Origin of the sequence: Sphingomonas sp. ABOLE (assembly GCF_003950455.1) — a bacterium.
Lineage (GTDB): Bacteria > Pseudomonadota > Alphaproteobacteria > Sphingomonadales > Sphingomonadaceae > Sphingomonas > Sphingomonas trueperi.
On record NZ_QQWY01000001.1, the window covers coordinates 167628 to 224033 of the forward strand.

A 56406-nucleotide genomic window follows, 5' to 3' on the forward strand; every position below is an offset into this window, starting at 1 on the left:
TCGGCGCGGGCACCTATGCCGATGATCGCGCCTGCGCGGTTTCCGCCACCGGCTCGGGCGAGTTCTTCATCCGCGAGGGCGTCGCGCACGAGATCTGTGCGCGGATGCGGTTCAAGGGCGAGACCGCCAAGCAGGCGGCCGACGTGGTGATGGCCGACGTGAAGGGGATGGGCGGTGTCGGCGGGGTGATCCTGGTCGCACCCGGCGGCGCGCTCGACTGGAGCTTCACCACGCCCGGCATGTATCGCGGCAAGGTATCGGCAGACGGCGAGCGCATGGTCGCGATCTACGAGGACCGGCGCGACTGACCCCCCTTGCCTCGCGGAAATTCGCGAGCAACAATATTGCCCGATCCGCGCCGTTTCGCGTTCGCGAAGATCCATCAAAAGGGGCCGTCACTTCATGGTTCGTGCACTCTCGCTTGCCAGCCTGTTGCTGGCCACCACCGCGCCTGCGCTCGCGCAGAATTCGATGCCGCAGCCGGTGCCGATCGTCGACACCATCCCGGCGGCGCGCGACGTGGCCTATCCGGGCACGCTCAAGATCGATGTGGACGCGACCGATACGGTGCGCGGCATCTTCCGGGTGCGCGAGACGATCCCGGTCGCCAAGGCGGGCCGCCTGACGCTGCTCTTCCCCGAATGGCTGCCCGGCAAGCACGGGCCGCGCGGCGAGATCGAGAAGCTGGCGGGCCTGCAGATCAAGGCGAACGGCAAGCGGATCCCCTGGACGCGCGACACGGTGGACGTGTTCGCCTTCCATGTCGACGTGCCGGCGGGTGCCAAGACCGTCGAGGCCGAGTTCCAGTTCGTCTCCGCGACCGACGGCAACCAGGGCCGCATCGTGATGACGCCCGAGATGATGAGCGTGCAGTTCAACTCGCTCAGCCTCTATCCGGCGGGCTATTTCACCCGCCGCATTCCGATCCAAGCGACGGTGAAATATCCCGAGGGCTGGACCGCCGCCGGCGCGGTGCCCGCCACGGTGACCGGCTCGACCTATGCCTATGAGACCACCAGCTACGAGATCCTGATGGATTCGCCGGTCATCGCCGGTCGCTATTACCGCAAGTTCCCGCTCAGCGAGCGCGTGACGCTCGACGTGGTGGCGGACAGCGCCGACGAGCTGGAGGCCAAGCCCGAGCAGATCGAGGCGCACAAAAGGCTGGTCGAGCAGGCGGTGAAGACCTTCGGCGCCCAGCATTACGACCACTATCACTTCCTCCTGTCGATCAGCGACAAGATGGGCGGCATCGGCCTCGAGCATCACCGCAGCTCGGAAAACGGCGTGCAGCCCGGCTACTTCACCAAATGGGGCGAGCAGGCGGGTGCGCGCAACCTGCTGCCGCACGAATACACCCATAGCTGGGACGGCAAGTATCGCCGCGGCGCCGAACTGTGGACGCCGGACTTCCGCATGCCGATGCGCGACCAGTCGCTGTGGGTGTATGAGGGCCAGACCCAGTTCTGGGGTTATGTGTTCCAGGCGCGCTCGGGCCTCGTCTCCAAGGAAGAGACGCTCGAAGGCTATGCCAACATCATGGCCAGCCTCGACAACCGCGCCGGCCGCCAGTGGCGACCGCTGATCGACACCACCAACGATCCGATCATCACCGCGCGCGCGCCCAAGGGCTGGACCAGCTGGCAGCGCAGCGAGGATTATTACAACGAGGGCCTGCTGGTGTGGATGGAGGTCGATTCGATCCTCCGCGAGCAGAGCAAGGGCACCAAGTCGATCGACGATTTCGCGCGAATCTTCTTCGGCGGCCGCGACGGCGACTATGGCGAGGTGACCTACAGCTTCGACGACGTGGTCAAGACGCTGGAGGGCATCCAGCCCTATGACTGGCGCAAGTTGCTCACCGCGCGGCTGCACGACGTGTCGGAGCGGGCACCGCTCGCCGGGTTCACCCGCAACGGCTACAAGCTCGTCTATACCGAGGTGCCCAACAAGATGAGCCGTCCGGGCACCGCCGACCTCAGCTATTCGCTGGGTCTCGCGGTCGGCAAGAAGGGCATCGCCGGCGTGATGTGGGACGGTCCGGCGTTCAAGGCCGGCATCACCGTCGCCGACGAAATCGTCGCGGTGAACGGCCGCGCCTATGCGGTCGATGCGCTGATCGAGGCGGTCAAGGCGGCCAAGGGCACCAAGGCGCCGATTCGCCTGACGCTAAAACGGGACGATAGTTACCGAGAGGTTGCCATCGACTATCATGATGGGCTGCGCTATCCGCATCTCGTCAAGACGGTCGAAGGAGAGGCTGGCCTCGACAAGCTGCTGCAAGCCCGCTGAGACGGGCAGAGCCGCCAACCACAGGTTAGAGAAATATGCGCATCGATCTCATTCCCATCGGCGATGATCCGCCGAACAATCTGAACGTCATCATCGAGGTTCCCTCGGGCGGCGAGCCCGTGAAGTATGAGTTCGACAAGGCCAGCGGCGCGCTGTTCGTCGATCGTATCCTGCACACGCCGATGCGCTACCCCGCGAACTACGGTTTCGTGCCGCACACGCTGTCGCCCGACGGCGATCCGCTCGACGCGCTCGTCATCGCCCGCTCGCCCTTCGTGCCGGGCTGCGTGGTGCGCGCGCGCCCGATCGCGGTGCTGAAGCTGGAAGACGAAGCCGGCGGCGACGAGAAGCTGGTCTGCGTGCCGGTCGACAGCACCTTCCCCTATTATTCGGACGTCGGCGAGCGTTCGGATCTGCCCTCGATCGTGCTCCAGCAGATCGAGCATTTCTTCACCCATTATAAGGACCTCGAGTCCGAGAAGTGGGTGCGGATCGGTAGCTGGGGTGATGCCGCCGAAGCGCGTCAGATCGTCCTCGAGGCGATCGAGGCCGCCAAGAAGGCCAAGGCAGCCTGAACCAGCCAATGCGGCGGCGCGGGGCCCGGCCCCGGGGGGTCGGCAATGTCCTCGCGCCGCCGCGTTTCCTCGCCTTCGCCGCGACGACGATCGCGGCGGGGCTGCTGCTGGTGCCGCATTTCGGCATCCGGGCAGGCGCGATGCTCGCCTTCGACATCGGCGCGGCGCTGTTCCTCGCGCTGTGTGTGCCCATGCTCAAGCACCAGTCCGATGCGATGCGGCGCTCGGCCTGCAACAATGATGCGAACCGGCTGGTGCTGCTCGGCGTCACCGGCGCCGTCACCATCGTCATTCTGGTGGCGATCGCCAGCGAGCTGATGGAGCGCAAGGCGCCCCAGCCCGCGCAGCTCGCGCTGATCATCGGCACGCTCGCGCTCAGCTGGACGTTCAGCAACGCCGTCTACGCGCTGCACTACGCGCATCTGTTCTACAGGGAGGCGCCGGGCGGGCGCGACAAGGGCGGGCTGGAGTTTCCCAAGACGCCCGAGCCCAATTACTGGGACTTCCTCTATTTCGCCTTTTGCCTGGGCATGACCTTCCAGACCAGCGACGTCTCGGTCGAGACGCGGCAGCTGCGCCGGGTGGTGACGCTGCACTGCCTAGCAGCCTTCGTGTTCAATCTGGGCGTGGTGGCCTTCACGATCAACGTTCTCGGCGGTAGTTGAGGGGCGGGCGTCCGCCCGAAGCCAGCCTGCCGGAGAAACCATGTTCCGTGTTGCCGCCCTCGCGCTCGCCGCGCTGTTCGTGCCTGCCGCAGCGTCTGCCCAGACCAATGACAAGTTCGTCGTCGCCAGCCTGACCGAGGGTGTGTGGATGAAAGGCGACCTCCACGTCCACTCGACGCACAGCAAGGATTCGACCAACCATCCCGAGGCGCGGATCATCGCCGATGCCGAGCGCGCAGGCTTCGATTTCCTGCTGATCAGCGACCACGACAACCATGTCGACGGAGATGTCGCGCATAACACATGGTCCGATCCCGAATTCCGGTCGGACAAGCTGCTGCTTCTCTACGGCGCGGAGTGGACGACCGTGCGAGGCCACGCCGTGATCCTGTCGGCCAAGCCCTATGACCACAAGGCGCTGTTCGACGTCCGCGACGCCCGGGACGTGCAGGTGCAAAAGGTGAAGGACGGGCTGGGCGTCCATCTCTCGGCCAACCACCCGACCAACAAGGATCATTTCGGCTATTCCTACGACCTGGTCGATTCGATCGAGGTGTGGAACACCGTCCGCTGGGCGCCGAACAAGACCAACCTGATGGTGTGGGACGATATGCTGAACTCCGGCCGCAAGATCGGCGCGCGGGGCGGCAGCGATTCGCACCATGGCACCGTGTCCGGCAGCACCACGCCGAAGGCGATCGAGGCGACCGCCAACAATATCGGCACACCGACGACCTGGGTGTTCGCGCCGGCCCGCACGCGCGAGGCGGTGATCGCCGCAATCGGCCGCGGGCGCGCCTCGATCAGCGCCAATCCCTATGCGCCGCGGGTGGAGCTCACCGCGGACGTAAACGGCGACGGCAAGGCCGACATGCTGATGGGCGACAACGCGAAGGCGCCCGCCGGGCCGGTGCGCTTCACCGCGCGGTTGGCGGGCAAGCGCGAGGACGGCGCCTACCACGTCCGCGTGGTCAAGAATGGCGGCGTGTTCGCGACGCTCGGCATCGGCGCGGACGGCAGTGTCAGCTTCACCGACACCCCCGACGCCAAGGCCCGCAGCTATTACCGCGTCGAGGTGGAGGGGCCGCAGACGCCCTATCCGGGCGTGGACAACTTCACCAACGTCGCCGGGCCGATGGTGGCGATCTCCAACCCGATCTTCTTCAACTTCGATCCGGCGTTCTGACGCGGCCGGCGGGGGCGAAGGCTAGACCGCCGCGTCGGCGCCCTCGACCGTTTCGATCAGCTCCACCACGTCGCCGATCAGCGTGCGCATCGCGATGCGGGCGGCGGTATAGTCCTTGGCGGCAATCGCATCGCGCACCGCGGCATGGTCGGCCACGCTCGCGCTGCGGCCCTTGATCCGGTTGGTGAAGCGGATCGAGGTGCGCAGCGCGGTCGCCACCATGTCGCGGAACTGCGCGTAGAAGGGATTGCCCGAGGCGCGCAGCACCGCGACGTGGAAGGCGATGTCGGCGTCGAGCGTATCGTCGAGCCCGCGCTCGGCGGCTTCCATTCGGGCGAGCCCCGCGGAGATCCGCTGCAGATCCTCCTCCGTGGCGAACTGCGCCGCCAGCGCGGCCGCCTCCGGCTCGATCGCGATGCGCAACTGGCTGAACTGGCGGAGCAGGTCGACCGAGAATTGTCGCTCGAGCAGCCAGCGCAGCACGTCGGTGTCGAACAGGTTCCACGACGAGGCCGGCTGCACCACCGTGCCCTGGCGCGGGCGGGCGCTCAGCAGGCCCTTGGCGGTGAGCATCTTCACCGCCTCGCGCGTCACCGATCGGCTGACGCCGTGCTGCTTGGCCAGCTCGGCCTCGGTGGGGAAGGGTTCCGTCTCGTAGCGGCCGGTGACGATCGCACGGCCCAGCGCGTCGAGCATGCCATAGGTGAGGTTGCGGCCCAGCCCCGAACGGACCGCATCGGCAGGGAGGGAAGGAGAGGTGGACATCCTCGCAATTGCTTTCCTGTTCTTGTCCGTGCGAAGCTGCGCACGTCCGCATTGTTGCACCCATGGTACTCCAGCGGCGTTGCTGGACAACCCCGATAAATAAGATAAATGAATGGTCGAACCCTGCATTGGGGCGGGGAGGGGCAAGACGCGCGGGCCATGCCGTTCGCGCCGGCACCGGCAGGAGTGGGCATGAGTCTATCCAACATCGATCTGGTCGTGGTGATCGTCTATGCGATCGGCATCTTCGGCCTCGCGCAATGGGTGAGCCGCGACAAGGCGGGCGCCACCAAGGATTCGAGCGACTATTTCCTCGCCTCGAAGAACCTGCCCTGGTGGGCGATCGGCGCCTCGCTGATCGCGGCGAACATTTCGGCCGAGCAGATCGTCGGCATGTCGGGATCGGGCTACGCCATCGGCCTCGCCATCGCCTCCTATGAGTGGATGGCGGCGCTGACGCTGCTGATCGTCGGCAAGTTCTTCCTGCCGATCTTCCTGCGCAACGAAATCTACACGATGCCGCAGTTCCTCGAGCAGCGCTTCGGGCCGACCATCCGCACCGTGATGGCGGTATTCTGGCTGATCCTCTACGTGTTCGTGAACCTCACCTCGATCATCTGGCTGGGCTCGATCGCGGTCACCCAGGTGGCGGGCGTCAACCAGGACGTGGCGCTGATCGGGCTCGGCGCCTTCGCGTTGCTCTACCAGCTGCGCGGCGGCCTGAAGGCAGTGGCGCTGACCGACATCGTCCAGGTGACGCTGCTGGTGCTGGGCGGTCTCGTCGTCGCGTACCTGACGCTCAGCAAGATCGGCGGCGACGGCGGCGTGCTCGCCGGCTTCCACGAGTTGACCCGCCGCGCGCCCGATCATTTCGACATGATCCTCTCGCCCGACAATCCGCACTACAAGGATCTGCCCGGCATTGCCGTGCTGGTCGGCGGCATGTGGATCGCCAACCTGAGCTATTGGGGCTTCAACCAGTATATCATCCAGCGCGCGCTTGCGGCGAAGAGCCTGGCCGAGGCGCAGCGCGGCGTGGTGTTCGCAGGTTTCCTCAAGCTGCTGATGCCCGTCGTCATCGTGCTGCCCGGCATCGCCGCGGTGGTGCTGGCGCCCAACCTCGCCAAGCCGGACCAGGCGTACCCCACGATGATGGCGCTGCTGCCGACCGGGCTGCTCGGCCTCGTCTTCGCGGCACTGATCGCGGCGATCATCGCGTCGACCGCGTCCAAGATCAATTCGATCGCGACGATCTTCACGCTCGACATCTACGCCAAGTTCAAGGGCGTGCAGCGCCGTGCGGAAGGCGGTGCCGACAAGGCGGGGCATGAGCGCCAGCTGGTGCTGGTCGGCCGCATCGCCGCGGGCGTTGCGATCGTACTGGCGATGCTCACCGCGCGCCCGCTGCTCGGCAATCTCGACCAGGCCTTCCAGTATATCCAGGAATTCTCTGGCTTCGTGACCCCGGGCATCACCGTCATCTTCCTGCTCGGCCTTTTCTGGCCGCGCGCGACCGAGGCGGGGGCGCTGGTCGGCGCGGTGGCCTCGGTGGTGCTGTCCTGTGTCCTGTGGTGGCTGCTGCCGGACTTCCCGTTCATGAACCGGATGGGCGTGGTGTTCCTCGCCTCGCTCGCGCTGGCGGTGATCGTCTCGCTGGCAGGCACGCCGACGCACAGCAGCCTGATCACGATGCAGGGCGTTTCCTTCCGCACCACCGCCGGCTTCAACATCGCCGCGGCGGTGATCGTCCTCATCCTCATCGGGCTGTACGCGACATGGTGGTAAGCTTCTCGGGTTCTTTACTCGCGGTCGACTGGGGCACGACCAATCGCCGCGTCTTCGTGATCGAGAACGGCGCGGTCACCCACACCGAGCGCGACGACAAGGGCGTGACCTCGGTCACCGACTTCGCCGCCGAAGCCGCCGGCATCCGCGCGCGCCACGGCGACCTGCCGCTGCTGATGGCGGGCATGGTCGGCGCCAATATCGGCTGGGCGCCGGCGCCCTATGTCGCGGCACCCGCCGGGATCGCCGAACTGGCCGCTGGGCTGCTCTGGGTGGAGGAGCGCAGCGCGATCGTGCCGGGCGTCTCCACGATGGTCACCGGGCGTCCGGACGTGATGCGCGGCGAGGAAGTCCAACTGCTCGGCGCGGTGCGTGCGGGGCTGGCGCCCGCCGATGCGCTGCTCGTCCAGCCGGGAACGCACTGCAAATGGGTCGAGATGGTGGACGGCCGCATCGCCGACTTCACCACCGCGATGACCGGCGAGTTGTTTGCCACGCTGCGCAAGCACGGCCTGCTGGCGGCACAGCTCGGCGGTGAGGTCCATGTCGGCCCCGCCTTTCATGCGGGCGTGGAGGAGGGGCGCAAGCGCGACCTCGCCGCCTCGCTGTTCGGCATCCGCGCCGCCAAGATGCTGGGCGTGCGCGACGATGCCGATGCGGCGGCCTTCGCCAGCGGGCTGCTGATCGGCAGCGACGTCGCCGCGCGGCTGGAGCATGCCGGGCACGACACCGTCCATATTCTGGCCGACCCGATGCTGGGCGGCCTCTATGCCGCCGCGATTGGCGCGCAGGGCCGCGAGGCGGTCATCGCCAGCAGCCATGACGCGTTCGTCGCGGGAATCCTCGCCATTGCGGAGCAGATTGCATGAACCACGTTGCCGAATTCGACGCCGCCTTCGCCCGTTGCCCGCTGATCGCGATCCTGCGGGGCGTGAAGCCCGACGAGGTCGAGGCGATCGGCGACGAACTCGTCGCGGCCGGCTTCACGCTGATCGAAGTGCCGATGAACTCGCCCGATCCGCTGGACAGCGTGTCGCGCCTCGCCAAGCGCTTCGCGGGTCGCGCGGTGATCGGTGCGGGCACGGTGCTGCGGGTCGAGCAGGTGCAGGCGGTGGCCGAGGCCGGCGGCACGATGATCATCTCGCCCAACGCCAATCTCGACGTGATCCGCGCGAGCGCAGCGGCGGGGCTGGTCTCGCTGCCGGGCATCCTGACGCCGAGCGAGGCCTTCGCAGCACTCGACGCGGGCGCGACCGCGCTCAAGCTGTTCCCGGCCGAGGCGGCGAGCCCGACGGTGCTCAAGGCAATGCGCGCGGTGCTGACCGAAGCGCGGATCCTGCCGGTGGGCGGCGTATCGCCGGACACGATGGCGCCGTGGATCGCCGCGGGGGCGCCCGGCTTCGGCCTGGGTTCGGCGCTCTACAAGGTGGGGATGAGCGCCGAACAGGTCGGCGCCAATGCGCGGGCGTTTATCGCGGCGCTGGGGTAACGGCCGCTTCTTCCTTCTAAACTCCCCTCCCGCAAGCGGGAGGGGAGTTTAGAGTGCCGGGCTTACTCCGCCGCGATTCCCGCCTTGGCGAACATGTCGCCTTCGATCGCGTCTTCGTTGGCGATCGTGCTGGTCTTGGCCTGGCGACGCTTGTCGAAGCTGTCCCACACCTCGTTCCACTGGCCGCGCGTCGCCGCCTTCGAATATTCGGTCGCGCGCGTCTCGAAGAAATTGGCGTGTTCGACGCCGTTGAGCAGTGGAGCGAGCCAGGGCAGGGGGTGCTCGTCGATCATATAGATCGGCTTGAGGCCCAGCTGCCCCAGCCGCCAGTCGGCGATGAAGCGGACATATTTCTTGATGTCCTTGGGCGTCATGCCGTTCACCGGGCCCATCTCGAACACCAGGTCGATGAATGCGTCCTCGATGCGGACGGTCTTCTGGCACATGTCCAGAATGTCGTCGCGCACGCTCGGGGTCATGCAGTTCCGTTCCTTGCAGAAGGTGTGGAACAGCTTGATGATGCCCTCGCAGTGCAGGCTCTCGTCGCGGATCGACCAGGTGACGATCTGGCCCATGCCCTTCATCTTGTTGAAGCGCGGGAAGTTCATCAGCATCGCGAAGCTGGCGAACAGCTGCAGCCCCTCGGTGAAGCCGCCGAACATCGCCAGCGTCTTGGCGATATCCTCATCGCTGTCGACGCCGAAGGTGACGAGATAGTCGTGCTTGTCCTTCATCTCCTTATACTGGAGGAAGGCGCTGTACTCGGTCTCGGGCATGCCGATCGTGTCGAGCAGGTGGCTGTACGCCGCGATGTGCACCGTCTCCATGTTGGAGAAGGCGGTGAGCATCATCTTGATCTCGGTCGGCTTGAACACGCGGCCATATTTCTCGTGGTAGCAATCCTGCACTTCCACATCGGCCTGGGTGAAGAAGCGGAAGATTTGCGTCAGCAGGTTGCGCTCGTGATCGGTCAGCTTCTGCGCCCAGTCGCGGCAATCCTCGCCCAGCGGCACTTCTTCCGGCAGCCAGTGAACCTGCTGCTGGCGCTTCCAATATTCATAGGCCCAGGGATATTCGAAGGGCTTGTAGGTCTTGCGGGCTTCGAGAAGCGACATCGGGGTACTCCGGCAGGATTAGAATCTGATGGTCTGAATGCCGTCAACAGGGCCGAAAAGACCGAAGCAGAGGGCAGCGAAAAGCAATAGGAATATGGGCGCGGCGATCATCTGAAGCAGGCCTATTCGGCGGATCTGCGCGATGCTCAGTTCAGATCCGCCGACGTTATTGCCGAACAGTTTTTTTCCGGCCCAAGGGTTCTCGGATTTCGTCGCAAAGCGCAGGCCATTCAGGAAAGCGCCGACGCATATCAATGTGGTGATCAACAAAAATAGACGTCCGTCGATCATAGCGTGCTCCTCGTGGCACTCGCAAAGGCCAGCGCGAAGCCGGTGAGGAACAGGCCGAGCGCGACCAGCATCATGCCGCCGATCCGCAGCGCGTAGGTCGCCGGCTCGCTGGCTTTGACGCGCAGCAGCCGCCGCGCCACTGAAGGGCGGAGGAGGACGATCAGTCCTGCCGTGCCCGAGGCGATGCCGAGGCCGGCCTGGAGGGCGAGCGTGCGCGTCATTGGTCGATCACCCGTCCGCGGACGGTCTTCATGCCGTCGCGCACGACGATGCGTTCGCGATAGACGACCTTGCGGCCACCCTGCGCGCCGACGCCGAGGAACACCACGCCGATGAAGAAGCCGAAATCATACCAGCCGCCATTGTTCGGCACCGCATAGACCGCGACGTCGGGCAAGATCAGCGACAGCCCCCACGCCACGGGAAAGATGAAGCCGTGCCACAGCCCGAGCAGGAAGCCCGGCGCCTGCGGTGCCACGGCGCTCGGCACCTGGTGCGCGCAGGCGGCGAGCAGGGCGAGGGCGGCAAGGGCAAAGGCGGCGCGGATCTTCATGCAGCTATCCCTGCGTATGGCAGACGCGCCCGAGGCCCGCGTGCATCGTTTCGCGACCGCGTGCGTTCGGTGCGCGAACCCCAAGCAGGAGAAGACCCATGGCAGATCTGAGCGCAATCCAGGAGCATATGGAAGTCATCGGCGCCGACGGCGTCCATGTCGGGACCGTCGACCATGTCGATGGCGACCGCATCAAGCTGACCAAGAAGGACTCGGCGGCCCAGGTCGAAGGTGCCACCGGCAGCCATGAAGGGCACCATCATTATATCCCCGGCGGCCTGGTCGCCGAAGTCGAGGGCGACAAGGTGCGCCTCTCGGCCAACGCCGACGTCGCGGTCGAGCTGTTCGAAGAAGAGGCGTAATGTCGCGGGCGGTGAGGAGGCATATGCCTTCCTCACCGCTTCCTCTCGTGCCTCAGCACGCGCCTTTGCCTCTCCCGAGACGGGAGAGGAGGGCATGAGGGTGGACCGCCGCTGCATCGCCAGGGTTCACTGGCAGGCCAAGCATTCGTCGTAATCGGTCGACTCGCCCAGATCGAACTTGGGCTTCTCGATCGTGTTGTCGGCCTCGACCCCGCCCGCGAAGCCGGCGCGCTGCACCGACTTGGAGCGCAGATAGTAGAGCGACTTGATGCCCAGCTCCCAGGCGCGGAAGTGGAGCATCAGCAGGTCCCACTTTTCCACGTCCGCCGGGATGAACAGGTTGAGCGACTGCGCCTGGTCGATGAACGGCGCGCGATCGCCCGCCAGCTCCAGGATCCAGCGCTGGTCGATCTCGAAGCTGGTCTTGTACGTGTCCTTCTCTTCCTGGGTAAGGAAGTCGAGGTGCTGGACCGAGCCGCCCTGCTCGAGAATCGAGTTCCACACCGCGTCGGAATTCTTCGACTTCTCCTTGAGCAGCTTCTCCAGATACGGATTGCGCACCGAGAAGGAGCCGCTGAGCGTCTTGTGGGTGTAGATATTGGCCGGGATCGGCTCGATGCAGGCGCTGGTGCCGCCGCAGATGATCGAGATCGACGCGGTCGGCGCGATCGCCATCTTGCAGCTGAACCGCTCCATCACGCCCATGTCGGCCGCGTCCGGGCAGGGGCCGCGTTCGACCGCTAGCGCCATCGAGGCTTCGTTCACCTGCGCGCTGACATGCTTGAAGATGCGGAGATTCCAGCTCTTCGCCATCGCGCCTTCGAACGGAATGCCGCGGGCCTGGAGGAAGCTGTGGAAGCCCATCACGCCGAGGCCGACCGAGCGCTCGCGCGCCGCCGAATAGCGGGCGCGGGCCATCTCGTCGGGCGCGCGCTCGATATAGTCGGTTAGCACATTGTCGAGGAAGCGCATCACGTCCTCGATGAAGCGCTTGTCCTTGTTCCACTCGTCCCAGGTCTCGAGATTGAGCGAGGAGAGGCAGCACACCGCGGTGCGATCATTGCCCAGGTGGTCGCGGCCGGTGGGCAGCGTGATCTCCGAGCACAGGTTCGAAGTCGAGACCTTGAGGCCAAGGTCGCGGTGGTGCTTGGGCATGGTCGAGTTCACGTGATCCGAGAACACGATGTACGGCTCGCCGGTGGCGAGGCGGGTTTCGACCAGCTTCTGGAACAGCGCGCGCGCATCGACGGTCGCGCGGACCGAGCCGTCCTTCGGGCTCTTCAGCTGCCATTCGGCGCCGTCGCGCACCGCTTCCATGAACGCGTCGGGGATCAGCACGCCGTGGTGCAGGTTGAGCGCCTTGCGGTTGAAGTCGCCCGAGGGTTTCCGGATCTCGAGGAACTCCTCGATCTCGGGGTGCGAGATGTCGAGATAGCAGGCGGCCGAGCCGCGGCGCAGCGAGCCCTGCGAGATCGCGAGCGTCAGCGAATCCATCACGCGGACGAAGGGGATGATGCCGCTGGTCTTGCCATTGAGGCCCACCGGTTCGCCGATGCCGCGCACGCTGCCCCAATAGGTCCCGATGCCGCCGCCGCGCGAGGCGAGCCAGACATTTTCGTTCCAGGTCTGGACGATGCCGTCGAGGCTGTCCGGCACCGAGTTGAGGTAGCAGCTGATCGGCAGGCCGCGGCCCGTGCCGCCGTTCGACAGCACCGGGGTCGCCGGCATGAACCACAGCTTGGAGATATAGTCGTACAGTCGCTGCGCGTGCGCCTGGTCGTCGGCATAGGCCGAGGCGACGCGAACGAACAGGTCCTGGTAGCTTTCGCCGGGGAGCAGATAGCGGTCCTTCAGCGTTTCCTTGCCGAAATCGGTGAGCAGCGCGTCGCGCGCATGATCGACCTCGACCGGATAGGGCTGCGGCACGATCGCCTTGCTGTCGAGCGCCTTGCTGGCGGTGGCGGCTTCGATGGTGGCGGTCTCGTTCACGCTGGTCTCACTATCTCTGAATTCCATACCTCGGACCCCTGTCTTCTGCATACGCAACAACCGACTCGGGGCACGGTAGCAATCGTAGCACCAGCCGGATTTGCGCGAGAACAAAAAGTGTCCATCGGCCCGGCAGCCGGCACGAGTCTACCCCAGTCGCATATGGCTATGCGAACGTTGGGTTACCAGTGCTTGGGCTTGCCCCTTGGTGCGACCACTACAGATTGTGCCAATCCGAGTCCGGGCACAAGAGCGGAAATCACCGAGGATTGCAACGGCTCGTCGCTGAAATGACTCGGCTCGTGGCAGGGCTAACGGCCGCTTCATGTCGCGACGCGCGGACTTCCCTGGCCTTTCAAAAAGGCAAGGGAACGAACATGGAACTGCAAATAAATTTTGGGGGATGAATCACCGCCGCCACAACCACTGGTGGTCGCGGCGGCGCACGCTGCACCATGGGGGCTATTTGAGCGGCAGATAGAGTTCGGTCACCGCCTCGTGCTCGGGCACATCGGGGAAGAAGGCGACCCGTCTCGCGAAGAGGGGAAAGTCGCCGGGTTCCTCGCCGCTTTCCGGCAGCCATGCGCGGTAGAGGAACAGCGCGGCGGGCTCGAGATCGTCGGCCTGCCCCGCCACCCGCAGCATCGCGCAGCGGCCGGCCGGGATCAGGCCGGGCTCGATGCCATGCACGGGGTCGGCCACGGGATGCGCGGTGCCGGCGCAGAGGTCGAGGCGATAGTCTTCGGTCGGGGTGGTGCGCGGATCGGTGTGGAAGATGGTGTAGGTGGCGCTCGCCGGCGGCCGGTGGCCGCTGGTCTTGCGCCAGGCGATGAAGCGGCGGATCGTGTCGCCGAGACGGGCGGGGTCGCCGCGGTGGGTCAGGAACGCCACCGGGGTGGCGGGGAAGTCGAGCGTCGTCACGTCGGCACCGGTGAATCGGGTCTGCATCGTCTGGCTCCTTGCTTGGGTGAGCGGCGCGAGCGCCGCGTGCCAGGGGTGCCAGTCCGGCGCCGCGCGGAACTGCGACGGCGCCTGGCCGAAGCGCTGGCGGAAGGCCCGGGCGAACGCCTCGGGCGCTTCATAGCCGGCATCGAGCGCGATGCCGATGATCGGCTCCCCCGGCCGATAGGCGAGGCGATAGGATGCCCGTTTCATCCGCACGAGCTGGACGTAGCGATGCACCGACAGCCCGAACAGCGCGCTGAACTGGCGGTGGAAATGATGCTTCGAAAACGCCGCGACGCCCGCCAGCGTCTCCAGGTCGAGATCCTCCCCGGCATGCGCGTCGACATGGTCGAGCACGCGCAGCATCCGGGCATGGTAGCGGGCGAGCGGCGTCTGCATCTTTTCCTCCGTGGCGACGCCTTCCTATGCGGCAGGGGTGCAGCCTGCCCGACCGATCTTGCCCAATTGTCCATCGGGGCAGGATTGCGCTTGGTCCGGCACAGGCTAGGCTGACCGCGAAGCAGACAAAAGGGGGATGCGATGCGGGCTTGGGGTGTGGCGATGCTGGCGCTGGCGGCGACGAACCCGGCGATCGCGCAGGTCCGGGTGGAAGAGGTGCCGGCCACGAAGATCGCCGCCGATCTCGCCTTGGGCAAGGCCAGCAGCGCGGCGGTGACCGCCGCCTATCTCGCGCGCATCGCGGCGATGGACCCGAAGGGCCCGACGCTGCGCGCGGTGATCGCGGTGAGCCCCGATGCGCTCGCCCAGGCCCGCGCCAGCGATGCGCGGCGCAAGGCGGGGAGGGCGCTTGGCCCGCTGGACGGCGTGCCGGTGCTGATCAAGGACAATATCGAGACGCGCGAACTGCCGACCACCGCCGGCAGCCTCGCGCTCAAGGACAATCGCACTGGCCGCGACGCGCCGGTGGTGGCGCAGCTTCGCGCGGCGGGCGCGGTGATCCTCGGCAAGACCAATCTCAGCGAATGGGCTAATATCCGCTCCGACCATTCGATGAGCGGGTGGAGCGCGGTCGGCGGCCTGGTGCGCAACCCCTATGCGCTCGATCGCACCGCCTGCGGCTCGTCGAGCGGATCGGGCGCAGCGGCGGCGGCGAGCCTCGCGGCGCTGGCGGTGGGTACCGAGACCGATGGCTCGGTGGTCTGCCCCTCGGCGATGAACGGGCTGGTCGGCCTCAAGCCGACGCTGGGGCTGGTGAGCCGCACCCATGTCGTGCCGATCAGCCACAGCCAGGACACGCCGGGGCCGATGGGCCGCAGCGTCGCCGATGTCGCGCTGCTCTTCTCGGCGATGGTCGGCGAGGATCCCGCCGATCCGGCGACCAAGGGCGCCAATGCCTATCGCAAGGACTATGCGGCCGGCTTGGCCGCCGATGCGCTGAAGGGGATGCGGATCGGCTATTGGCGGCCAGACATGGCCGACGATCTCGCCGCCCGCTTCGACAAGGCGCTTGATGCGCTGCGCGCGGCGGGGGCGACGCTGGTTGAGGTGAAGCTGCCCAAGCTCGATGGGCTGGGCGAGGCCGAAGGGCTGGTACTCTATACCGAGCTCAAGGCCGATCTCGCCGCCTATCTGGCGACCACCCCGGCAACGGTGAAGGTCCGGACGCTGGCCGACGCGATCGCCTACAACCAGGCGCATTCGGGCGAGGAGATGGCCTTCTTCGGCCAGGAAACCTTCCTCAAGGCCGAGGCGACCAAGGGCCTCGACGATCCCGACTACAAGGCGGCGCGCGCCAAGTCGCAGCGGCTGGCGGGGCCGGAGGGGATCGATGCGATGCTCAAGGCGGCAGGCGCGGAGGTGCTGGTGACGCCTACCTATGGCACGCCGTGGCTGAGCGATCCGGCGCATGGCGACCAGTTCGTGGGCCCCTCCGCGAGCGAGCTGCCGGCGGTGTCCGGCTATCCGCACCTCACGGTGCCGATGGGGCTGGTGAACGGGCTGCCGGCCGGGCTGTCGTTCATCGGGACGGCCTATGCGGACGGGCTGCTGCTGCGCGCGGGTTATGCCTATGAGCAGGCGAGCAAGGCGCGGGTTGCGCCGCAGTACCGGGCGACGATCCCGGCGGATCTCGGGCCGCGCGGGCGGTGAGCTAAGCCCCTCCTGCTTCTATACTCCCCTCCCGCAAGCGGGAGGGGATTTTAAGTGAGGAGCGATCAGCGCTCGCTCAGATAGTAGCGCTCTACTTCCTTCAGCTCGTCGTCGAGCTGGTACACGATCGGCTGGCCGGTCGGGATCTCCAGGCTGACGATATCCTCGTCGGCGATGCCCGACAGATGCTTCACCAGCGCGCGCAGCGAGTTGCCGTGCGCTGCAATCAGCACGCGCTTGCCGGCCTTTAGCTCCGGCGCGATGCGCTGCTCCCAATAGGGCAGCACGCGCGCGATCGTGTCCTTCAGGCTTTCGGTCTGCGGGATCGGGATGCCGGCATAGCGCGGGTCCCTGGTCAGGTCCCAGGGCGAGTTTGCTTCGGGAAGCGGCGGCGGCACGTCGAAGCTGCGGCGCCAGATCTTGACCTGTTCGTCGCCGTGCTTGGCCGCGGTCTCAGCCTTGTCGAGGCCGGTCAGCCCGCCATAATGCCGCTCGTTTAGGCGCCAGTCCTTTTCCTCGGGCAGCCAGAGGCGGTCCATCGCCTCCAGCGCCAGGTGCAGCGTCTTTATCGCGCGGCTCTGGAAGCTGGTGAAGCAGAGGTCGAAGTCGAGGCCCTTATCCTTCATCAGCGTGCCGGCGGCGGTCGCCTCGCGCACGCCCTGTTCGGTCAGGTCGACGTCCCACCAGCCGGTGAAGCGGTTTTCCAGGTTCCAGGCCGACTGGCCGTGGCGGATCAGGACGAGGGTGGGCATGGGTTGGCTCCTTGTAACTGCGCGCCGCCGTCCTTAGCGAATGAGGCGACAGGGACAAGCGCAGGAGACGACGAGCATGGCATTGGTTCGACAGACGCTGGTCTATCAGGGCCCGGGCGGCCCGTTCGAGGGCGTGGCGGCATGGGACGATGCGGTTTCGGGCCCGCGAGCGGGGGTGCTGGTGCTGCCCAACGTGCTCGGCGCCAAGGACGCCGATGTCGAAAAGGCCGAGGATCTCGCGCAGCTGGGCTATGTCGCGCTGGTCGCCGATGTCTATGGCCAGGGCAAGCGCACCGCGATGAGCGATCCCGCCTATGCCCGCTACATGGACGAACTCAACGCCGATCGCGCGCTGCTGCGCGATCGGCTGGCGGCCTCGCTCGACGCGCTGGCCGGGCTGGCGCCGGTCGATCGGGACCGGTTGGCGGCGATCGGCTTCTGCTTCGGCGGCAAATGCGTGCTCGACATGGCGCGCGCGGGGCTGCCGATCCTGGGCGGCGTCTCGTTCCACGGCGTCTATGACCGGCCGAACCTGCCGGAAGCGGCGCCGATCACCGCCAAGCTGCTGATCTGCCATGGCTGGGACGATCCGCTGTGCCCGCCCGACGCCACGGTGGGGCTGGCGGAGGAACTGACCGCGCGCGGCGCCGACTGGCAGCTCCACGCCTATGGCCATGCCGGCCACGCCTTCACCGATCGGAGCCGCGTCCAGAGCAAGAACCCGGCGATCGCGTTCGAGCCCAAGGCCGATCACCGCAGCTGGCAGGCGATGACCACTTTCCTCGCCGAGCTGTTCGGATGAGATGAACCGCCTGCGCGCCGCCTGGACCACCATGTTGGGGCACATCACGCCCCGCACCATCGACGCCGTCGAGTGCGTCGTCTCGGTGCTGCTGGCGATCCTCGTCGCGCATGCGATCGGCGGCGACAACGTCGCCTGGGCGGCGTTCGCCGGATACATGGTGATGCGCGGCCGCGCCGGCGAAACGGTGGTGCGGGGGCTGTTGCGGATCGTCGGCACCGTCACGGGCGGTGCGCTGGCGCTGGTGCTGGCCCCGCTGGTCGCGAGCGACTGGGTGGGCAGCGCCATCGCGATGCTGGCGGTGGGCACGCTGAGCCTCTACCGCGCGCTCACTGCCCGCCGCGCCTATGCCTGGCTGTTCTTCGGCCTCACCTTTGCGATGGTGCTGCTCGACAAGATCGACGCGCCGGACACCGCGCTCGGCCAGTTCGTCGAGACGCGCATCCTTGAGACGGTGGCGGGCACGCTCGCCTGCATGGCCGTCAGCATCGCCTCGGCGCTGACCGTGCGGCGGCGCTGGCCGGCCGCGCCGACTCCGCCGCCGGTGGTGGCGCTGTGGCATCCCGCGGCCTTCTATCACGCCGTGCAGGCAGGCGTCGCGCTGGCGCTGCTGGTCGGCGTGGCGCGCGCCGTCGCATTGCCTGCGCTGGCGCAGAGCGCGGTGGGCGTGATGGCGGTGATGCTGGTGCCGGTGCACGGGCTCGGCGCGGGCGGGCTGGTGCCGGTGAGCGCGCGGCTGGCGCAGCGCTTCCTCGGCTGCCTCGCCGGTGCGGCGTTATCGGCCTTGTGCCTGTTCCTCGCCCAGGGCCATGCGCCGGTGCTGGTCGCGGGCACGGTCGTCGGCGTGGCGATCGGGCGGGGAATCGAGAACGGGCCGCACAGCTATCGCTATGTCGGCACGCAATTCACCTTGGCGGTGCTGGTGATGCTGGTGCCCGACAATTATGCCGATGGCGACGTGCTGCCGGGTATCGAGCGGCTGGTCGCGGTGCTGATCGGCATGGCGATCCTCGAGCCGGTGCTGCTCGCCGGGCATTGGCTGGCACCGCGCTACGCCTCGGCCGAACCCGCCGATCGGGGGCAGGACGAGCCGGGCGGCGTATAAGGGGCCGCCCGGTCGGTGCCTCAGTGGACGAAGCGCGCCACCACGTCGCGGTAGGAGCGCGACACCTTCACCTGCGCGCCCGAGTTGAGCACCAGGAAGCATTCGCCATTGGTGTGCGGCTTCACCTGACGGACCAGGTCGAGATTGACGATGGTCGAGCGGTGGACGCGCTGGAAGCGGCGCGGATCGAGCCGCTTCTCCAGATCCTTCATCGTCTCGCGCAGGATCAGCGTGTTGTCGCCGGTATAGATGCACATGTAATCGCCGGCGGCGTCGATCCGCTCGATCGTGTCGACGTCGACGCGGAAGATCTGGCCGCGATCCTTGATGTTGATCAGCTTCTCGAAGCGGCTGGAGGCCGGCTCGGTGCCGTCACCGGTGGCGATGTCGTCCACCGCATCCGGCGCCACTTCGGCGAGCACTTCCTTCAGCTTTTCCACTTCCTCCACGCCGCGCTTCTCGGTGAGGCGCTGGCGGACGCGGTCGAGCGTGTCGGCGAGCCGCGAGGGCTCCACCGGCTTCATGAGATAGTCCACTGCCTGCGCCTCGAAGGCGCGGATGGCATGGTCTGAATAGGCGGTGACGAAGACGAACAGCGGCGGCTCGACTTCCATCAGCCCCTGGATCACCGAGAACCCGTCGAACCCCGGCATCTGGATGTCGAGGAAAACGAGGTCTGGCTTGTGCGTCTTGATTGATCGGATGGCTTCGCGGCCATTGGAGCATTTGTCGATGATTTCGACATCCTCATGCTCCTGCAGCCGGAGCTCGAGCCCCTGAATCGCCAGGGATTCGTCGTCAACGAGGATGGTACGGATGGTCATGCGGCCTCTCGGTTCGGTTCCTCTAGCTGGAACGGTATTTCGATCTCAACGCTGAAACCTTCCCCAGGTTTCGTTCGCGTCTCGAAACGATGGTCAGGCCCGAAAGCCTGAACCAGCCGTTCCCGAATATTGGCGAGCCCCACGCCGGTAGAGAGCGTCGGCCGTGGACGCGCTTCGATCAATCCCGGACCCGTATCGGACACGGCGATCTGCACCCTATCGCCGGTGAGCCGAGCCGAAACGATGATGTCGGCGCCGTCCTCCTGTGTGCTGACGGCATATTTGATCGCGTTTTCGACCAGCGGCTGGAGCAGCAGCGACGGCAGCCGGCCCTTGGCGACGCGCGGATCGAGATCGAAATGCATCCGCAGCCGTTCGTCGAAGCGCATCTTCTCGATCTCGAGGTAGAGCTTCAGCGTCTCGATCTCCTGCGCCAGCGTGACGTGCGCGGTCGGCTCGTTGGCTAGCGTGTAGCGCAGGAAGGAGGAAAGGCGCGACAGCATGATGTTCGCCTTTTCGGTCTGCTTGAGCAGCACCAGCGTCGAGATCGAATTGAGCGTGTTGAACAGGAAATGCGGGTTGAGCTGGTAGCGCAGCATCGCCAACTGGGCGCTGGAGGCCTGGTTCTCCAGGATCTGCATCTGGTCGATCTGCTGCTCGACGATCAGGTAGAAATTGATCCCGAAATAGAGCGCCGACCAGCCCGCCAGCACCGTGAAGGTGAGGAAGCTGTAGCCGATCACGCGGGCGACGGTGATCCCGGCCTCGGCTGCGGTGAACGAATAGGTGAAGGCCTCCAGCACCGCATAGATCAGCGTCGCGGCCCCCAGCGTGGCGAGGGTTAGCAGCACTGCCGGGATGCGCGGCAGCCGGCGGTAGAAACCGTAGAGCGCGGAGAGCAGCAGCGTCAGGCAATAGCCGACGATCGCCTCGATGATCGCCTTGATCAGCCCCTCGACCGAAAATCCGTTCGAGATCGAAGATACCGAGCGCAGCAGCAGATAGCCGCTCCAGCCGGTCGCCTGGAGAATCCAGAAGGCCCGGCCCTTGTCTTCGAAGAAGGGACGCGAAAACAGATCGGGCTTGGAAAGGCCCAAGGTCCGGGTGTTGGTCTGCGGAAGCGAAGTCTTTGCCACGCTGCGCCTGTACCATCGGGACGGCGAGGGGGCAAAAAAAATGCCGGGCGCTTGGGGAGCGCCCGGCATTTCGAAAGGGTCGGTCGTGCCGCTTAGAAGGTGAAGCGGGCGCCGACGCGGATGGCGTAGAACGAGCCGTTGAAGTTGACGGCAGAGTCGTTCGGCGCCTGGTAGCTGGAATACTGGTACTTGGCGCAGCCATTGGCCGGGTTGGCCGCCGTGCCGATCGCGGTGCCTGCCGGCACCACCGCGCCCGCGGCGGTGACGCAGTTCACCGTCACGACCGAGGCCGCGTACGGGAAGCCGAACTGGCGCAGGCCGCCCCAGTTCTTGTTCAGCAGGTTCGGCAGGTTGTTGATGTCAGCGAACACCGACAGACGCGAACGGCCCACGAAGGTCGGGATTTCCTGCTCGAGGTGGATGTCGATCTGCGTGAAGGCGCGGTTGCGGGCGATGTTCTTCGGCGCGATCTGGCCGCGATAGTTCTTCAGCGCGCTGTTGTTGATCAGTGCTTCCAGCGCATTCTTGGTCGCGTCGCTGTCGTACTGGACGATCGCGTCGGTTCCCGCCTTCGGCACGTACAGCAGGTTGGTGTTGGTGGTGCCGCCGGTGAGGACGGTGCCGAACACGTCGGTGCGGTTCGCCGCCGAGTCGCGCATCGTGTAGCTGTACGGACGTCCCGCGCGGGTTTCGCCGAACAGCTGGATCACGGTGCGATAGTCGCCGAAGAAAGCATGATCGAAGCCGATGTTATACTTGTACGACCACTTGATCTGATCGCTGGAGGTGCCGAGGACCGGGAAGTTCGGATCGGCGAAGAACTGGTTGCGATAGTTCGAGTTGATCGTCGACGAGGTGGCGTTGCCGACGTCGCGGACGTCCTGCAGCGTGTAGCTGCCGCCGAACGACAGGCCCCAGTCGAACTTCTTGTCGAAGCGGATCACGCCGATGTGCGAGCGGCCCTTGTGCGCGCTGGTGACCAGGATGTCGTAGTTGTTGTCGGAGAAGCCGAGCAGGCCGTTGTAGCGCGGACGGCCGTCCGGCAGCGTGCCGACCACCACCGAGCGCGCATCGACGAACACCGGCGTGTCGAGCGTGTTCGAGTAGTAATAGTCGGCGCCGAAGTTGAAGCCCCACAGGTTCAGGTCACCCGACAGCGTCGCCTTGAGCGAACGCGGCAGGTGGAAGCCCGGAGCGATCGCGCCGGTGTTGGTGCGCGGCAGCGAGGTGCTGCCCGTCACGTTGGACGCGGCGGCGATCAGCGCAGCCGGGGCCTTGCCGGTGACGTTGTTGAGCGCGATGTCGCAGAGCGTGCCCGCGGTGTTGCAGGAGGCGTCGCGCTGGATGGTCAGCGAGTTGGTGGTGATGGTGTTCGAGAAGCTGTTCGACAGATAGATGTCGGGCGAACCGCCGCCGAAGATGCCGGCGCCGCCGCGGAAGCTGTAGGGCTTGGCAGCCGGCTTGTACTCGAAGCTCAGGCGGGGCTCGAACTGATCGAGACCCTTGTAGGTCTTGAGATTGGAGAAGCCGTAGCGCTGGGTGAAGTAGGGATTCAGCGTCGGTACGTCGCGCATGCCGTACATGGTGTAGCGCATACCCGCAGTGACGCGGAGTGCATCCGTCACCTGCCAGTCATCCTGTGCGCCCAGCGTATAGGCGGTGTAGTGGAAATCCGCTGCGGCGCTGCTGCCGCCGCCGATGATGCCCGCATAGGTCACGCTGTTCGCACGACGCGCCTGGAAGTCGGCAATCGAGTCGAAATACCAGCTGCCCAGGCTGTTCTGCACGAAGTTGTTGAACGTGCGGTTCTGGGTGACGTCGATCAGTGCGCGGATTTCGTGGTTGCCGGTCTGGTAGCGGGTCGCGAACGAGCCGGCCCAGGTGTCGTAGAACAGCTCGTTGGTCTGCCGCGAATTGTCCGGGCCGAAATACACGGTCGGAATGCCGCTACCGCAGGCAGTGGCCGACGATGCAGCGGTGGACACCGCGTCGTCGCACACGCCCAGCTGGCCGTTCGGACGGCCGCCGAACGGCTCCTGGCCGCGGCGGGTCCAGCGGTAGATCAGGCGCGCTTCGGTCGAGAAATTGCTGGTCCAGTCGGAGTTCAGCTGGAGGATGCCGGCGCGGAGCAGCTCGCTCAGCGCATAGGCATTGGTGCTGAGGCCGTAGGTCGTGCTCGAGGTGCTGGTGTTGTTCTGGCTGCCCTGCACGTTGTACGAATTGACGTACGAGAAGGACAGCTTCTGGCCCGTCGTGACGTTCCAGTCGATACGGCCGACGATCTTCTCGTCCTTGCGGTCGTTGATCGACAGCGCGGTGCCCGGTTCGATGCTGTAGCTGTTCTTGGCGATCGCGCTGATGTCGTTGATCGCGGTGGTGAGGAGGGCCGGGTTCGGGTACGACGAGACCTGGGTCGAATAGGGCCGCGGATCGGTGTTGCGCTCACCCGAGACCATGAAGAACAGGCGATCCTTGAGGATCGGGCCGCTCAGCGTGGCGCCATAGGTTTCCGACTTGAACTTCGGGCGGTTGAAGACGGTGTTACCGATCTTCGTGCCGCTCAGGCCGTCGGTATTTTGCGAGTAGAAGCCGGTGCCGTGGAACTCGTTGGTGCCCGACTTGAGCACGGTGTCGATCGCACCGCCCTGGAAGCCGCTCTGGCGGAAGTCATAGGGGGCGACCGAGACGGAGACCTGGGCGAGCGCGTCGAAGGGCACCGGGCCGCGGATGTTCGGGCTGGCGTCCTGGTTGAGGCCGAAGGTGTCGCCGACGGTCACGCCGTTGATGGTGAAGCGGTTGAAGCGCGGGTTGACGCCGGCGAACGAAATCGCGCCGCCACGGTCACCGTTGTTCGAGATGTCGGCCGCAGCGAACGGGTCGCGGCGCTGGATGTCGCGGATGTCGCGGTTGACCGAGGCGACCTTGCCGATCTGCACCGCGTCGAGGACGGTCGACGGACCGTTCGAGGTAATGCCGGCGCCCTTGATGGTCGAGGCGGTGACGACGATCTCGCTGCCGGTGTCGGCGCTCAGCTCGATCGGCAGCGCATAGGCCTGCTGGACGAGGGTGTAGATGTCGGTGACGGTCTGGTTGCCGGCCGAGCTCGTCACTTCCACCGTGTAGGGGCCACCCGTGCGGAGACCGGCGACGGTGAAGTTGCCCTGCGCGTCGGTCTTCGCCTGCGAACGCGTGCCCGACGGCACGTGGATGGTGACGATGGTCGCATCGGCAACCGGCGCGCCGTTGGCGGTCACCGTGCCGCGAATCGTCGAGGTCGTTTCCTGCGCGTGTGCTGCAACCGGAATGAGCAGCGCGGCAGCGGCCACGCCTGCAAGATAGTGCGTTCGCATCGAGAGTTCCCTTTTTTAGCCTGTGGCTACCAGTCGTGGCGCTTTGCACGCCATCTGTCTGGTTGCCCCCCTGCTTGGCTTTGATTGCGGAATTGTGACAGTCAATATGTGTGCAACGTTCCACTATGGTGCGTTGCAAAAAGGCATCACTCGGAAGCGCTTACGATTGCCAGCCAATCGCTCTCGCTGATCACCCGGATTCCGAGATCCGCAGCCTTTTTGAGCTTCGATCCGGCGCCCGGCCCGGCGATCACCATGTCCGTCTTCGCGGATACCGATCCCGAAACGCGCGCACCCAGCCGCTCGGCCTGCGCCTTGGCCTCGTCGCGGCTCACCGCTTCCAGCGTGCCGGTGAAGACTAGCGTCTTGCCGGTCACCTCCGAGTCGCGCGATTCGACCACGAAGGGCGGCGGCGACACTTCGCGGAGCAGGTCGGCCCAGACTGCCCGGTTGTGCGGCTCATGGAAGAAGTCCGCCAGCGCATGGCCGACGGCGGCACCGACATTCTCGACGCCGATCCGTTCGGCCATCGCCTTGTCGAGTCGCGTGCGGTGCTTCGCCTCGGTTTCGCCAAGCTGGAGCGGCGTGGCCTCGCGCAGCGCGATCAGCTCGTCGGCCAGCGCCTCCAACGCCGGGAGGGTGACATAGCGCTTGAGCAGGTCGCGCGCGGTGATCGCGCCGATGTGGCGGATACCGAGGCCGAACAGCAGCCGCGCCGCGTCGGGCGCGCGCTTCGCCTCGATCGCGGCGAGCAGGCCGTCGACCGACTTTTCCTGCCAGCCTTCGCGGCCGAGCAGTGCGTCGCGATGCTGCGCCAGGCGGAAGATGTCGGCCGGCTCGGCGATCCAGCCCAGGTCGAGCAGCTCGATCAGCGTCTTCTCGCCCAGCCCGTCGATATCGAGTGCGCCGCGACTGACGAAATGCTTCAAGCGCTCCAGCCGCTGCGCCGGGCAGATCAACCCGCCGGTGCAGCGGACATCGACTTCGCCTTCCTCGGCCACCGCTTCGGACTCGCAGATCGGGCAGTGGGTGGGGAAGTGCCACTCGGCGCGCGGCTCGTCGCGGGTGAGGTTCTCGACGATCTGCGGGATCACGTCGCCGGCCCGCTGGAGCACGACGCGGTCGCCCGGGCGGACGCCCAGGCGCGCGATCTCGTCGGCATTGTGCAGCGTCGCGTTGCTGACGACGACGCCGCCCACCGTCACTGGCTCCAGCCGCGCGACCGGTGTGAGCTTGCCGGTGCGGCCGACCTGGATGTCGATCGCCTGGAGCGTGGTCTGCGCGCGCTCGGCGGGGAATTTGTGCGCAAGGCCCCAGCGCGGGGCACGGCCGACATAGCCGAGCCGTTCCTGCCAATCGAGCCGGTCGACCTTGTAGACCACGCCGTCGATGTCGAACGGCAAATCGGCGCGGCGGGTCTCGATCGCGCGATACTGGGCGAGGGCATCCGCCAGCGCGGGCGCGCGGACGAACAGGTCGGAGACCGGGAAGCCCCAGGCGCGGATGCGGTCGATCGCCTCGTACTGCTTGACGGCGAGCGGTTCGCTCAGCTCGCCCCAGCCCCAGGCGAGGAAGCGCAGCGGTCGCGTCGCGGTGACGGCGGCGTCCTTCTGGCGCAGCGAGCCGGCAGCGGCATTGCGCGGGTTGGCGAACTGCCGGGCTTCCTTGCCGGTCTCCTCGGCTTCGAGCAGCAGCCGCGCGTTGAGCGCCGCGAAATCGGCCTTGGCCATATAGACTTCGCCGCGCACCTCGCAGACCGGCGGTGCGCCTTCGATCCGGTGGGGGATGTCGGCGATGGTGCGGACATTGGGGGTCACGTCCTCGCCGATCCGGCCGTCGCCGCGGGTGAGGGCCTGCACCAGCACCCCGTCCTCGTAGCGCAGCGAGCAGGACAGGCCGTCGATCTTGGGCTCGGCGGTGAGTTCGACGGGCGCATCGTCGGCCAGCTTGAGGAAACGGCGCACGCGGCCGAGAAAGTCGGCCACGTCCTCGTCGGCAAAGCCATTGTCCAGACTGAACATCTGCCGCGCATGTGCCACCTTGGCGAGCGGTCCCGAAGGCGTGGCGCCGATCTGGCGCGAGGGCGAATCGGCGCGCACCAGCTCGGGGAAGGCGGCTTCGATCTCGGCGTTGCGGCGGACCAGCGCATCGAAGTCCGCGTCGCTGATCTCGGGCGCGTCGGCATCGTGATAGCGGCGATTATGGTGCGCGATCTCGGCGGCGAGCTTCTCGAGCTCGGCGGCGGCTTCCTCTTGCGTGCGGGGCAGCGTCATGGCGCCCGCGCTAGGGGATCGGGGCGGTTGATCGCAAGGGGCTTTGCGGCCATCACCCGCGGCCATGCGTATTGCGACCATGGCCAAGGCACTTGTCGGACTCTTGCTCTGGATCGTGGTGGCGCTGTGCCTGTTCCTGACATTGGTACCTCCCTTCCTCGATCGCACTTATTATCGGGGCCCGGAGACCGCGCATTTCGACGGGGCGCGCTTTGCCAACCCCGATGGCGACAGCGCGCCGGTCCCAGCGACGGGCTTCGCGTTTCTCGTGCAGCGCTTCCTGAGCATGACCCAACAGCCGCCCTGGCCTGCCAGCGTGCCGGTCACCCCGGGGCTTCCGCCGGCGCGGGTGGACGGGCAGGCGATGAAGGTCACCTGGATCGGCCATGCCAGCGTGCTGATCCAGAGCCAGGGTCTGAACATCCTCACCGATCCGGTGTGGAGCGACGTGGCGGGGCCGCTTGGCATCGGGCCCAAGCGGGTGGCGGCACCGGGCGTGCGGCTGGCGGACCTGCCCAGGATCGACCTGATCGTCGTCAGCCACAATCATTACGATCATCTGGACCTCGCGACGCTGAAGACGATCTGGCAGCGTGATCGCCCGCTGATCGTCACCGGGCTCGGCAACGACAGCGTGATCGGGCAGGCGGGGGTGCCGGCGCGCGGGCTGGACTGGGGGCAGCGGCTGACCTTGCGGCCCGGCATCGATGTCGTGGTGACCCGCAACCATCACTGGAGCAGCCGCTGGTTCGCCGATCGCAACCGCGCGCTCTGGTCGAGTTTCGTGGTGACGCTGCCCGGCGGCAACCTGTTCTTTGCCGGCGATACCGGCTGGGGTGACGGGAAGTGGCCCGCCGAAGCCGCCGCACTCGGTCCGGTGCGCTTCGCCGCGCTTCCGATCGGCGCGTTCCGTTTCAAGCCGGGCCAGATGGCAGCCGACGCCCATATCGGCCCGCGCGACGCGATCCGGGTATGGGACGGACTCGGTCGCCCTTGGGCGCTGCCGATCCACTGGGGCACCTTCCGGCTTTCCTGGGAAGCCTATCGCACCCCGCCGGACCTGCTCGCGGCGATGCTCCGCTGTGGCGGGACCGGTGCCGATCGCTTCGTCGATCATGCTATCGGCCGCAGCTTCGACGTGCCTGCGATCAGCATGCCACCACCGGCGCCGAGCGACCAGGGCATCGCGACGTGCCGTGCCGAGGGGCGCTTCGACCGCTTCCGCTGAGGTTGAGACGCTTCGCAACCGTTCCTAAGAAGGAGCGAGGGGCGGGGACGGATGCACGACGATATTGGCGCGGGGCGCCATCTTGAAACGAGCGGCGGGCAGATCGCGAAGGCGCTGGTCGCCGGAAGCGGCCTGGGTGGGCTGCTGATCCTGATGCTGCTGATCGCGGCGGGGCAGCGTGCGCCGCTGGCGCTGCTGGCAGGCTGGGCGATCGGGACTTTGTTCGCCGGACTGGCGCTCGCCGCGGTGGGCGGGCCGATCTGGTTGCTGCTGCATGCGATCGGGCTGCGCCGAGGGCGCTATGCCGCCGGGGTGACGGGATTGCTCGCGCTCGGCCTGTTCGTCGGCGCGCAGAGCGGCGGCGGCCTGTTCAGCCTGGCGCCGATCGACACGCGCAGCTGGCTGCTGGGGCTGGCGTTCAAGCTCGCCCAAGCGATGGCGGTGGCACTGTTCGCGGGCGGCATCGGCCTTGCGATGTGGCGCATCGCGTACCGGCCAACACCCTGATCGCCCAAGTTCTTGGTCGAAAGGCCGCTTTTCAGACGGCGCCCCGCACCCCATATTCCGGCCATGGCGATCCAGATCCGGACCAACCTTGCCGAGCCCGAAACGGGGCAGGCCTTCATCCCCCACCGCCCGCAGCGCCCGGAAAAGGCGGAGGGCGGCAAGAAGTTCAAGCTCGTCTCCGATTACCAGCCCTCGGGCGATCAGCGCTTCGCGATTCCGGAGCTGGTCGAGCAGGCGCTGGCGGGCGAGCGCGACCAGGTGCTGCTCGGCGTCACCGGGTCTGGCAAAACCTATACGATGGCAAAGGTGATCGAGGAACTGCAGCGCCCCGCGCTGATCCTCGCGCCCAACAAGATCCTCGCCGCGCAGCTCTATGGCGAGTTCAAGAGCTTCTTCCCCGAAAACGCGGTCGAATATTTCGTCAGCTATTACGATTACTACCAGCCCGAGGCCTATGTGCCGCGCTCGGACACCTATATCGAGAAGGAGAGCTCGATCAACGAGGCGATCGACCGGATGCGCCACGCCGCGACCCGATCGCTGCTCGAGCGGGACGACGTGATCATCGTCGCCTCGGTCTCGTGCCTCTATGGTATCGGCTCGGTCGAGACCTATTCGGCGATGATCTTCGACCTGAAGAAGGGCCAGGTGGTCGACCAGCGCGAGATCATCCGCAAGCTGGTGGCCCTCCAGTACAAGCGCAACGACGCCGCCTTCGGGCGCGGCGCCTTCCGCGTGCGTGGCGACAACCTCGAGCTGTTCCCCTCGCACTATGAGGATACCGCCTGGCGGATCAGCTTCTTCGGCGACGAGATCGAGGAGATCGTCGAGTTCGATCCGCTGACCGGCAAGAAGGTGGCGAGCCTCGACTATGTCCGCGTCTATGCCAACAGCCACTACGTCACGCCGGGGCCGACGCTGAAGCAGGCGATGGAGGCGATCCGCCACGAGCTGACCGAGCGGCTCAAGGAACTGGAAGCCGAGGGCAAGCTGCTGGAGCTGCAGCGGCTGGAGCAGCGCACCAATTTCGACCTGGAGATGATTGCGGCCACCGGCTCCTGCGCGGGCATCGAGAATTACAGCCGCTTCCTCACCGGCCGCCTGCCCGGCGAACCGCCGCCCACCTTGTTCGAATATCTGCCCGAAAACGCACTGCTCTTCGTCGACGAGAGCCACCAGACGATCGGCCAGATCAACGGCATGTCGCGCGGCGACCACAAGCGCAAATTGACGCTCGCCGAATACGGCTTCCGGCTGCCGAGCGCGATCGACAACCGGCCCTTACGCTTCAACGAATGGGACGCGATGCGGCCGCAGACCACCTATGTCTCGGCCACCCCCGGCGACTGGGAGATGGAGCGCACCGGCGGCGTGTTCGTCGAGCAGGTGATCCGCCCGACCGGGCTGATCGATCCGCCGGTGGAGATCCGCCCGGTCGAGGAACAGGTGCAGGACCTGATCCAGGAGTGCAAGGCGACCGCGGCCAAGGGCTATCGCACGCTCGTCACCACGCTCACCAAGCGCATGGCCGAGGACCTGACCGAGTACATGCATGAGGCGGGCGTGAAGGTCCGCTACATGCACTCGGACACCGAGACGCTGGAGCGCATCGAACTGATCCGCGACCTGCGCATGGGCGTGTACGACGTGCTGATCGGCATCAACCTGCTGCGCGAGGGGCTCGACATCCCCGAATGCGGGCTGGTCGCGATCCTCGATGCCGACAAGGAAGGCTTTCTGCGTTCCGAGACCTCGCTGATCCAAACGATCGGCCGCGCCGCGCGCAACGTCGAGGGGCGGGTGATCCTTTATGCCGATCGCATGACCGGCAGCATGGAACGCGCGCTCGCCGAAACCGGCCGCCGCCGCGAGAAGCAGATGGCGTACAATCTCGAACACGGGATCACGCCGGAGACGGTCAAGAAGAATATCGGCGACATCATCGCCCATGTCGCCTCGAAGGACGGGGTGACGGTGGAGATCGATGCCGACCGCCCGCACATGGTCGGCCACAATCTGCGCGGCTATATCGAAGAACTCGAAAAGAAGATGCGCGACGCGGCGGCGAACCTGGAGTTCGAGGAAGCCGGCCGCCTGCGCGACGAGATCCGCGCGCTGGAAGCGGAGGAACTTGGACTCCCCGAGGGCGAGCGCAAGGCGCCGGTGATGGGGCGGAGCAACGAAGGCAAGCCGGGTACGCGCAAGACGCGGTTCGGCCAGCAGACCAAGACCAAGTTCGGCGGGCCGCGGCGGGGGTAGGGTAGCGAACGGTTTGGCTCTCGCTTTTCGCGCGTGTTCAGCATTATTGAGTGACTCGCCTATTTGACGAGTAAGCGAGCCATGGTCCGCATTTCTAAGCTTTATGCGCAGTTACTCAGCGATCCGCGTGCCGCGCTCGCATTCCGGGACTTCGAGCGCCTGCTGGAGGCGTTCGGCTTCATTCTGGATCGCACCAAGGGCAGCCATCGCCAATATGTCCACCCGGCGGTGCCGTTCGTTTTGACCGTTCAACCCGATGGCAAGGACGCCAAGCGCTATCAGGTGCGCCAGTTTCTTGCTATGGTGGCTGAGTTCGGGCTGAGTATGGAAGAATGAGCGCGCCGCATTATCACATCAATCTTCTATGGTCGGACGAGGATGGGTGCTGGATCGCCGATGTTCCGGACCTGCGTTATTGCACGACGCATGGCGACACGCCCGAACTTGCGCTTGCCAATGTTCGGGAAGCGATCGACGGGTGGATTGAGGCAGCGCGGGCAAACGGGTTGCCGATACCGGAACCGCGCTATCGACCTGCAATCTATGCGGCCCGCTTTGCCGCCTGACTATGGCCGGCTGGACAATGTCCACCCGGGGGACGTCCTGCGTGAGGCGTTTCTCGTCGGCGCCGACCTCCCACTGGTAGAGCTGGCAGCCGGTACCGGTCTCGATCCGGTGAAGCTGGCTGCGGTTGTCGCGGGGGACGCGCCTGTCGATGCCAACGCCGATCTGCGCCTGACGCGCTATCTCCGCATGTCAGAGGGCTTTTTCCTCGGTCTGCAGATGGACTTCGATCTCGAAGAAGCCAGACGCGCCATGAACGGCGCGCTCGATCGGATCGTCCCTCGCGCCGCCTGACGCCCCACGCATCGCCGCCAGCTTGCGTTCCGTCGTGATCGCTGCAGCCGCAGGTTGAGCCGCCCCCCGCACGCGTCCATAAGCCCGGCCATGCGTTTGCTTTCCCTGTTCGCCGGCGTCGGCCTCATCGCGCTCGCCGGCTGCGTGCCCGCTCCCTCCACGCCGCCACCCGCATCTGCGCCCCGGCCGCTGCCTGTGCCTGCACCCGCGCCGCCGCCGCCCGCTCCGACGCGCGGGGCGGACTGGCGTGACTGGCCGCTCACGCCCGGCGACTGGCGCTATCGGGCCGGCAGCGCTACCTACGGCGTCGCTGGTGGCGCGCCGCTCGCCACCCTGCGCTGCGATCTGGCGGCGCGCCGCGTGACGCTGTCGCGTACCGGCAAAGCGCCGACGACGCTTACGCTGCGCACCACCAGCGCCGTGCGGGCCATCCCCGCCACGCCCGACATCGGCGCATCCGGCATGATCGCCATGACCTTTGCGGCGAACGACGGCTTTCTCGACGCGCTTGGCTTCAGCCGCGGGCGGTTCGTGATCGAGGGGGGCGGCCTGCCGGTGCTGGTGATTCCGGCCTGGCCGGAGATCCTGCGGGTGGTGGAGGATTGCCGCAAATAGGCGATGCGGCACATCGCTTCGGCCCAGACGTCCAGAATCGCACCGATAAAAATCTTTTACAAGACTTGTTCTGCGACTCACGGTCATCCTACATGTCAAGTGTGTCGAGAGGCACAGGCTCTTCAACAAGCGAAAGGAGGTGATCCGATGTCTCATGGTTCAGCAGTGAGGTCGGTTCAGTTCGTTCGGGAGACGCGCCGCTGATCCTGCCGCGTGGATGGAAGCCCTCCATCCATAGTGCCGCCGGGAGGTATCCTCCTCCAGCCAACGGTGGCAGTTGCAGGTAATGCGGTCCGCATGGTCTCCCGGGCTGGAGCTCTCCGGCCGCTGACCATGTCGGGGGTCGCCGGGTACCTTGGAGAAGGGCCCGGCGGCCTCTTTCATTTTGGGCCCACCGCGAAAGGGCGCCCAGCCAGGGCGTTTAGTTATCGGAAAATTACGCTTCCGATATGGATTTACCCCAACTAGGCAGCGCCCGAGTCGAAAGGGCAGAGCCGCACGCTCCAGGGATTATTGGCAGCGGAGCGCCCGATGCAGCAGGCAGAGCAGGGAGACGCGGACACGGCGCTCGGCGCCTGTATGCGGATGATGCTGGAGGCATTGCCCTCGCCGGTGCTGCTGATCGACCAGGACGATCGCATCGTCGAAGTGAACCAGGCATATTGCGATCTGGTCGGCAAAGACCGGGCGCATTGGCTCTCGACGCCGATCGAGGCCTATCTCTCGCCCGAACAGATCACCCGCTTCGTCGCCGAACATGCCCAGGTCTTCGCAACCGGCAAGGACCTCGAGACCGAAGAGCTGCTCGTCGGCCATGACGGAACGGTACGGAACCTGGTCACCCGCCGCCGCCGGATCGTCGTTGGTGACACGCCGCTGGTGCTGACGATCCTTACCGACATCACGCCGTTGCGCGCCGCGGAATCGCGTATTCGTCACCTTGCCTATCACGACACGTTGACCGGCCTGCCCAACCGCGCCGCGCTCAACGAGCAACTGACCGGTGCGCTGGCGACGTGTCCACCGTCGGGGCCTGCGCTGGTGCTGATCGACCTCTACCAGTTCAAGGACATCAACGACGCTTTCGGGGATGGCGTCGGCGATGCCCTGCTCCGAGCTTTCGCCTACCGGCTCGCGGGCGCTGCCCGCGGGTCGGACCGTGTGGCGCGGACCGGTGGCGACAGTTTCGCGGTGCTGCTTGAGGATTGCGGCGACGCCGCCGCTGCCGAGGCGGCATGCAGGCGGGTGCTCGCGCTGATCGACGCGCCGCTCGTCGGGCCTTCGGGGGCCGTCACGCTCGGCGTCTCGGTCGGTTGCGCCTGGGCGGAACCCGGCCTGTCCCCCGCAGAACTGCATCGCCGCGCCGAATTCGCGCTCTACGAGGCGAAGCGCCAGCCGGCCAACGCCTTTCGCCTCTACGATGCCGCGCTGGCGGCCGAAGTGCAGGCGCGCCGGACGTTGGAAGCGGATCTGCGCACTGCGCTTGCTGTGGGTGACCAGCTCGACCTCCATTACCAGCCGGTGATCGATGCCGGCGGCCACCGCGTCGTCGGGGTCGAGGCGCTGGTGCGCTGGCACCATCCGCAGCAAGGCACGATCCCGCCGCTGCGCTTCATTCCCGTTGCCGAGGCGAGCGGGCTGATCGTGCCGCTCGGCGAATGGGTGCTCGATCGCGCGGCTGCGATGATGGTACGCTTCCCGTCGCTTTCGCTGGCAGTGAACCTGTCGCCAATCCAGCTGCGCAGTCCGGACATCGACTCCCGCATCCTCGCCATCCTTGCGCGGCACGGGATGGATCCCCGGCAATTGCAGCTCGAAGTCACCGAAAGCACGATGCTGGCCATGGATGCCAGCGTCGAACTGGTTTTGGGCCGGTTGCGCAAGGCGGGCGTGCAACTGGTGCTCGACGATTTCGGCACGGGCTATTCGAGCCTCTCGCACCTCCACAAGCTGGCGGTGGATCGCGTGAAGATCGACCAGAGCTTCGTCCGCGACCTCGCCCGTTCGAAGGATGCGCGGGCGATCATCCAGGCGGTGCTGGGGATCGGCCAGTCGCTCGGCATCGGCGTGACCGCGGAAGGCGTGGAAGACGAATTGCAGCAAGGCTTCCTGCGTTCGTATGGGTGCCACGAATATCAGGGCTATCTGTTCTCGCGACCGCTGCCGGCTGATGCAGCGGCGGCCTTCCTAGAAGCGCACACGGAACGCGCGGCCGCCTAGGCCTCCGCCGCCAACCCCTTCAGCTTGTACAGCACGTCCAGCGCCTCGCGCGGGCTGAGGGAGTCGATGTCGAGCGCGTCGAGTTCGTGGCGCAGCGCGTCTACCTTCTCGTCCTCGGCGTGCGCGACGGCGGCGAACAGCGGCAGATCGTCGAGGCCGGCGGCCAGCCCGCCGGTCTTGGCGCGGCCGGCCTCGAGCTTGTCGAGCACCGCCTTGGCGCGCTTGACAGTGGCGGGCGACATGCCCGCGAGCCGCGCGACGGCGATGCCGTAGCTGCGATCCGCCGGGCCGTCCGCCAGCTCGTGGAGCAGCACCAGTTCGCCCTTCCATTCGCGGGCGCGGACATGGTGAAGAGTGAGCGCGTCGCAGCGCTCGGCCAGCCGGGTCAGCTCGTGATAATGGGTGGCGAACAGGCAGCGGCAGCGATTTTCCTCGTGGATCGCCTCCACCACCGCCCAGGCGATCGCGAGCCCGTCATAAGTCGAGGTGCCGCGGCCCACCTCGTCGAGGATCACGAAGCTGCGCGGGGTCGCCTGTGCCAGGATCGCGGCGGTCTCGACCATCTCGACCATGAAGGTTGAGCGGCCGCGGGCGAGATTGTCCGAGGCGCCGACGCGGCTGAACAGCCGGTCGACCAGTCCCAGCGTTGCGCGGGTGGCGGGGACGTAGCTGCCGGCCTGGGCGAGCACCGCGATCAGTGCGTTCTGGCGCAGGAAGGTCGACTTGCCGCCCATGTTGGGGCCGGTGACCAGCCATAGGCGCGAATCCTCGGAAAGCCTGCAGTCGTTGGCGACGAAGCGGCCGCCGGCGCGCGACACGGCGGCCTCGACCACTGGGTGGCGACCGCCTTCGATCTCGAAGCAGCTATGCTCGACCAAGTCGGGGCGCGCCCAGCCGCCTTCGGCCGCGCGCTCGGCGAGACCGGCTGCCACGTCGATCCGGGCGAGCGCGTCGGCGGTCGCAGCGATCGGCTCGCGGCGGGCGAGCGCCTGGCCGGTCAGGTCCTCGAGATGCGCGGCCTCTGCGGCGAGCGCGTGCGCGCCGGCCTGGGTTACCTTCACCGCCACGTCGTGCAGCTCGGGCGCGTTGAAGCGGACGACGCCGGCCAGCGTCTGGCGATGGGTGAAGCCGCTATCGGGTTTCATCAGCGCGTCGGCCGAGCGCGCGGGGACTTCGATATGATAGCCGAGCACGCCGTTGTGGCGGATTTTGAGCGCGGTGATGCCGGTGCGGCTGCGATACTCGGCCTCCAGCAGGGCGATGGCGCGGCGGCCGCCGGCGCCGGCGTCGCGCAGGTCGTCGAGCGCGGCGTCATAGCCCTCGGCGATATAGCCGCCATGCGCGGCATCGACCGGCGGCTCGGGGACGAGCGCGCGACTGAGCAGGTCGATCAGCGCGCCATGGCCGCGCAGCTGGGGCGCAAGCTCGCGGAGCAGGGCGGGAGCGTCGGCCAGTCGGTCGAGCTTTTCGCCCAGCCGCCAGGCGCCGTCGAGCCCGTCGCGAAGCTGGCCGAGGTCGCGGGGCGAACCGCGGCCGGCGGCAAGGCGGCCGAGCGCACGGCCAATATCGGGCAGCGCACGCAGCGTCGCGCGGATATTCTCGCGCAGGCCGGCATCGTCGTGGAACAGCGTGACCAGATCCAGCCGCGCGTCGATCGCATCACGGTCCATCAGCGGCGCGGCGATATCGGCACCGAGCAGGCGGGCGCCGGCGCCGGTCACCGTGCGGTCGACCGCGTCGAGCAGGCTGCCCTTTCGCGCGCCCGCAGCGCTGACGGTGAGTTCGAGGCTCTCGCGCGTCGCTGCGTCGATCGCCATCGCCGCCTCGGCGCGGCTGACGCGCGGCGGGCGCAGGAAGGGGAGCGAGCCCTTGGCGGTATGCTCGAGATAGGCGACCAGCCCGCCCGCCGCCGCCAGCCCGGCGCGGGAGAACTGCCCGAAGCCATCGAGCGTCGCCACGCCGAACAGCCGCTTCAGCCGCGCCTCGCCGCCAGCGCTGTCGAAGTCGAGTTTGGGGCGGAGTGCCGTCGCCAGTTCGGCAAAGTCGGTCGTGTCGCAGGCGATCGTCTCGGCGGGATCGAGCCGAGCGAGTTCGGCACCCAGCCGCGCGGCATCGGTCTCGATCAGCTCGAACCGGCCGGTGGAGATGTCGGCGCAGGCGATCGCGACCCCGCCGCCCGCTTCGCCCACGGCCACGCACCAGTTGGCGGTGCGGCTGTCGAGCAGCGCCTCCTCGGTCAGCGTGCCTGCCGTCACCACACGGACGATCGCGCGCGAGACCAGCGCCTTTGAGCCCGCGCGCTTCTTGGCTTCCTCGGGGGTCTCGGTCTGGTTGGCGATGGCGACGCGGTGGCCGGCCTTGATCAGCCGGGCGAGATAGGCCTCCATCGCGTGCACCGGCACGCCGCACATCGGGATCTTGTCGCCCTCATGCTCGCCGCGCGAGGTGAGCGCGATGTCGAGCACCGAACTCGCCGTCTTCGCATCCTCGAAGAACAGCTCGAAGAAATCGCCCATCCGGTAGAAGAGCAGGCAATCCCCCGCCTCTTCCTTGAGCGCGAGATACTGGGCCATCATCGGGGTAGGGGCGGCAGAGGACATCGACCCTCGCTACCGGAAGCATGGGGGGCGGCACAAGTCGCGGCCATGGGGTGACGCTGGTGGAAACTGGGGATAAGGCACGGGCCCATGACCTTCTTTTCCGCGCAGACGGGCAAGGCAGCGGTGCTGCGCTGGCACTGGATCCTGCTGCTGTCGATGCTGTCGATCCTCCCCTTCCTGTTCGTGCGCGTGCCGCCGCTGGTCGACGTGCCGGGCCATATCGGGCGGTTTGCGGTGCAGCTGGCGCCGGCGGAGAACATTCTCCATCGCTATTTCGTCTTCGCCTGGCGGCCGACCCTCAACCTCGGCGCCGATCTTATCGTCCAGGCGCTGCATCCGCTGCTGGGGCCGGTGGCGGCGATGTGGCTGGTCTGCGCGGCGGTGCCGGCGCTGACCGTGCTGGGGCTGCTGGCGGTCACCCGGCGAATGAACCCGGGCGGTGCGGCGGCGCTGCCCTTCGCGCTGCTGTTCGTCTACAACGATTCCTTCCTGTGGGGCTTCGTCAACTATGCGCTGAGCGCGGCCTTGTCGCTGTGCGGCTGGGCGCTGTGGATGGCGCTCGAGCGGCGCAAATCCCTCCGGGCGCTGGTCTTCGCGCTGTTCGCCCCGGTGCTGTTCCTGGGGCATGGTGAGGGCGGCGCGTTGCTGCTGCTGTGGGTCGCGGCCTGGGAGGCCGAGCAGATCGGGCGCTGGTGGCAGCCGCGCGGCCTCGCTGCGCTCACCGCCAGGCTCTGGCCCTTCCTGTTCGTAGCGGTGCCGGTGGTTCTCTCCGCCGGCGGGGAGAAGGGCGGCAAGACCGTCTGGGACTTCTCCGGCAAGATCGACGCGCTGTTCAACATGCTGCGCGACCAGAACATGGTGTTCGACCTGGCGAGCCTGGGCGCAGCCTTTGTGGTGCTCGTCTATGGCCGGCTGCGCGGCGCGCGGCTAGCGTGCGGGGGGCGGCTGGCGGTCTGGGCGAGCTTCGCACTGTTCCTGGCGGCGCCCTACCAGCTTTCGGGCACCGCCAATGTCGATGCACGACTGATCGCGCATGCCATGATGCTGGCGCTGGCGTTGCAGGACTGGAGCGGCGTGCCGCGCCGCCCGCGCGCCTGGGTCGCTGCCGCGGGAGTCGCGCTGCTGGTACTGCGCTTCGGCGTCACCACCGTGAGCTTCATCGGCTATGGCCAGCGCTACCACCGCGAGTTGCAGGCGCTCGACCATGTCGCGCGCGGCAGCCGGGTGCTGAACTTCACCCTCGCCGATTGCGGCGTGCGCGCGTGGCGCAACCCGCGGATCACCCACCTGGCCAATCTCGCCACGCTGGAGCGCGATGCGTGGGTCAACGCGCATTGGGCCGTGAAGTCGGTCCACCTGCTGGAATCGCGCTATGCGCCGCTGGGCTTCGTGACCGATCCCTCACAGCTCGTCTCGCCACCCGATTGCGTCGGCACCACCGGGGCGGGCCGCCAACGCCACGGCATCGCTCAACTCGTGCCGACGCTGCCGCTCGACCAGGTCGACTATCTCTGGCTTATCGACGTGCAGCTTCCGGCGGGCGTTCGTGACCCGCGGCTCGTGCCGATCTGGCGCTCCGGCGACAGCGCGCTGTACGCAATTCATCATATTAAAGCGACGTAGGGGAAAGCACGGAAAACGCCTTCTGCGGTTTGCAATCGCTGCTGTTGGCTGCTTTAGGAGCGCAAACAGTCAACGAAGTTAGGAGCCGAGCGGATGGCCGAAGAGAGCAACGTCCAGTTTTCCGATCGGGAGGCGCTGCGCTATCACGCCGAAGGCCGTCCCGGTAAGATCGAGATCGTCGCCTCCAAGCCGATGGCGACCCAGCGGGATCTGGCGCTCGCCTATTCCCCCGGCGTCGCCGTGCCGGTGCTGGCGATCGCCGAAAATCCTGCCACCGCCTATGATTATACGGCCAAGGGGAACCTTGTTGCCGTGATCTCCAATGGTACCGCTATCCTGGGCCTCGGCAATCTCGGCGCGCTGGCCTCCAAGCCGGTGATGGAAGGCAAGGCGGTGCTGTTCAAGCGCTTCGCCGATGTCGACTCGATCGATCTCGAGCTCAAGACCGAGGACGTCGATCGCTTCATCGACGCGGTGGAGCTGATGGAGCCGAGCTTCGGCGGCATCAACCTCGAGGACATCAAGTCCCCCGAATGCTTCGTGATCGAGCAGACGCTGCGCGAGCGCATGAACATTCCGGTGTTCCATGACGACCAGCACGGCACCGCGATCATCGCCGCCGCCGGCCTGATCAATGCGCTGTACCTGACCGGTCGCGACATCAAGACGACAAAGATCGTCGTCAACGGTGCCGGCGCCGCCGCGATCGCCTGCACCGAGCTGATCAAGGCGATGGGCCTGCCCAACGACAATCTGCTGATGTGCGACCGCACCGGCGTGATCTACCAGGGCCGCGAAGGCGTGAATCAGTGGCAGTCCGCGCACGCCGCCAAGACCGATCGCCGCACGCTTGCCGAGGCGCTGGAAGGCGCCGACGTGTTCCTCGGCCTCTCGGCCGCCAATGCGCTGCCGGCTGAGCTGCTCGCGAAGATGGCACCCAAGCCGATCATCTTCGCGATGGCCAACCCGGACCCCGAGATCACCCCGCCCGAGGCCAAGCGCGTGCGTCCGGACGTGATCATCGCCACCGGCCGTTCGGACTATCCGAACCAGGTCAACAACGTGCTCTGCTTCCCGTTCATCTTCCGCGGCGCGCTCGACGTGCGCGCGACAGGCATCAACGATGCGATGAAGGTCGCCGCCGCTCGCGCGCTGGCCGAACTCGCTCGCCAGCAAGTGCCCGAGGAAGTGGCGAGCGCCTATGGCACCTCGCACAGCTTCGGCCCCGACTATATCATCCCGACGCCGTTCGACCCGCGCCTGATCGAGATCATCCCGTCGGCAGTGGCGCAGGCGGCGATGGATTCGGGCGTGGCGACGCGGCCGATCATCGACATGACGGCCTATCGCCAGCAGCTGCGCGCGCGGATGAACCCGACCACGTCGGTGCTCAGCATGGCCTATGAGGGCGCCCGCGCCCAGCCGAAGCGGGTCATCTTTGCCGAGGGTGAGGAAGAAGTGGTGCTGCGCGCCGCGATCGCCTTCCAGGAAGGCGGCTATGGTACGCCCGTACTCGTCGGCCGAGAATCGGTGCACGAGCAGCTGCGTGCGCTCGGCGCCAACCCGGACCATTTCGAACTGCACAACAGCGTCAATTCGCCGCTGGTGGAGGAAATGGTGGAGACGCTGTACAAGCGCCTCCAGCGCCGCGGCTATCTGCGTCGCGATTGCGAGCGGATGGTCAATCGTGATCGCAACATCTTCGGCTCGCTGCTGCTCCGCCTGGGCCATGCCGATGCGATGATCACCGGCGTCACCCGCACCTATGCCGAGACGATGCGCCAGGTCCGCCGCGTGATCGATCCGGTCGACGGCCGCACGCCCTTCGGCATCCATGTGCTGGTCGGCCAGTCGCACACCGTGTTCATCGCCGACACCACGGTGAGCGAGCGCCCGAGCGCCGAGGAACTGGCCGACATCGCCGAGCGCACCGTCCAGGTCGCCAAGCGGATGGGCCATGAGCCGCGCGTCGCGCTGCTCAGCTACTCGACCTTCGGCAATCCGGAGGGCAAGTGGATCGACAATATCCGCGATGCGGTGAAGGTGCTCGACGCGCGCGGCGTGCAGTTCGAATACGAAGGCGACATGGCGCCGGACGTGGCACTCAACCCCAAGCTGCTCGCCAACTATCCGTTCGCGCGCCTCTCCGGTCCGGCCAACATCCTGATCATGCCGGGCCTGCAATCGGCCAATATCTCGGCCAAGCTGCTGCGCGAACTGGGCGGCGACTCCACCATCGGTCCGATGCTGATCGGCATGGAGAAGTCGGTGCAGATCGCGCCGATGACCTCCACCGCTAGCGAGCTGGTGACGCTGGCGGTGCTGGCAGCGGGCGATATCGCCCGCTGAGCTTCAGGCGGGGAGCATCGGCGGGTCAGCCGTCGATGCTCGCGCCAAGCGCCGCGTTGACGAGCCCGCCGTCCACCGTGACGGTTTCGCCCACCAGATAATCGCCCGCCCGGCTGGCGAGGTAGATCGCAGCGCCCGCCATGTCCTCGGACACGCCGATGCGCTTGGCGGGGATGGCCTGCGCGACGGTGCCGCCATGGTCGCGCGCGGCCTTGTTCATGTCGCTCGGAAAGGCGCCGGGGGCGATCGAGGTGACGTGGATCTGGTCGCGCACCAGCCGTGCCGCCATGCGCCGGGTGAGGTGGATCAGCGCGGCCTTCGAGGCCTGGTAGCTGTAGGTCTCCCACGCGTTCAGGCGTTGGCCGTCGATCGAGGTGATGTTGATCACCTTGGCCGGTCGCTCCGCGCTGCCGGCTGCCTTGAGCAGGTCGTGCAGCGCCTGGGTGAGGAAAAAGGGGGACTTCACGTTGAGGTCCATCACCTTGTCCCAGCCCTTTTCCGGGAAGCTCTCGAACGGCTCGCCCCAGGCGGCGCCGGCATTGTTGACGAGGATGTCGAGGCGCGGCTCGCGTGCGGCTAGATCGGCGGCGAGGGCGCGGCAGCCTTCGACGGTGGAGACGTCATGGGGCAGGGGGATAGCGTTCGGGCCCAGCGCGGCGGCGGTCGCTTCGCAGGCATCGGCCCGCCGCGACGACACATAGACCTTGGCGCCCGAGGCGACGAATCCCTCGGCGATCATCCGCCCGATCCCGCGCGAGCCCCCGGTGACCAGTGCCACCCGGCCATCGAGGCGAAACAGCGAAGCTACGTCCATGCCAAACTCCCTCTCCCCTCCGGGGAGAGGGCCGGGGAGAGGGGCAGTCCCTCCAATCCGGCCCTGTTGCTCGTGTGTCCGACTGCCCCTCTCCCAACCCTCTCCCCGGTGGGGAGAGGGTTTGCTCATCCACCCCGCTTCAGCGTCTCGCGGGCGATGATCAGCTGCTGGATCTGGCTGGTGCCCTCGTAGATCCGGAACAGCCGCACGTCGCGGTACAGCCGCTCGATCCCGTAATCGGCGATATAGCCGGCGCCACCGAAGATCTGCACGGCGCGATCGGCGACGCGGCCGACCATCTCGCTGGCGAAGTACTTGGCCGCCGCGGCCTCCATCGTCGTGTTCGCCCTCGCATCCTTCGACGCCGCCGTCTCCAGCACCAGCGCGCGCGCGGCGAGCGTTTCGGTCTTGGAATCCGCCAGCATCGCCTGGATCAGCTGGTGCTCGGCGATCGGCTTGCCGAACTGCTTGCGCTCGCTGGCATAGGCGACGCAGTCGGCGATCAGCCGCTCTGCGACGCCAACGCACACCGCGGCGATGTGCAGCCGTCCGCGATCGAGCACCTGCATCGCGATCCGGAAGCCTTCGCCCTCCGCGCCAAGCCGATTCTCGACGGGCACCGGCACATCCTCGAAGATCACATCGGCGACGCGCGCGCCCTTCTGGCCCATCTTCTTCTCGGGCTCGCCGATCGACACGCCGGGCAGGTCGCGCGGCACCAGGAAGGCGGAGACACCGCGTCCGCCCGCTTCCTCGCCGGTGCGCGCCATTACGGTGAACAGCTGCGCCTTGTCGGCATTGGTGATGTAGCGCTTGGTGCCGCTCAGCCGGTACACGTCGCCGTCGCGCACCGCGCGGGTCTTCACCGCGCCAGAGTCCGAGCCGACGTCCGGCTCGGTCAGCGCGAAGCTGGTGATGATCTCGCCGCGGGCGATCCTCGGCAGCCAGTGCGCCTTCTGTTCCGGCGTGCCGGCGATCACCAGTCCCTGGCTGCCGATGCCGACATTGGTGCCGAAGGCCGAGCGGAAGGCCGGCGTGGTGCGTCCCAACTCGATCGCCACTCGAGCTTCCTCGGCCATGGTCAGCCCAAGGCCGCCATGTTCCTCGGCGATCGAAAGCCCGAACAGGCCGAGCGCCTTCATCTCCTCGACGATCGCGTCCGGGATCGCATCCGCCGCCTCCACCTCGGCCTCGAGCGGGCGCAGCCGCTCGGCGACGAAGCGGCGGACCGTGTCGATCAGCGCGTCGAACAGCTCGGGTTCGAGGGCCATGGCCATCCTCTCAGTTCTAATTTCCGGCAGGTATAGCATCGTAATGGTGCCCTGCAAGCCATACCCGATCTTCCAAAGTGTTTCGTTTGCGGCAGGTGCGCGGCGTCTGTATCGGGGTGGCTGATGGAGAATGGATTGATGGCCGGTCGCACCGCCGAAACCCCGCCCGTACCGCCGAGCCGGCGCGTGGCGACGCCGACGATGCTTGCCTATGGCTTCGGTGCCGCGGCGTACGGCGTGAAGGACTTCTGCTTCGTCACCTTCCTGCTGCTGTTCTACAATCAGGTGGTGGGGCTGCCTGCCGCGCAGGTCGGCTTCGTGATCATGTGCGCACTGCTGTTCGACGCGTTCGTCGATCCGGCGATCGGCATGCTTTCGGACCGGACGCGGAGCCGCTGGGGCCGCCGCCATCCCTGGATGTATGCCGCCTGGCTGCCGATCGCGGTCGGCTGGCTGTTCCTGTGGAATCCGCCGGCATGGAGCCAGAGCGCGCTGCTCGGCTGGCTGTTCGTCACCGCTGTGGTGGTGCGAACGGCGGTCTCCGCCTTCGAGGTGCCGTCGCAGGCGCTGAGCCCCGAGCTCTCGTCCGATTACGAGGAGCGTACTCGGATCATGGCCTATCGCTTCCTGTTCGGCTGGGGCGGGGGCATGGCGATGCTGATGCTCTCCTATGGCTGGTTCCTCGCCGAACGGGCGGGCCAGCCGCACGGCCAGTTCGACCGCGCCGGTTATCCGGGCTTCGCCATCGGCGGGGCGGCGCTGATGGTGGTGGCGATCCTCGGCTCGGCGCTGGGCACGCACCGCGAGATCAAGAACTTGCCGCCGGTGGAGATCGAACCCCAGCCGCTGCGCCAGAGCATCGCCGAGCTGTTCGCCACGCTGCGCAACCCGGCCTTCCTGGTACTGATGACCGCGGCGCTCAGCTATTTCGTCGCGCAGGGCATCAGCTTCTCGATGTCCAACTATCTCTATGCCCATGTCTGGCGCTTCGGGAACCTCGCCTTCCAGCTGCTCGGCGCGACGCTGTTTCTGGGCGTCGTCTTCGCCTTCCTTCTGGCGCCGAGACTGGCCCGCCGGATGGGCAAGCCCCGGGCGGCGACGATGGCGATGGTGTTCGCCGTTCTGCTGCTCGTGGCACCCTATGTCCTCCGCCTCGTCGGCCTGTTCCCGGCGCCGGGAGACCCGCTGCTGCTGCCGGTGCTGTTCGCCATCTTCACCGTCAATGCCACCTTCGCGGTCTCTTCCACCATGCTCGGTGCCTCGATGCTGGCCGACGTGGTCGAGCATAGCGAAGTCGAGACCGGCCGGCGTTCGGAAGGGGTGTTCTTCGCCGGCTTTTTCTTCGTCCAGAAATGCTCAAGCGGGCTCGGCATCTTCGTCACCGGGCTGATCCTCACCGTCTCCGGCTTCCCCGACGGCGCCAAGCCGGGGACGGTGCCGGAGGGCGTGATCGACCGGTTCACGCTGATCTTCTGCGCCGTCTACCTGCTGCTCGGCGGCATCGCGGCGTTCTTCTACCGGCGCTTCCCCTTCGGCAAGGCCGAGCATGCCGCCCGGCTGGCGCAGCTCGGCGCGCGGGCCGACTGAGCGCGGAAATGCCCGCCGGCTTGAGCTCCGGCGGGCATCCTTTCCTCCCCAGGAAAGACGTCAGGCCACGCGGCCCAAACGGTGGTAGAGGTTCGAGAACTTCACCGATTCCGGCTTGTCCTTCACCGCCTGCAGATGGGCCCCGACGGCCTCGCGGAGCAGGCGGAAATCCTCGGTGGAAAAGACGGCGCGGCTGCGCTGCGGTTCGTTCGACATGGTACTACGCTCCTCTTACGCGGCTTCACTGGTGAACTGGGCGGCTTCGGTGCTCTCGGCGAGCGCGGTGGTGGAGCTGGTGCCCCCCGCCACGGTCTGGGCAATGGCGTCGAAATAGCCGGTGCCGACCTCGCGCTGGTGGCGCGTCGCGGTATAGCCCTCGGCCTCCGCCGCGAACTCGGCCTGCTGCAGCTCCGAATAGGCCGCCATGCCGCGGTCCCGATAGCCGCGCGCCAGCTCGTACATGCCGTAGTTGAGGCTGTGGAAGCCGGCGAGGGTGACGAACTGGAACTTGTACCCCATCGCGCCGATCTCGCGCTGGAAGCGGGCGATATCGTCCTTGTCGAGATTCTTCTCCCAGTTGAAGCTGGGCGAGCAGTTATAGGCCAGCATCTTGTTCGGATGCTGCTTCTTGATCGCCTCGGCGAAGCGGCGGGCGTCGTCAAGATTGGGCTTCGAGGTTTCCCACCACAGCAGGTCGGCATGCGGGGCGAACGCCAGCCCGCGCTGGATGCAATGGTCGACCCCCGTTCCCTCCTTCAGGCGGAAGAACCCCTCGGGTGTCCGCTCGCCGGTGAGGAACTCGTGGTCGCGTTCGTCCACGTCCGAGGTGATCAGCTTCGCCGATTCCGCATCGGTGCGGGCGCAGATCACCGTGGGGACGCCGCACACATCCGCCGCCAGCCGCGCCGCATCGAGGTTGCGGATGTGGGCCTGGGTGGGGATCAACACCTTGCCGCCCAAGTGGCCGCACTTCTTCTCGCTGGCGAGCTGGTCCTCATAATGCACGCCCGCCGCACCCGCCGCGATATACGCCTTCATGATCTCGAAGCAGTTGAGCGGCCCGCCGAACCCGGCTTCGGCATCGGCGACGATCGGCGCGAACCAGTCGCGCGTCGCGCCGCCTTCCAGATGCTCGATCTGGTCGGCGCGCTGGAGCGTCGCGTTGATCCGCCGCGCCAGCTCCGGCCCGGCATTGGCCGGGTAGAGCGACTGATCGGGGTACATCTGCCCGGCGGTATTGGCATCCGCCGCGACCTGCCAGCCCGACAGATAGATCGCCTTCAATCCGGCGCGGACCATCTGCATCGCCTGGTTGCCGGAGAGTGCGCCCAGCGCATGGACATAGTCCTCGGTGCGCAGCAGTTCCCACAGCTTGAGCGCGCCGCGGCGGGCCAGCGTATGCTCCACCGGCAGCGAGCCGCGCAGCTTGGCGACATCGGCGGCGGTGTAGGGGCGCTGGATGCCGTCGAATCGCCCGGCGGGGGCGGGGACGAGATCCTCGAAACCAAGCGACTGGGGCATTGTGAATTCCTTGACTGACTGGCTGAACCTTGTGTGCATAAGTTGGCAAAGTTTGCGCAGGTGGGGAATTCAACGTCGGGTTCGTGCAGGGTGTGGGTGTGTGGCGGGTTGCGGGGCCTCCTTGTTGTGGTGTAAAGTATTTACATATGGGCTGTGGCCCTTTGATGAGAACGTATCAAGAACTAGGGGTGTAGGAAAGTCGCAGTGAGAAGGCGCCGACCTTCCAGCTGTCATCCCGGCGGAAGCCGGGATCCATTGTCGCTCCGGCGCGGCAGGAGGGGTGACGGACAGGCGAATGGATCCCGGCTTTCGCCGGGATGACGGTGGCGGGGCGGGTGGAGGTTGGACCGGAACCACCGCGCCCGCGGCGCGGCCCCTCCACCATGCTGCGCATGGTCCCCCTCCCCGTACCGGGGAGGAATTTCAGGGAAGGAACACGATGGCCGAACGCAAACTCTTCGCCGGGCACGCCATCCGCCGGCTGCGCTTCCAGCTCGGCGTCACCCAGGCGGCGATGGCGGAGGCGCTGGAGATTTCGCCCAGCTATCTCAACCTGGTCGAGCGCAACCAGCGGCCGATCTCCGCCGCGCTGATGCTCAAGCTGGCCGAGACCTATGACTTCGATCCCCGCCGCCTCGCCGCGGCCGAGCCCGGCGGCGGGGCCGAGGCGCTGCGGCGGCGGCTGGCCGACCCGCTGTTCGCCGACCTTGCCATCGATCGCCACCAGCTCGAGGAATGGCTGGCCGGCGCGCCCGACGGCGCCGAGGCCTTTGCCCGCGCCTATGACCGGATGGGCGGCGGCAGCGCCATGCCCGCCCCCGGCGCCGCGCAGGATCCCGGCCCCCAGGTCCGCCGCGCGATCGAGCGCTGGCGCAACCATTTCGCCGATCTCGACGCCGCCGGCGAGGCGCTGGCCGACGAACTGCGCATGGCCGGCGACCCCTATGGCGCGATGGCCGAGCGGCTGCGGGTGAAACATCAACTGGCGGTGCGCATCCTGCCCGCCGAGGTGATGGTCGATACGCTCAAGCGGCTCGACCTCCACGCGCGGCAGCTGCAGCTGTCCGAGGCGCTCGATCCCAGCGCGCGCGCCTTTGCGCTGGCCGAGCAGCTGGCGGTGGAGGCGCGCGACGAGATCGAGGCGCTGGTCCGCGGCGCCGAACTCGACCGGGTGGCCGCGCGGCTGTTCCGCCGGCACGTCACCGCCTATTTCGCCGCCGCGGTGATGATGCCCTATGCCCGCTTCCTGCGCGCGTGCGAGGCCAGCGGCTATGACCTGGAGCTGCTCCAGCGGCGCTTCGGCGCGAGCGCGGCGCAGGTCGCGCACCGGCTGACGACGCTGCAGCGGGTGGGCGCGCGGGGGCTGAGCTTCTTCCTGATGCGGTTCGATCGCGCGGGGCAGGTCTCGAAACGCTATGCCGGCGCCAGCGGATCGGCGCTGGTCGAGGCGGCGGTGCCGTGCCCCTTGTGGAACGCCTATGACGCCTTTGCCCGGACCGACGAGACGGCGGTGCAGCTCGTCGAGCTGGAGGACGGCGCGCGCGCCTTCACCATTGCGCGCTGCGTGCATCCGCATGGGGGCGCCCCCGGGGGCGTGCGCCCGCGCTTCGTGATCGCGCTGGGCCTGCCGGCGGCGGAGGCGGGGACGCTGGCGGCGGCGCGCGGCGTGGACCTGGCGGGGCGGGCGGCGCCGATCGGGCTGGGGTGCCGGGCGTGTACGCGGCTGGCATGTCCGCAGCGCTCGGCGGCGCCTGCGGGCCGGGCGGTGGCGGGGAGCGAGCGGGAGCGCGGGGTTACGGCGTTTGGGTTTGCGGGGGATTGAGGGCTTGAGGTGCCCGATTGCGCGGATATTCTGCGTACACGGGGGAGACGCGCATGGGGAAGATCGCTAGCTTCGTGCTTGTCGTGGTTTGCGGCCTGATCGTGCCCGGCGGCTTTCATGTCGGACCGCTCGACCGGCTGCCGCCGGAAGCGTATCTCGATCCGGTCGATCAGGAGATTGCCAGAACCGGTGTGGGGAAGCCCGGCCGGCCGTTTCCGTGCGCACGCGAGGTGAAGTTTGGCGACACCGCCGTGGTCGAGAGTGGACCGACCGATAGGTGCGTTCGCATGGAGCAATCCCGTTTATGGCGCGGGCTGTGGCGCAACGAATTTGAAGGGCAGCGCTTCTGCCCAAAGCCTGTCGCTGACTGTTCGGATGCGGCGCCTGGCGAGCGGATTTGGTTCACGCAAGGCGCGTTCATGGGTGAGGAGGGGGCCGTGTACGAGGTGACCTTCGTCGGACGGCGTACCCAGTATCGTGGCACCTATGGTCATCTTGGCATGTCCGATCATGAGGTGATCGTCGACCGCCCCCTGTCGATCCGGTTGGTGGAGGCGCCGCCGAGCCCGTAGCGCCCCTGGAGGCGGGCATGTGAGGCTGGGCCAGTTGACCCCAACGTGGGTTTGGGAGGCTCTACTCAGAACACCGTAACCACTTTCGCTGTAGAGAATTGGTGATTACGTTGCAGGCGTCGCGATGGGCGGCGGTTCGGCAGCAGAAGGGAGGCGGCCGTGGAACCGGTAGAATATGTCTTCCGCATTGATGCGTTCACGCCGGAAACCATGCCCATGGCCCGGCTTGCAGAATATCTGAGCGCACTTGCGAAGCTGCTCGGGCATGCCGAGCATACGCACTTCGTTCGCCTCGACGCGGGCAGCGCCAAGCTGGTGCATCAGGTCGATGCTGTCGATGCGCCGAAAGTTGAAACGCGTTTGAACGGCGTGCGCGTCGGCAACGCGCCCAAGGATGCACTTCAGGCGCAGAAGGCCCTGGAAGAATTGCTGGTGAACGACAACGCCGTGGCGACCCTCACGCGATCCGTCGACGGCGAAATCGTAGTGCCTTTCGTCGGGCGTGATCGGCCGAAGCAGATCACCTTGCCGGCCTTTCGGGAAAGCACGACCTTGCAGGGGCAGATCGTGCGGATCGGCGGCAAGGACGAAACCGCCCACGCGGCTTTGCAGGATGGTGAAACCTATCACGCCCACATTCACATGAAGCGGGCCTTGGCACGGCAGTTGGCGCCTTACCTCTATGGTCCTCCCGTCCGACTATATGGCAACGGCAAGTTCGAGCGGCAGGCAAACGGCGTGTGGGCCATGCTCGACTTCCGTGTGGATCGTTTCGAGGTGCTGGACGATCGGCCGCTCGGCGAAGCCCTTGCGGCGATCCGGAGTGTTGCCGGTAACGGGTTGATGGAGCCCGATGCGTATGGCGAGGTTACTCGCTTGCGACACGAAGGGCATGACGACCAGTGATCGTGGTGGTGGACAGCTCGGCGTTGACGTTGCTCGTCAATCCCGATGCCCGTCCCCCTGACGATCCCGCTACCGGCGCACCGCTGACCCATGCGCGCGAGCGGATCGAGCATCTGATCGACAGTCTGGCCGACAACAGCACGATTATCGTGCCCACGCCCGTTCTCGCCGAAGTGCTGGTGCGCGCCGGGCCTGCGCTCCAGGCAGTCGTCGAGCAGATGGAGCGCTTCCCCCGCTTTCAGATCCGGCCGTTCGACAAGCTTGCCGCCGTCGAGACCGCGATGATGACGATCGACGCTGTTCGGGCCGGCGACAAGAAGGGCGGCTCGGCGGAGCCTTGGCAGAAAGTGAAGATCGACCGGCAGATCATCGCCATCGCCCGCACGAACAATGCGGAGCGCATCTACTCCGACGACCAGGGGCTCGCGACTTTTGCGCGGGCCCAAGGCATCGAGGTGGTGAGCAGCTGGGAGCTCCCGCTGCCGGTGATCCAGACCGAGCTTTTCGACCGCGAGGCGTGAAGCGGTGGAGGGTTACCCCTCCACCCCCAACTGCCAAAGCACGAACGCCATCTCGTCGGCATATTCGCGCAAACTCTCCCAGCGCCCGGACTTGCCGCCATGGCCGGCGCCCATATTGGTCTTGAGCAGCAGGATGTTGTCGTCGGTCTTGGTCGCGCGCAGGCGGGCGGCCCATTTGGCGGGCTCCCAATAGGTCACGCGCGGGTCGTTGAGGCCGCCCGAGATCAGCATCGGCGGATAGGCCTGTGCCTTCACATTGTCGTACGGGCTGTAGCTGCGGATCAGCTCGAACGCCGCCTTGTCCTCGATCGGGTTGCCCCATTCGGGCCACTCGCCGGGGGTGAGCGGCAGGCTCTCGTCGAGCATGGTGTTGAGCACGTCGACGAAGGGCACGTCGGCGATCACCGCGCCCCACAGCGCGGGGTCCGAATTGACCACCGCGCCCATCAGCTCGCCGCCCGCCGAGCGGCCGGCGATGGCGATCCCGCCCGGCGCGGTATAGCCGAGCGCGATCAGCCCCTTCGCCACGTCGACGAAATCGTGGAACGTATTGGTGCGCTTCTCCAGCTTGCCCTCGTGATACCAGTGCTGGCCGAGATCGTCGCCGCCGCGGATATGAGCGATGGCGAAGGCCATGCCGCGATCGAGGAACGACATGCGGCTGGTCGAGAAGCCCGGCGGGATGGCGTGGCCATAGGCGCCATAGGCATAGAGATAGAGCTTGCCGGTGCCGTCGCGCGGGAAATCCTTGGGGTAGACGATTGAGACGGGGACGGCGGTGCCGTCGCGCGCGGTGATGGTCAGGCGTTCGGTGCGGTATTTGCTGCCGTCATAGCCGCTGGGGATTTCCTGGACCTTCAGCGTCTCCAGCGCGCCCGTCGCGACGTCGTAATCCTGGACGGTGCCGGGGGTGACCATCGATTCATAGCCGAGCCGGAGCTTGGTGACGGCGTACTCCGGGTTGTCGCCCAGGCCCGCGACATAGCTCGCCTCGGGGAACTGCAGGCGCGTCGGGGGCACGCTCGCGTCGTAGCGGTGCAGCTCGATCTGATCGAGCCCGTCCTCGCGGCCCTCGACGATGAAGAAATCGGCGAAGCAGGCCACCCCGGTCATGTAGAAATGGCGCGAGGGGGCGATGCGCTCGGTCCATTCGCCGGGCGCGGTGATCGGTGCGGTGACGAGGCGCCAGTTGGTGTCGGTATCGTTGGTGTGGATGAACAGCGTGTCGCCGTGCGTGTCGACGTCGTACTCGCGGCCGGTCTTGCGCGGGGCGACGAGGATCGCCTGCCCCAGCGGATCGTGCGCGGGGAGGAGGCGGATCTCGCTGGTCTCATGGTCGCTGGTGGTGAGCAGGATCCATTTGCGGTCGCTGCTCGTCTCGACGCCGACCGAGAAGCCGAGTTCCTCCTCGTGATAGACGACCACGTCCTCCGCCGGATCGGTGCCGAGGCGGTGGAGCTTGATCGTGCGGGTGCGCCAATGCTCGTCGGTGAGGCCGTAGAGCAGCGCGTCGCCGGTGGAGGTGAAGACGAGATTGCCGATCGAGCCTTCGATCGCGACATCGCCCCAGCGGCCGGCGGCGCCGGGGATGGCCTCGTCCGTCGCGGTGCCGGTGCCCAGGTCCTTGAAGCGGATGGTATAGCGTTCGGAGCCGTTGTCGTCGGTCGAATAGGCCATCAGCGTGCCGTCCTCGCTGATGCTGACCGCGCCGACGCGGAAATATTCCTTGCCCGCGGCGAGCGCGGGTTCGTCGAGGATCAGCTCGTCGGGGCCGCCGGCGACGGGCTTGCGCCACCAGCGCGGATATTCGCCGCCGGTCTCGTAATCGGTCCAGTAGAGCCAGTCGCCGTCCTTCTGGGGGACGGTGGATTCGTCTTCCTTGATGCGGCCGCGCATCTCCTGGAACAGCGTCTCGGAAAGCGCCTTGTGGGGCGCCATGATCGCGTCGAAATAGGCGTTCTCGGCCTCGAGATAGGCGATCACGTCCTTGTCGGTCACCTCGGGGTAGCCGGGGTCGCGCAGCCAGGCCCAGGGGTCTTCGATCGTGATGCCGTGGTGGGTGACGCTGTGCGGGCGGGTCGCGGCGACGGGCGGCGTGGGGTTTTCGCTCATGGCGACGTTGTAGGAAGTCGTGGGGCGGGGGCAAGTCCCCTGCACCCCTCTCCCCTCCGGGGAGAGGGAGGGGCCCGCCGCCGCTGGGCGGTGGGAGGGAGAGGGGCGGTGGCGCGGCTGCTTGCGCAGCCGCTCAGCCCCTCCAAGCTTCGCTAGGCAGCAAGCTGCCAAGCTTCGCTATCCTCCCCCTCAAGGAGGAGGAGGGTGCCGTTACGCCCGCGTGCCCGTGATCGGGAAGCTGCCGAACGCGCCCGCGGTGACGGTGCCGTCGAGGCTGTCGCCGTTGACGGTCGCCTCGCAGGTGAGCGTCATCGGCATCGGCACCGAGATGTCGAGCGACCAGCTGAGCGTGTCGCCGTTCACCTTGCCGTCCTTGATCTCGGTCTGGCCCATCGCGCCGTTGAAGCTGCCGGTGAAGCTGTCGCCGTTGCTGGTAACGCTCAGCGTCGCCTGCTGGTCGCCCAGCGGCGACTTGGTCACGGTGTTCCAGTTGCCATCCACATTCGCCATTTGGATCTCTCCTTCGCGTGATTACTTGGTTGCCGACGGGGCCTTCCCCGCCAGAGAACTCGCGCTGATCACCTCGACAGGCAGGCCGAGGCTGTCAAGCTGCGGACGGACCTTGGCGGCGTCGCCCACCACCACCCAAACGAAGCGATCGACGTCGAGTGCCCCGCGTGCCGCAGCGTCAAGCTGGGCGGCGGTGAGCGCACGATATTTTTGCGCGATGCTGTCGTAATAATCGTCCGGACGGTGGCGGATGTCGTTCTGCTGCATCGCGCCGAGCACCGCATTGGCGGTTTCGAATCGTCCGGCCAGCTCGCGGGTGCTGCCGGTGATCTCGCGGGCGAGCTCGGCGGGGGTGACGCCGCTGGTGGTCAGGAAGGCGCGGACATCGTCGCGGATCGCCTTGATCGAATCGCCCGTGCGATCCGCCTGGACCGGCGCGTTCACCGCATAGGGCACGGCGTGCTCGAGCCAGTTGAACCCGCCGCCGGCGCCGTACGACCAGTGCCGCGCCTCGCGCAGGTCCATGTTGATCCGCGAGAGGAAGCCGCCGCCCAGCACCTGGTTGGCGGTGATCGCGACGAGCAGGTCGCTGGCCGGATCGAGCGGGGTCATCTGCCCGGCGACGATCAGCGACTGGGGCGAATTGGGCCGGTCGACCAGCACGATACGCGGGCTCGCCTGTTGCGGCTTGGCGGTGAACGCCTTGACGCCGCCCCCGCCTTCGCCCTGCCAGTCGCCGAAGCGCGCGTCGAGCGCCGCCTTCACCTGCGCCAGCGGCAGGTCGCTGACCACGAACACCTTGGCCTTGTCCGGGCGGATCCAGGCACGGTGGAAGGCGACCAGCTCGTCGCGCGACAGCTTGGCGACCACGGCGGGGTCGCCCGAGCCGTTGGCGAGCTTGGCGTACGGGTTGGCCGGGCCATAGAGCAGCCCCGGCAGCGCGCGGTTGGCGAGCCCGCTCGGGCTGCTCAGCTCGAACTGGATCGCGGTAAGCGTGGTGGCGCGCAGCCGCTCCACTTCGGCGGGCGCGAAGGCCGGGTGGCGGACGATGTCGGCGAACAGCTCGACGCCGCCGCCCAGATTGGCGCTCGGCACGCCGAGGCTGAGATAGGTGCGGTCGGCCGAGCTGCCGCCGCCGATCTCCGCGCCCAGCCGCTCCTTGGCCTCGGCGATCGCGATCGAATTGCGGCTGGTCGTGCCCTCGTCCATCAGCGACAAGGTGAGGTTCTGGGTGCCGGGCTTGCCGTCCGGATCGGCGGTGGCGCCGGCATCGAAGCTCAGCACCATGCGCGTCACCGGCACCGCAGTCTGCTGGGCGTAGATCAGCTCGATCCCGTTCGCCAGGCGGGTGCGGGTGACGGTGGGGAAGCGGATGTCGCGGATCGCGCCGACATCGGGCATCGCGCCGCGATCGCCCTTTGGGATCGCTTCCTCGGCAGCGGGCTTGGCCGGCGCGACCGCCGCGGCCTCCTGATAGGCCTCGCGCTCGCCGGGTTCGACGATGATGGTGAAGGCGGGGCGGGTGAGCCACTTGGCGGCGGCGGCGCGCGCCTTGGCCGGCGTCATCTTCGCCACTTCCTCCAGCCGCTTGCGGAAAAAGCCGGGATCGTTCGAGTAGAGCGCGCCCTCGGCCAGCGCCGCCGCCTGGGCGCGGGTGGATTGCAGGCCCTTGATCGTATCGCTGACGCTGGTGGTGGCGACGCGCTGCACCTCGTCTGCGGTCGGGCCCTTGGCGATCAGCTCGGCGAGGATCGCGTCGATCCTCTTTTCGACCTTCGCCGGGTCGACGCCGGGCTGCAGCGTCGCGCCGATGGTGAAGGTGCCCGCCTGCGAGAAGGTCTCGGCATAGGCATAGGCGCTCACCGCCAGCTTCTCCTCGCGGACCAGCGCATTGGCGAGCCGGGAACTGGCGAGGCCGCCCAGCACCTGGCCGAACACGTCGAGCGCGGCGGCATCGGGATCGTTGAGGCCGGGGATCGCCCAGTTGCGGGTGACCTGGATCGCGGGAACGCGGTCCTTGAGCACCACCGTCTTGGCCGCGGGCAGGGTGGGGATGCTGACCTTGGGCAGTTCGCTCTTCGGCCCGCGCGGGATCTTGCCGAAGTACTTTTCGACCAGCGGCCGCGCCTCGGCCGCGTCGATGTCGCCGGCGAGCGCGAGCACCGCGTTGTTCGGGCCATAATGGTCGCGGAACCAGCCCTTCACGTCGGCGACGCTCGCACGGTCGAGATCGGCCATCGAGCCGATCACCGAATGGCCATAGGGGCCGTTGCCGAACAGGCCCTCGACCAGCGTGTAGTCGACCAGGCCATAGGGCTGGTTGTCGCCCTGGCGCTTCTCGTTCTGGACGACGCCGCGCTGCTCGTCGAGCACGCCCTGGGTGATCGCCGGGGTGAGCCAGCCCATCCGGTCGCTTTCGAGGAACAGCGCGCGTTCGAGCGCGGGCCTGGGCACCGTCTCGAAATAATTGGTGCGGTCGTAATAGGTGGTGCCGTTGAGATCGGTGGCGCCGACCTGCTTGAGCGGCTCGAAGAAATCGCCCGGCGCGTTCTGCGAGCCGTTGAACATCAGATGCTCGAACAGATGCGCGAAGCCCGTCTTGCCCGCAGGCTCGTGCTTCGAGCCGACATCATACCAGACCGAGAGCGCGACGACGGGCGCCTTGCGATCGGTATGGACGATCACGCGCAGGCCGTTGGCGAGGGTGAATTGTTCATAGGGGAGCTTCACCTGATCGACGAGCGTGGAAAGCGGTGCGGGTGCGGTAGCGGCGGGCGCCTGCTGGGCGACGGCGGGCAGGGCAGGCGCGGCGAGCGCGATCAGGGCAGTGGTGCAGAGCAGGCGCATGGACGGCATCGAAGCGGAATCCCCCGGGGATGGTTGCGCGGACAGCATAGCCGGGGCGTCAGGCGCGGCAAGCGGCGTGGTGGGTACCGGATCGGACGGCAACCCGGCGGGCGCAGCGGCCGGTTTCGGACAGGCTCAAGCGCTTTCGGCGGCGACCGGCTTCCCGATCCGCGTCCGGCCGACCAAGTGAAATGGTGAACGATTTTCGTGATGATCTGATTGGGATTGCAGATCTTCCCCTAAAGCGTAAGCTACGCGGAAATACATACTGTATCGGCAGCATTAATGATATTATATGTTGCGCAGGCGTAACCTTTTGTCGTGAAGAGGGTATTTCTAGGAAATTTATCGCAGAGAAGGTTTTCCTGATCGAGCGTGCAAAGGCATTGATGGTCTGTGTTGCGTTAGGAGATGGATGTTGAAGTCGCGCATATTGAGCGACCGGTACGAACAGCTCGAAACCGTTGATGTCGCCTCCTCGTCCGGCGAGGACTCGGCTTCGGTGGCGCCCGTTGCGCGGCCTGTCGACACCCCGGCCAAGTATAGGCCCTATCTGGTGGATTGGCGGTTCCTGCCCGAGCATGTTCTGCTTGCCAAGGACACGGTGCGACATGGCATCGTAGGTCTGGGCGCCGCAATGGCGGCCGCGCGCTTGACACGCCCGGTGTGGCGCCGTGCGTTCCGGAACGCGATGGTGCCGCCCGTCCTCGCCGCGGGCCGCCTGTTCATCCACATTCCCAAGACCGGCGGGACGTCGATCTGCGCCAATCTCTACGGGCGCAACCTTCCGCACGCGACGGCAAGCTTCTGGCGGGAGATGTATGGCGCCGAAATCGCGGCCGTTCCCAGCTTCGCCGTGCTGCGCGAGCCGCTCGATCGGCTTCAATCTGCGTACCGGTTCATCAAATATGGCGGCACCGACGTGATCGCCGTCAGTCGCTATGACATGTTCCGGTTGCGCGGTACCGACACGTTCGATCAGTTCGTCGAGCGCCTTCACCTTAACCCCAAGCTGCTGACGACGATTACCACCCTGCAATCCCAGGCAGATTTCGTGTGTGACGCCGACGGCAACCCCATGGTCGATCGTCTCTTCCGGATGGAGAAGGGACGCATGCCGGACGATCTGAATCGGTGGCTCGGGATCGAGGTGCTGCCCGAACTCAATCGCTCGAGCGTCGAGCCTATCCAAATGTCGAACGTCACGGTCGGTCGCGTCGAACAGCTCTACGCCAGCGACTTCGCGCTCTTTCACGGCTGACGACGGCGCGCGCCGTCAAGCGGGGCGATCGCGGGGCGTG

The 56406-nt window shown here is 66.9% G+C and carries 49 protein-coding genes (1 of these 49 cut by a window edge); 29 read left to right on the plus strand and 20 right to left on the minus strand.

The features are described from left to right. The 5 genes from CA234_RS00810 to CA234_RS00830 all read left to right on the plus strand — a co-directional run. Positions 1-308, plus strand: the 3' end of a protein-coding gene (locus tag CA234_RS00810; protein ID WP_125976615.1) for an isoaspartyl peptidase/L-asparaginase. 640 nt of this gene lie to the left of the window's left edge; 308 of the gene's 948 nt are visible here — the last part of the coding sequence; its start codon lies off the left edge, out of view; its stop codon occupies positions 306-308. Between the two features lie 94 nt (positions 309-402). Beyond that, on the plus strand, positions 403-2292 hold the full coding sequence (locus tag CA234_RS00815) for a M61 family metallopeptidase (protein ID WP_125976616.1): 1890 nt from the start codon (positions 403-405) through the stop codon (positions 2290-2292). 35 nt (positions 2293-2327) lie between these two features. After that, positions 2328-2867: an inorganic diphosphatase gene (ppa, locus tag CA234_RS00820; protein WP_125976617.1), complete on the plus strand. Its 540-nt coding sequence runs from the start codon at positions 2328-2330 to the stop codon at positions 2865-2867. A 140-nt stretch (positions 2868-3007) separates the two neighbouring features. After that, on the plus strand, positions 3008-3532 hold the full coding sequence (locus CA234_RS00825; RefSeq protein ID WP_126000684.1) for a DUF1345 domain-containing protein: 525 nt from the start codon (positions 3008-3010) through the stop codon (positions 3530-3532). Positions 3533-3572: 40 nt separating this feature from the next. After that, positions 3573-4718, plus strand: a complete 1146-nt coding sequence (locus CA234_RS00830; RefSeq protein ID WP_126000648.1) for a CehA/McbA family metallohydrolase — start codon at positions 3573-3575, stop codon at positions 4716-4718. Positions 4719-4739: 21 nt separating this feature from the next. Here the strand turns inward: CA234_RS00830 and CA234_RS00835 are convergent, their stop codons facing one another. After that, positions 4740-5483 carry a FadR/GntR family transcriptional regulator gene (locus CA234_RS00835; RefSeq protein ID WP_125976619.1) on the minus strand — a complete coding sequence of 248 codons (744 nt, stop codon included), beginning with the start codon at positions 5481-5483 and terminating at the stop codon, positions 4740-4742. A 192-nt stretch (positions 5484-5675) separates the two neighbouring features. On the opposite strand from CA234_RS00835, the gene CA234_RS00840 reads away from it, so the two are divergent. Genes CA234_RS00840 through CA234_RS00850 form a run of 3 tightly spaced genes read left to right on the plus strand, consistent with a single transcriptional unit; the run spans position 5676 to position 8757 of the window. Beyond that, positions 5676-7268, plus strand: coding sequence for a sodium/sugar symporter (locus tag CA234_RS00840; protein WP_125976620.1), 1593 nt, complete (start codon positions 5676-5678; stop codon positions 7266-7268). After that, positions 7259-8137, plus strand: coding sequence for a 2-dehydro-3-deoxygalactonokinase (locus CA234_RS00845; RefSeq protein WP_126000649.1), 879 nt, complete (start codon positions 7259-7261; stop codon positions 8135-8137). The genes CA234_RS00840 and CA234_RS00845 overlap by 10 nt, the downstream gene beginning before the upstream one ends. Continuing rightward, entirely contained in the window at positions 8134-8757 is a 624-nt protein-coding gene (locus CA234_RS00850; RefSeq protein WP_125976622.1) for a 2-dehydro-3-deoxy-6-phosphogalactonate aldolase, read from the plus strand. The genes CA234_RS00845 and CA234_RS00850 overlap by 4 nt, the downstream gene beginning before the upstream one ends. A 62-nt stretch (positions 8758-8819) precedes the next feature. Here the strand turns inward: CA234_RS00850 and CA234_RS00855 are convergent, their stop codons facing one another. From CA234_RS00855 to CA234_RS00870, 4 genes are read right to left on the minus strand one after another with little or no spacing between them, the layout of a single operon-like run. Continuing rightward, positions 8820-9872: a ribonucleotide-diphosphate reductase subunit beta gene (locus CA234_RS00855; protein WP_126000650.1), complete on the minus strand. Its 1053-nt coding sequence runs from the start codon at positions 9870-9872 to the stop codon at positions 8820-8822. An 18-nt stretch (positions 9873-9890) separates the two neighbouring features. After that, positions 9891-10163 carry a hypothetical protein gene (locus tag CA234_RS00860; protein ID WP_125976624.1) on the minus strand — a complete coding sequence of 91 codons (273 nt, stop codon included), beginning with the start codon at positions 10161-10163 and terminating at the stop codon, positions 9891-9893. Further along, positions 10160-10384, minus strand: coding sequence for a hypothetical protein (locus CA234_RS00865; protein ID WP_125976625.1), 225 nt, complete (start codon positions 10382-10384; stop codon positions 10160-10162). The genes CA234_RS00860 and CA234_RS00865 overlap by 4 nt, the downstream gene beginning before the upstream one ends. Next, positions 10381-10716 (minus strand): hypothetical protein, encoded by a 336-nt coding sequence (locus tag CA234_RS00870; RefSeq protein ID WP_125976626.1) that lies wholly within the window; start codon positions 10714-10716, stop codon positions 10381-10383. The genes CA234_RS00865 and CA234_RS00870 overlap by 4 nt, the downstream gene beginning before the upstream one ends. 98 nt (positions 10717-10814) lie before the next feature. Here CA234_RS00870 and CA234_RS00875 point away from each other — a divergent pair, with 98 nt between their 5' ends. Then, the gene (locus tag CA234_RS00875) at positions 10815-11078 is read left to right on the plus strand and encodes a DUF2171 domain-containing protein (RefSeq protein WP_125976627.1); all 264 of its coding nucleotides are present in this window, start codon (positions 10815-10817) and stop codon (positions 11076-11078) included. Positions 11079-11204: 126 nt separating this feature from the next. Here CA234_RS00875 and CA234_RS00880 read toward each other — a convergent pair whose 3' ends face one another. Continuing rightward, positions 11205-13094: a ribonucleoside-diphosphate reductase subunit alpha gene (locus CA234_RS00880; protein WP_125976628.1), complete on the minus strand. Its 1890-nt coding sequence runs from the start codon at positions 13092-13094 to the stop codon at positions 11205-11207. A 435-nt stretch (positions 13095-13529) separates the two neighbouring features. Then, the gene (locus CA234_RS00885; RefSeq protein WP_125976629.1) at positions 13530-14411 is read right to left on the minus strand and encodes an AraC family transcriptional regulator; all 882 of its coding nucleotides are present in this window, start codon (positions 14409-14411) and stop codon (positions 13530-13532) included. Between the two features lie 141 nt (positions 14412-14552). Between CA234_RS00885 and CA234_RS00890 the strand changes: the two genes are divergently transcribed. Next, entirely contained in the window at positions 14553-16121 is a 1569-nt protein-coding gene (locus tag CA234_RS00890; RefSeq protein WP_164521669.1) for an amidase, read from the plus strand. A gap of 65 nt (positions 16122-16186) precedes the next feature. Here CA234_RS00890 and gpmA read toward each other — a convergent pair whose 3' ends face one another. Beyond that, positions 16187-16873 (minus strand): 2,3-diphosphoglycerate-dependent phosphoglycerate mutase, encoded by a 687-nt coding sequence (gpmA, locus tag CA234_RS00895; protein ID WP_125976630.1) that lies wholly within the window; start codon positions 16871-16873, stop codon positions 16187-16189. 76 nt (positions 16874-16949) lie between these two features. Between gpmA and CA234_RS00900 the strand changes: the two genes are divergently transcribed. Further along, positions 16950-17675 (plus strand): dienelactone hydrolase family protein, encoded by a 726-nt coding sequence (locus CA234_RS00900; protein ID WP_125976631.1) that lies wholly within the window; start codon positions 16950-16952, stop codon positions 17673-17675. Between the two features lies 1 nt (position 17676). Next, a complete protein-coding gene (locus CA234_RS00905; RefSeq protein WP_241213122.1) occupies positions 17677-18780 on the plus strand; it encodes an FUSC family protein in 1104 nt (367 codons plus the stop codon). 20 nt (positions 18781-18800) lie between these two features. On the opposite strand, the gene CA234_RS00910 is transcribed toward CA234_RS00905, so the two are convergent. From CA234_RS00910 to ligA, 4 genes are all read right to left on the minus strand, one after another. After that, a complete protein-coding gene (locus CA234_RS00910) occupies positions 18801-19604 on the minus strand; it encodes a response regulator (protein WP_125976632.1) in 804 nt (267 codons plus the stop codon). Further along, positions 19601-20740 carry a histidine kinase gene (locus CA234_RS00915; RefSeq protein ID WP_183049293.1) on the minus strand — a complete coding sequence of 380 codons (1140 nt, stop codon included), beginning with the start codon at positions 20738-20740 and terminating at the stop codon, positions 19601-19603. The genes CA234_RS00910 and CA234_RS00915 overlap by 4 nt, the downstream gene beginning before the upstream one ends. A 92-nt stretch (positions 20741-20832) precedes the next feature. Then, positions 20833-24090, minus strand: coding sequence for a TonB-dependent receptor (locus tag CA234_RS00920; protein ID WP_126000651.1), 3258 nt, complete (start codon positions 24088-24090; stop codon positions 20833-20835). Positions 24091-24236: 146 nt separating this feature from the next. Beyond that, positions 24237-26363, minus strand: a complete 2127-nt coding sequence (ligA, locus tag CA234_RS00925; RefSeq protein WP_126000652.1) for an NAD-dependent DNA ligase LigA — start codon at positions 26361-26363, stop codon at positions 24237-24239. A 64-nt stretch (positions 26364-26427) separates the two neighbouring features. Here ligA and CA234_RS00930 point away from each other — a divergent pair, with 64 nt between their 5' ends. From CA234_RS00930 to CA234_RS00965, 8 genes are all read left to right on the plus strand, one after another. Further along, positions 26428-27591, plus strand: coding sequence for an MBL fold metallo-hydrolase (locus tag CA234_RS00930; RefSeq protein WP_241213123.1), 1164 nt, complete (start codon positions 26428-26430; stop codon positions 27589-27591). A 51-nt stretch (positions 27592-27642) separates the two neighbouring features. After that, the gene (locus CA234_RS00935; protein WP_125976635.1) at positions 27643-28098 is read left to right on the plus strand and encodes a hypothetical protein; all 456 of its coding nucleotides are present in this window, start codon (positions 27643-27645) and stop codon (positions 28096-28098) included. 63 nt (positions 28099-28161) lie between these two features. Then, a complete protein-coding gene (gene uvrB / locus CA234_RS00940; protein WP_126000653.1) occupies positions 28162-30357 on the plus strand; it encodes an excinuclease ABC subunit UvrB in 2196 nt (731 codons plus the stop codon). 81 nt (positions 30358-30438) lie between these two features. After that, positions 30439-30693 (plus strand): type II toxin-antitoxin system HicA family toxin, encoded by a 255-nt coding sequence (locus CA234_RS00945; protein ID WP_125976637.1) that lies wholly within the window; start codon positions 30439-30441, stop codon positions 30691-30693. Further along, positions 30690-30923, plus strand: a complete 234-nt coding sequence (locus CA234_RS00950) for a type II toxin-antitoxin system HicB family antitoxin (protein WP_125976638.1) — start codon at positions 30690-30692, stop codon at positions 30921-30923. The genes CA234_RS00945 and CA234_RS00950 overlap by 4 nt, the downstream gene beginning before the upstream one ends. Beyond that, a complete protein-coding gene (locus CA234_RS00955; protein ID WP_125976639.1) occupies positions 30901-31215 on the plus strand; it encodes a HigA family addiction module antitoxin in 315 nt (104 codons plus the stop codon). The genes CA234_RS00950 and CA234_RS00955 overlap by 23 nt, the downstream gene beginning before the upstream one ends. A 90-nt stretch (positions 31216-31305) precedes the next feature. Next, positions 31306-31830, plus strand: coding sequence for a hypothetical protein (locus CA234_RS00960; RefSeq protein WP_125976640.1), 525 nt, complete (start codon positions 31306-31308; stop codon positions 31828-31830). 531 nt (positions 31831-32361) lie between these two features. Next, complete coding sequence (locus CA234_RS00965; RefSeq protein ID WP_241213124.1) at positions 32362-34050, plus strand: EAL domain-containing protein; 1689 nt, start codon at positions 32362-32364, stop codon at positions 34048-34050. Here the strand turns inward: CA234_RS00965 and mutS are convergent. Then, entirely contained in the window at positions 34047-36626 is a 2580-nt protein-coding gene (gene mutS / locus CA234_RS00970) for a DNA mismatch repair protein MutS (protein ID WP_125976663.1), read from the minus strand. The genes CA234_RS00965 and mutS overlap by 4 nt on opposite strands. A gap of 111 nt (positions 36627-36737) precedes the next feature. On the opposite strand from mutS, the gene CA234_RS00975 reads away from it, so the two are divergent. Further along, a complete protein-coding gene (locus CA234_RS00975) occupies positions 36738-38273 on the plus strand; it encodes a hypothetical protein (RefSeq protein ID WP_126000654.1) in 1536 nt (511 codons plus the stop codon). A gap of 93 nt (positions 38274-38366) precedes the next feature. Further along, on the plus strand, positions 38367-40622 hold the full coding sequence (locus tag CA234_RS00980; RefSeq protein WP_126000655.1) for an NADP-dependent malic enzyme: 2256 nt from the start codon (positions 38367-38369) through the stop codon (positions 40620-40622). 25 nt (positions 40623-40647) lie between these two features. Here CA234_RS00980 and CA234_RS00985 read toward each other — a convergent pair whose 3' ends face one another. Continuing rightward, positions 40648-41436 carry an SDR family oxidoreductase gene (locus tag CA234_RS00985; RefSeq protein WP_125976643.1) on the minus strand — a complete coding sequence of 263 codons (789 nt, stop codon included), beginning with the start codon at positions 41434-41436 and terminating at the stop codon, positions 40648-40650. 125 nt (positions 41437-41561) lie between these two features. Beyond that, positions 41562-42707, minus strand: coding sequence for an acyl-CoA dehydrogenase family protein (locus CA234_RS00990; protein WP_125976644.1), 1146 nt, complete (start codon positions 42705-42707; stop codon positions 41562-41564). Between the two features lie 138 nt (positions 42708-42845). On the opposite strand from CA234_RS00990, the gene CA234_RS00995 reads away from it, so the two are divergent. Then, positions 42846-44294, plus strand: a complete 1449-nt coding sequence (locus CA234_RS00995) for an MFS transporter (RefSeq protein WP_206431066.1) — start codon at positions 42846-42848, stop codon at positions 44292-44294. A 60-nt stretch (positions 44295-44354) separates the two neighbouring features. On the opposite strand, the gene CA234_RS24205 is transcribed toward CA234_RS00995, so the two are convergent. Beyond that, positions 44355-44510, minus strand: a complete 156-nt coding sequence (locus CA234_RS24205; RefSeq protein WP_019367690.1) for a hypothetical protein — start codon at positions 44508-44510, stop codon at positions 44355-44357. A gap of 15 nt (positions 44511-44525) precedes the next feature. Continuing rightward, on the minus strand, positions 44526-45815 hold the full coding sequence (aceA, locus tag CA234_RS01000; RefSeq protein ID WP_126000656.1) for an isocitrate lyase: 1290 nt from the start codon (positions 45813-45815) through the stop codon (positions 44526-44528). Positions 45816-46254: 439 nt separating this feature from the next. On the opposite strand from aceA, the gene CA234_RS01005 reads away from it, so the two are divergent. The 4 genes from CA234_RS01005 to CA234_RS01020 all read left to right on the plus strand — a co-directional run bounded on the left by CA234_RS01005 (position 46255) and on the right by CA234_RS01020 (position 49636). Further along, positions 46255-47637 carry a short-chain fatty acyl-CoA regulator family protein gene (locus CA234_RS01005; RefSeq protein ID WP_126000657.1) on the plus strand — a complete coding sequence of 461 codons (1383 nt, stop codon included), beginning with the start codon at positions 46255-46257 and terminating at the stop codon, positions 47635-47637. Between the two features lie 53 nt (positions 47638-47690). Then, the gene (locus tag CA234_RS01010) at positions 47691-48209 is read left to right on the plus strand and encodes a hypothetical protein (protein ID WP_125976647.1); all 519 of its coding nucleotides are present in this window, start codon (positions 47691-47693) and stop codon (positions 48207-48209) included. A 159-nt stretch (positions 48210-48368) separates the two neighbouring features. Then, positions 48369-49115 (plus strand): hypothetical protein, encoded by a 747-nt coding sequence (locus CA234_RS01015; RefSeq protein WP_125976648.1) that lies wholly within the window; start codon positions 48369-48371, stop codon positions 49113-49115. Continuing rightward, positions 49112-49636, plus strand: a complete 525-nt coding sequence (locus tag CA234_RS01020) for a hypothetical protein (protein WP_206431067.1) — start codon at positions 49112-49114, stop codon at positions 49634-49636. The genes CA234_RS01015 and CA234_RS01020 overlap by 4 nt, the downstream gene beginning before the upstream one ends. Positions 49637-49648: 12 nt before the next feature. Here CA234_RS01020 and CA234_RS01025 read toward each other — a convergent pair whose 3' ends face one another. The 3 genes from CA234_RS01025 to CA234_RS01035 form a co-directional block, all read right to left on the minus strand. Then, entirely contained in the window at positions 49649-51748 is a 2100-nt protein-coding gene (locus CA234_RS01025; protein WP_126000658.1) for a S9 family peptidase, read from the minus strand. 210 nt (positions 51749-51958) lie between these two features. Then, positions 51959-52258 (minus strand): hypothetical protein, encoded by a 300-nt coding sequence (locus tag CA234_RS01030; protein ID WP_125976650.1) that lies wholly within the window; start codon positions 52256-52258, stop codon positions 51959-51961. Positions 52259-52279: 21 nt separating this feature from the next. Next, positions 52280-55114: a pitrilysin family protein gene (locus CA234_RS01035; RefSeq protein ID WP_126000659.1), complete on the minus strand. Its 2835-nt coding sequence runs from the start codon at positions 55112-55114 to the stop codon at positions 52280-52282. On the opposite strand from CA234_RS01035, the gene CA234_RS01040 reads away from it, so the two are divergent. Next, positions 55104-55295 (plus strand): hypothetical protein, encoded by a 192-nt coding sequence (locus CA234_RS01040; protein ID WP_126000660.1) that lies wholly within the window; start codon positions 55104-55106, stop codon positions 55293-55295. The two genes, CA234_RS01035 and CA234_RS01040, sit on opposite strands and share 11 nt — an antisense overlap. 225 nt (positions 55296-55520) lie before the next feature. After that, complete coding sequence (locus tag CA234_RS01045) at positions 55521-56366, plus strand: hypothetical protein (RefSeq protein WP_125976652.1); 846 nt, start codon at positions 55521-55523, stop codon at positions 56364-56366. Positions 56367-56406: the final 40 nt, after the last annotated feature.

What these genes read in the sequence shown, in the direction of transcription:
- CA234_RS00815 (WP_125976616.1), top strand. Translation starts at nt 403, where the DNA reads ATGGTTCGTGCACTCTCGCTTGCCAGCCTGTTGCTGGCCACCACCGCG.
- ppa (WP_125976617.1), top strand. Translation starts at nt 2,328, where the DNA reads ATGCGCATCGATCTCATTCCCATCGGCGATGATCCGCCGAACAATCTG.
- CA234_RS00825 (WP_126000684.1), top strand. Translation starts at nt 3,008, where the DNA reads ATGCTCGCCTTCGACATCGGCGCGGCGCTGTTCCTCGCGCTGTGTGTG.
- CA234_RS00830 (WP_126000648.1), top strand. Translation starts at nt 3,573, where the DNA reads ATGTTCCGTGTTGCCGCCCTCGCGCTCGCCGCGCTGTTCGTGCCTGCC.
- CA234_RS00835 (WP_125976619.1), bottom strand. Translation starts at nt 5,483, where the DNA reads ATGTCCACCTCTCCTTCCCTCCCTGCCGATGCGGTCCGTTCGGGGCTG.
- CA234_RS00840 (WP_125976620.1), top strand. Translation starts at nt 5,676, where the DNA reads ATGAGTCTATCCAACATCGATCTGGTCGTGGTGATCGTCTATGCGATC.
- CA234_RS00845 (WP_126000649.1), top strand. Translation starts at nt 7,259, where the DNA reads ATGGTGGTAAGCTTCTCGGGTTCTTTACTCGCGGTCGACTGGGGCACG.
- CA234_RS00850 (WP_125976622.1), top strand. Translation starts at nt 8,134, where the DNA reads ATGAACCACGTTGCCGAATTCGACGCCGCCTTCGCCCGTTGCCCGCTG.
- CA234_RS00855 (WP_126000650.1), bottom strand. Translation starts at nt 9,872, where the DNA reads ATGTCGCTTCTCGAAGCCCGCAAGACCTACAAGCCCTTCGAATATCCC.
- CA234_RS00860 (WP_125976624.1), bottom strand. Translation starts at nt 10,163, where the DNA reads ATGATCGACGGACGTCTATTTTTGTTGATCACCACATTGATATGCGTC.
- CA234_RS00865 (WP_125976625.1), bottom strand. Translation starts at nt 10,384, where the DNA reads ATGACGCGCACGCTCGCCCTCCAGGCCGGCCTCGGCATCGCCTCGGGC.
- CA234_RS00870 (WP_125976626.1), bottom strand. Translation starts at nt 10,716, where the DNA reads ATGAAGATCCGCGCCGCCTTTGCCCTTGCCGCCCTCGCCCTGCTCGCC.
- CA234_RS00875 (WP_125976627.1), top strand. Translation starts at nt 10,815, where the DNA reads ATGGCAGATCTGAGCGCAATCCAGGAGCATATGGAAGTCATCGGCGCC.
- CA234_RS00880 (WP_125976628.1), bottom strand. Translation starts at nt 13,094, where the DNA reads ATGGAATTCAGAGATAGTGAGACCAGCGTGAACGAGACCGCCACCATC.
- CA234_RS00885 (WP_125976629.1), bottom strand. Translation starts at nt 14,411, where the DNA reads ATGCAGACGCCGCTCGCCCGCTACCATGCCCGGATGCTGCGCGTGCTC.
- CA234_RS00890 (WP_164521669.1), top strand. Translation starts at nt 14,553, where the DNA reads ATGCGGGCTTGGGGTGTGGCGATGCTGGCGCTGGCGGCGACGAACCCG.
- gpmA (WP_125976630.1), bottom strand. Translation starts at nt 16,873, where the DNA reads ATGCCCACCCTCGTCCTGATCCGCCACGGCCAGTCGGCCTGGAACCTG.
- CA234_RS00900 (WP_125976631.1), top strand. Translation starts at nt 16,950, where the DNA reads ATGGCATTGGTTCGACAGACGCTGGTCTATCAGGGCCCGGGCGGCCCG.
- CA234_RS00905 (WP_241213122.1), top strand. Translation starts at nt 17,677, where the DNA reads ATGAACCGCCTGCGCGCCGCCTGGACCACCATGTTGGGGCACATCACG.
- CA234_RS00910 (WP_125976632.1), bottom strand. Translation starts at nt 19,604, where the DNA reads ATGACCATCCGTACCATCCTCGTTGACGACGAATCCCTGGCGATTCAG.
- CA234_RS00920 (WP_126000651.1), bottom strand. Translation starts at nt 24,090, where the DNA reads ATGCGAACGCACTATCTTGCAGGCGTGGCCGCTGCCGCGCTGCTCATT.
- ligA (WP_126000652.1), bottom strand. Translation starts at nt 26,363, where the DNA reads ATGACGCTGCCCCGCACGCAAGAGGAAGCCGCCGCCGAGCTCGAGAAG.
- CA234_RS00930 (WP_241213123.1), top strand. Translation starts at nt 26,428, where the DNA reads ATGCGTATTGCGACCATGGCCAAGGCACTTGTCGGACTCTTGCTCTGG.
- CA234_RS00935 (WP_125976635.1), top strand. Translation starts at nt 27,643, where the DNA reads ATGCACGACGATATTGGCGCGGGGCGCCATCTTGAAACGAGCGGCGGG.
- uvrB (WP_126000653.1), top strand. Translation starts at nt 28,162, where the DNA reads ATGGCGATCCAGATCCGGACCAACCTTGCCGAGCCCGAAACGGGGCAG.
- CA234_RS00945 (WP_125976637.1), top strand. Translation starts at nt 30,439, where the DNA reads ATGGTCCGCATTTCTAAGCTTTATGCGCAGTTACTCAGCGATCCGCGT.
- CA234_RS00950 (WP_125976638.1), top strand. Translation starts at nt 30,690, where the DNA reads ATGAGCGCGCCGCATTATCACATCAATCTTCTATGGTCGGACGAGGAT.
- CA234_RS00955 (WP_125976639.1), top strand. Translation starts at nt 30,901, where the DNA reads ATGCGGCCCGCTTTGCCGCCTGACTATGGCCGGCTGGACAATGTCCAC.
- CA234_RS00960 (WP_125976640.1), top strand. Translation starts at nt 31,306, where the DNA reads ATGCGTTTGCTTTCCCTGTTCGCCGGCGTCGGCCTCATCGCGCTCGCC.
- CA234_RS00965 (WP_241213124.1), top strand. Translation starts at nt 32,362, where the DNA reads ATGCAGCAGGCAGAGCAGGGAGACGCGGACACGGCGCTCGGCGCCTGT.
- mutS (WP_125976663.1), bottom strand. Translation starts at nt 36,626, where the DNA reads ATGATGGCCCAGTATCTCGCGCTCAAGGAAGAGGCGGGGGATTGCCTG.
- CA234_RS00975 (WP_126000654.1), top strand. Translation starts at nt 36,738, where the DNA reads ATGACCTTCTTTTCCGCGCAGACGGGCAAGGCAGCGGTGCTGCGCTGG.
- CA234_RS00980 (WP_126000655.1), top strand. Translation starts at nt 38,367, where the DNA reads ATGGCCGAAGAGAGCAACGTCCAGTTTTCCGATCGGGAGGCGCTGCGC.
- CA234_RS00985 (WP_125976643.1), bottom strand. Translation starts at nt 41,436, where the DNA reads ATGGACGTAGCTTCGCTGTTTCGCCTCGATGGCCGGGTGGCACTGGTC.
- CA234_RS00990 (WP_125976644.1), bottom strand. Translation starts at nt 42,707, where the DNA reads ATGGCCCTCGAACCCGAGCTGTTCGACGCGCTGATCGACACGGTCCGC.
- CA234_RS00995 (WP_206431066.1), top strand. Translation starts at nt 42,846, where the DNA reads ATGGCCGGTCGCACCGCCGAAACCCCGCCCGTACCGCCGAGCCGGCGC.
- CA234_RS24205 (WP_019367690.1), bottom strand. Translation starts at nt 44,510, where the DNA reads ATGTCGAACGAACCGCAGCGCAGCCGCGCCGTCTTTTCCACCGAGGAT.
- aceA (WP_126000656.1), bottom strand. Translation starts at nt 45,815, where the DNA reads ATGCCCCAGTCGCTTGGTTTCGAGGATCTCGTCCCCGCCCCCGCCGGG.
- CA234_RS01005 (WP_126000657.1), top strand. Translation starts at nt 46,255, where the DNA reads ATGGCCGAACGCAAACTCTTCGCCGGGCACGCCATCCGCCGGCTGCGC.
- CA234_RS01010 (WP_125976647.1), top strand. Translation starts at nt 47,691, where the DNA reads ATGGGGAAGATCGCTAGCTTCGTGCTTGTCGTGGTTTGCGGCCTGATC.
- CA234_RS01025 (WP_126000658.1), bottom strand. Translation starts at nt 51,748, where the DNA reads ATGAGCGAAAACCCCACGCCGCCCGTCGCCGCGACCCGCCCGCACAGC.
- CA234_RS01030 (WP_125976650.1), bottom strand. Translation starts at nt 52,258, where the DNA reads ATGGCGAATGTGGATGGCAACTGGAACACCGTGACCAAGTCGCCGCTG.
- CA234_RS01040 (WP_126000660.1), top strand. Translation starts at nt 55,104, where the DNA reads ATGGACGGCATCGAAGCGGAATCCCCCGGGGATGGTTGCGCGGACAGC.
- CA234_RS01035 (WP_126000659.1), bottom strand. Translation starts at nt 55,114, where the DNA reads ATGCCGTCCATGCGCCTGCTCTGCACCACTGCCCTGATCGCGCTCGCC.
- CA234_RS01045 (WP_125976652.1), top strand. Translation starts at nt 55,521, where the DNA reads ATGTTGAAGTCGCGCATATTGAGCGACCGGTACGAACAGCTCGAAACC.